This is a genomic window from Microbacterium sp. No. 7 (assembly GCF_001314225.1).
In the GTDB taxonomy this organism is placed as follows: domain Bacteria; phylum Actinomycetota; class Actinomycetes; order Actinomycetales; family Microbacteriaceae; genus Microbacterium.
Genome location: NZ_CP012697.1, coordinates 397,748 through 453,126, shown reverse-complemented (window position 1 = coordinate 453,126; position 55,379 = coordinate 397,748). Strand labels below are relative to the sequence as shown.

Genomic DNA, 55,379 nt, shown 5'->3' with positions numbered 1-55,379 from the left:
GCCGACCGAGTGCCCGCGCCCGGACGCGACACACCCCGCTGGTCGAGTGCCCGCGCGCAGCGCGGGTGTATCGAGACCCGTGTAACGGACCGCTACAACGTCCTCGATACGCCACCGCTCCGCGGCGGCCACTCGACCAGCGGGGTGTGTACCCGCGTTGCGGTCGCCTTACTTGACGGCGGCCTTGAGCTTCGAGCCGGCGGTCACCTTGACGCGCTTGCCCGCGGCGATCTTGATCTCCTCGCCGGTCTGGGGGTTGCGGCCGGTGCGGGCGGCGGTGTCGACCTGCTCGAACGAGATCCAGCCGGGGATCGAAACCTTCTCGCCCTTGGCGACGGCCTCGGAAACGGCGGCGAACAGGCCGTCGACGACACGCGTGACGGCAGCCTGGCTCTCGCCCGTGGCGCTCGCGATGCTGGCGACGAGTTCGGTCTTGGTGATGGCCATGTGTTTTCCTCCAGCGACGAGATTCTCGCCGCGTCGTGTTTCAGAGCGCGGGGCACGGATGCGGCCCGCCGGTCGATCGACCGGAACCGAGAGTATCAAGCACACCCCGCAGAACCCGCGTCATTTCGCGGATTTTCAGCGTTTTCCTGTGCGTGTCGCGCACCGCGTCGTCACACTGGCCACATCCGTCACACACTTCCCCCGACGCACACGACGCCCGCGAGACGACGAAGAGGGGGCGAGGTTCCGAAGAACCTCGCCCCCTCTTCGAAGCGGTGCTTACCAGCTCGACTTGGTCACGCCGGGCAGCTCGCCGCGGTGCGCCATGTCGCGGAAGCGCACGCGCGAGATGCCGAACTTCGACAGGTGGCCGCGGGGACGGCCGTCGATGGCGTCGCGGTTGCGCAGGCGCACCGGCGACGCGTCGCGCGGCAGCTTCTGCAGGCCGACGCGGGCGGCCTCGCGCTCCTCGTCGGTCGAGTTCGGGTCGACGAGGGCCTTCTTCAGCTCGAGACGCTTCTCGGCGTAGCGGGCGACGACCTCTTCGCGCTGCTTGTTGCGCGCGATCTTGCTCTTCTTGGCCATGAGATCAGCGCTCCTCTCGGAATTCGACGTGCTTGCGGATCACCGGGTCGTACTTCTTGAGCACGATGCGGTCGGGGTTGTTGCGGCGGTTCTTGCGCGTCACGTAGGTGTACCCCGTGCCGGCGGTCGAACGCAGCTTGATGATCGGACGAACGTCCTGAGCCTTCTTCGCCATCAGAGCTTCACACCCTTCGCGATCAGGTCCTTCACGACCGACTCGATGCCGCGGGCGTCGATGACCTTGATGCCCTTGGCCGACACGTTCAGCGTGACCTTACGGCCGAGCGACGGAACGAAATAGGTCTTCTTCTGCACGTTCGGGTCGAAGCGGCGCTTCGTCCGGCGGTGCGAGTGCGAGATGTTGTGACCGAAGCCGGGAACCGCTCCGGTCACCTGGCACACTGCTGCCATGGTGATGTCTCCTTCTGTACCGTGACGCCGGACGGCGCCACCCAAGATCCCTTGTCTGCACCCCGGGTCTCCCCGGGGCACGAACTACGCGCTGGAGTGCGCGCAGACAAAGAACAAGCCTAGCACAGCCTCGATCGAGCAGCCTCAGTCGAGCGGATGCGCGGTACGGATGACACCCTCGGGATCCCATGCGGCGACCACCTGCCGCACGCGCTCGAGCGACGGCCCGTAGAGCGATGCGGCGGATGCCGGACGCTCCGCGAACGTCTTGACGGTCCGCTCGCCCGCGAACGGCGCGACGGCCTCGAGCACGCCGTTCGCCGCGGCGCGCACGGCGTCGAGGGCCTCGGGCACGGGCACGATGCCGAGCGCGAAGAGCAGCCCCTCGCCCGCGATGCCCGAGACGGCACCGGCATCCGTCCGGCCGGGCGCGAGCGCGCCGCCGAGGTGACGCACCTCGATCGACAGGAGCGGTGCGGCCGACGGCGCGAGCGCGGCCTCGAGCAGCGCGTCGATCGCGGCCGTCGACAGCTCGCGCAGCAGCGCGGTGTCGCCGTAGGCGGGCACGGGCTGCGGCGGGTCGCCGTGCACCGCGGGCAGCTCGGCGGGCGACATCGGCCGCATCGTGTCGAGCTCGGGCGCGAGCGCGCGCAGGGGCCGCAGCAGCGCGTCGGCGGCCCCGGCATCCTCTTGGAACGCCGCCTCGACGGCGACGAAGGCGCGGCCGCGCAGCGGCTCGGGCAGCTCCGGCAGGGGCGGGTAGCGCAGCACGCGCACGAGCGAGGTCACCGACTCGGGCAGCTCGCACGCCCATGCGCGCCACGCGTGCGCGACCTCGGCGGCGCGCTCGATCGGCCACAGCAGACCGCCCGCGACGATCTCGGCGATCGGATGCAGCTGCAGCTCGATCGCGGTCACGACGACGGGCGCGACGCCGCCGCGTGCGGCCCAGAACAGCTCGGGATGCCGCGTCTCGTCGATCACGATCGATCGCGCGTGCGCGTCGACGGCCTCGATCGCGCGCACGCTCGCCGAGGCGAGCCCGTGCGATCGCGCGAGCCAGCCGAGCCCGCCGCCGAGCACGAGGCCGACGACGCCGACCGTCGGGGCCATGCCCGACACGGCCGCGAGCCCGTGCCCGGCCGCCGCGGCGGCGACGTCGGCCGAGATCGCGCCGGCGCCAACGCGGGCGACGCGCGCCACGGGGTCGATCGACACGGCGTTCAGCCTCGTCGTGCGCAGCAGGATCGTGTCTCGCAGCGCACCGAGGGCGCCGGCCGCGTGACCCGTGCCCTGCGGCGCGACGTGCAGCCCGAGCGAGCGCGCGGCGCGCACGGTCTCGACGACGTCGCGCTCGTCCGCGGCGACGACGACGGCGGCCGGATGCTGGTCGGCGAGCAGCATCCACGCGCGGCGCGCGTCGTCCCAGCCGTCGTCGGCGGGCAGCACCAGCTCGCCGCGCAGGCGCGAGCGCAGGGCGAGCAGATGCTCGTGCGAAGTGTCCATGGGTCCTCGTTCTCTATATGTCTATCTATCTAGGTAGGTATTCGGTCAGTGCCCACCCCACACCCCCGCGAGGGTGCCAGTTGTCTCGCCGAGGGTGCCCTCAATCCCCGCGAGGGTGCTTTCGATCCTCGCGAGGGTGCTTTCGAAAGCACCCTCGTGAAACCAACCAGCACCCTCGCGAGAACAACTGGCACCCCCGCGCAAACAACCAGCACCCTCGCGGGGCCGGGGTCAGTGCACGCGGCGGCCGGCGAGGTCGCGCACGACGTCGTCGAGGCCGCGCGCGCCGGGCGCCGCGGCGATCGCCGCGCCGATGCGGCGAGCGCGGGTGCGGAACGAGGGCTCGTCGAGCACGCGATGCACGGCGGCGGCGATCGCCCGCTGCTCGATGCGTCCCGAGCGCGATGCGAGCCGCAGCCCGGCGCCGCTCCAGGCGACGCGCGCCGACACCTCGGCCTTGTCCTCGGTGTCGCCTGCGGCGACGATCGGCACGCCGTGCGTGAGCGAGAAGTGCACGCCGCCGTATCCGCCGTTCGTGACGAAGGCCGCGAGGCGCGGGAACAGCCGGTCGTACGGCAGGTAGGGCGCGATCCGCGCGTTGGAGGGGAGGGCGAGAGGGGGGATCTCCCGCCCTCCCGTGGATGCCACGACGAGCACGTCGTGGCCGTCGAGGGCCCGCATCGTGGGCAGCACGAGCCCCTCGAGGTCGCCGTTGGCGACGGTGCCCTGCGTCACGTGCACGACGGGGCGCCCGCTGTCGAGGTCGCCCCACCAGTCGGGCAGGACGACATCGGATGCCGGCGACGACGACACCGGCCCCACGAAGTGCACCGGCACGGCGAGGTCGCTGCGCGGGTACTCGAACTCGGGCACCGTGAACTGCACGACCGCGTCGGCGATGGCGGGGTAGTTCATGACGAACGTCGCGAGCGGGCGGCCCGTGGCCTCCAGCGCCATCGCGGCGGCGGCCCGGTGCAGTTCGCCGAAGACGAACCGCTCGGCGCTCCAGCCGAGCACGGCGTTGCGCAGCCGGCCGAACGGCCCGCGCAGCGGAGGGATGCCGAAGCCGAACGGCGCCGTGTCGCGGCTGCGCAGCCCGAGCGGCACGATGCCGAGGCTCACGACGGGCGGGCGCTCGGCGGCGGGGCGGCACAGCAGCAGCATGGCGCCGAGGAACAGCGCCTCGGCGAGCACGACGTCGGCGGGCTGCTGCGCGAGCAGCGCGTCGACCGCGCGGAGCTGGCTCGGGGCGGGGGCGAGGAAGATGTGCTGCAGGTCCCAGCTCGCGCCGTCGGCACCCGTGCGTCCGACGCGGCCGGGGAACGCGGCATCCACGTCACGGTCGTCGTAGTCGGCGTCCGCGGGCAGGGGCGTCCAGCGGGCGCCCGTGGCCTCGACCGCCTCGCGGTAGCGGATGCCGGTGAGGAAGCGCACGTCGTGTCCCGCCGCCACGAGCGCCCGCGCGACGGAGAGCAGCGGTGTGACGTGGCCGTGCACGGGGGTGCTGCACAGGAGCAACGAGAGCATGGCGGTCAGCCTTTCCACATGTAGGATGTTGAAAACACCTTTGAAGTATTCACTACCCTATGAGGAAAGTCAATGTCCCGTTACGTCTCGCCCCTCCGCGAAGCCCAGGCGGCCCAGACGCGGCTGCGCATCCTCGACGCGGCCGTCGCCGTCTTCGGCGCGCGCGGCTACTCCGGCACGTCGCTCGCGCAGATCGCGAAGGAGGCCGGCGTCTCGCTCGAGACCGTCAAGCAGAACGGGCCGAAGGCCGCCCTGCTGCTCTCGGCCTTCGGCCACGCCTTCTCCGGCGCCGACGACGACCGGCCCCTGCACGAGCGCCCAGTGCTCGACGAGGTGCTGGCGCTGCCCGACGACGCGTTCATGACCGCGTGGATCGCGTTCGTCGCCGACGGCAACGCGCGCGTCGCCCGACTCTGGCCGCGCCTGCTCGACGCCGCGCTCGGCGACGCCGACGTGGGTGCCCGGCTGGAGGCGCTGCAGGCCAACCGGCGCGCGGACATGTCGGCGCTCATCGCCCAGCTGCGCACGCGCGGCCTGTGCCGCAGCCCGCGGGACGACGCCGAGCTGGCCGCCGCCATCTCCTTCCTCATCTCCCCCGAGGGGTACGCGCAGCTCGTGCTGGAGAGCGGCCTCGACCACGACGCCTACCGCCGATGGGTCCTCCACGCCGTCGAGCGCGTCGTGCTGAGCGCGTGACCGACCGGAGGATGCCGCCGTGCGCGGCCGATCGCGCACCGTCTCCTGCCCGATGTCGGGATGGGCGGGTATCCTGGGCGCATGGTTGACCACGATCTGCTGGAGCGGGTGCTGCGGCTCGATGCGGAAGCACGCCGCGAGCTCCGTGACGCGATCGACCAGTCGCTGCCCGCCGAGGTGGCTCCGCGGCTCGCCGCACTGCTGGATGCCCGGATCGCCGAGGCTGACGCTCACCCGGGGGATGCCGTCCCGTGGGAGGTCGTACGGGATCGCGCGCGAACGAAGGTCGCCACGGCGAAGAAGACCGCGTGACCTTCCGGCTGGTCTTCACCCGGAGCGCACACGAGGAGTACGACCGCGCCATCGACTGGTATCTCGCCGAGGCGCCGCACGAGGTCGAGCGATTCATCGCAACGTTCGACACGACCGTCGAGGCGATCCGAGAACGCCCCCTCCTGCCGCGGTTCGTCTACCGGGAGCTTCGGAACATGAAGACCGAGGTGTTCCCCTACCACCTTTGGTATCGGGTGTTCGAGGACGTCGGCCTGATCGAGGTGGTCGCCGTCCTCCACGGCGCCCAGGACTGGTCACATCTCGAGCGACGCTGACGCCTCGCCGTCGAGCGCGTCGCTCCGAGCATCTGGGCGGCCGACGGATGCCGCAGCCGCGGCACGGGCCGCGTGATTGACCCGAGGACGTCCCCGGTGAGAGGCTGACTCCGGGGGAATGACATGAGCGCACGGATCATGGCGATCACGGTCGCGCTGGCGACGACATCCGTGCCGTCGATCGCGCACGCCGAGGCGGATGCCGGCACCGGCGAGGCCGGCACGGATCCCCTCGCCGAACACCGCTTCGCCCCCGGCTTCTTCGCCGCGCTGCACCGGCTTCTCGCGGCCGCGGCGGCCCTCGCCGGCCGCACGGGCTGACGGACGGCGCGGAGACCACCCGCCCATAGACTGAGAAAGCTGCGCGCGAAAGGACCGTCGTGAGGAACATCGTCGACACCCTGGTCTCCCTCGGCGTTCTGACGGACGATGAGGCCGGTGCGACGGCACCGCACCTCAGCGACCGCGACGCCCTCGACGCGCTGCTCGCGAGCCAGCGCATCACCGAGGAGCAGGCGGCGCACGCGACCGCCGTGCACACGGGGCATCCGCACATCGACCTGATGAAGGCCGTCATCGATCCCGACGCGGTGGCCCTCGTGCCGGGCGCGCTGTGCCGCCGGCACCGCCTCGTGCCCGTGCGCCGCGAGCGGAACCGGCTGGTCGTCGCGATGATCGACCCCACCGACCTGCGCGCGATCGACGACGTGGCGAGCCTCACGGGCCTCGTCGTCGCCCCCGAGATCACCACGCCGACGGCGCTGCGCTTCGCGTTCGCGCGGCACGTGCGCTCCGACGAGGAGATCAGCGAGCTCTCGTCGACGATGGGCGAGGCCGCCGACATCGCGGGGCTCGCGGCGGCCGACGGCCTCGAGGGCGACGACGCCGGCGCCCCCGTCGTGCGCTTCGTGAACCTGCTGATCTCGCAGGCGATCACCGACCGCGCGAGCGACATCCACGTCGAGCCCGGCGAGCGCGACCTCACGGTGCGGTACCGCATCGACGGCGTGCTGCACGAGATGCAGCGGGCGGATCGCTCGATCCAGGACGGCGTGATCTCGCGCCTCAAGATCATGGCGTCCATCGACATCGCCGACCGGCGCCGGCCGCAGGACGGCCGCATGTCGGTGCCGCACGAGGGCCGCACGGTCGACCTGCGCGTGGCGACCCTGCCGACCGTGTGGGGCGAGAAGATCACCATGCGCATCCTCGACACGTCGGGTCAGCGCATCGGGCTCGACGAGCTGGAGCTGTCGGTGCAGAGCCGCGCGCGGCTCGAGGAGGCGATCGCACGGCCGTACGGCATGGTGCTGGCGACCGGACCGACCGGTTCGGGCAAGTCGACGACCCTGTACGCCGCGCTCGACGCGATCGCCCGCCCCGAGGTGAGCGTCGTGACCGTCGAGGACCCCGTGGAGTACCGCGTCGCGGGCATCAACCAGGTGCAGGTCAATCCGCGGGCGGGCCTGACGTTCGCGTCGGCGCTGCGGTCGATCCTGCGCATCGACCCCGACATCATCCTCGTCGGCGAGATCCGCGACCACGAGACCGCGATCACCTCGATCGAGGCGGCGCTCACAGGCCACCTCGTGTTCTCGACGCTGCACACCAACGACGCGCCGAGCGCCCTCACGCGACTGATCGAGATCGGCGCGGAGCCCTACCTCGTCGGCTCCGCGCTCACGGCGGTCGTGGGCCAGCGGCTCACCCGCCGGCTGTGCACGGCGTGCCGCGAGCCGCTGCCCGACCGCGACGAGGTGCTCGCGGGCGTCGGCTTCCCGACCGGCCTGTGGACCGAGCCGACGGTGTTCCGCCCCGTGGGATGCCCGTCGTGCGCGGGCACCGGTTACCGCGGCCGCCTCGCGCTGCACGAGGTCATGCCGGTGACCGAGCAGATCGAGCACGAGGCGCTGCGCGGCGTGCCCAGCTCGGTGCTGCGCCAGCGCGCGCTCGACGAGGGCATGATCCCGCTGCGCACCGACGGCTGGCACAAGGTCGCCGCGGGCCTCACCTCCGTCGAAGAGGTCCTCCGCGTCACGGTGTGAGGTCCGGTGCCGGCTCCTCACGCCCACCCACCGTGCACCGTGCACCGTGCACCGTGCACCGTGCACCGTGCACCGTGCAGGACTTTTCACCGCGGCATCCCCTCCCGCCGCTCGACACGCCCGGGGTGCGCGATACGTCCTGCATCGCGCACCGACCGGCGCCGCACCGACCGGCGCCCGCCCTACCTACCCCGCCTGGTTCAGCTGGCCGTAGATGCCGAAGATCGGCATGTACAGGGCGATGACCATGCCGCCGATGAGCACGCCGAGGATCACGATGAGCGCCGGCTCGATGACCGAGGTGAGCTGCTCGGTCTGGCTCTTCGCCTCGGCCTCGTAGAACTCCGCGACCGACTCCAGCATCTCGGCGAGCGTGCCCGACTCCTCGCCGACCGCCACCATCTGCGACACCATGGGCGGAAAGATCCCGGATGCCGCGAGGGGCGCCGCGAACGACTTCCCCGCCCGCACGGAGTCGCGCACGGCGCGCAGCGCGTCGTCGATCGCGACGTTGTCGGCGGCCTTGCTCACCGTCTCCAGCGCGCCGAGCAGCGGCACGCCGGCCGAGATCATCATCGACAGGTTGCGGGCGAACCGTGCGACGGCGATCTTCGTCAGCAGCGGGCCGACGAGCGGCAGTCTGAGCGTGAGCGGGTCGACGATGCGGCGCACGCGCGGCGCGTGCCGGTTGGCGACCCACCACGCGCCGCCGACCACGACGAGCGCGATGAGCAGCGGCAGGATCCACACCATGTTGTTCGACAGCACGACGAGGATGCGGGTGGGCAGCGGCAGCTCGCCGCCGAGCGAGGCGAACATGCCCTCGAACACGGGCACGACGAACGTGACCATCGCGATCACGGCGAGCAGCGCGACGGCGAGCACGACCATCGGGTACGTCGTCGCGGCGCGCACCTTGTCGCGCAGCTCGGCGTCGGCCTGGTACAGGGTCGCCGCCGACGCGAGCGACTGGTCGAAGAAGCCGCCGGTCTCGCCCACGCGCACGAGGCTCACGAGCAGCGGCGGAAAGGCGTGGTCGTGCTTCGCCATCGCGGCCGAGAACGCGGCGCCGGCCTCGACGTCGGCGCGCACGGCCTCGAGCGCCTGGCGCAGCGTCTTGTCGCTCGTCTGCTCGATGAGGATGCCGAGCACGCGCATGAGCGGAAGCCCCGCGCCGACGAGGCTCGACGCCTGCCGCGCGAACAGCGCCAGCGCCGACGACGGCACGCGGCGCTGCCGGCCGAGCTTGATCTCGCGGCGCAGCCCCGTCTTGGGCACGGCGCGCACCTCGATGGGGACGAGCCCCTGCTGACGGATGCGGCCGACGACGGCCGCCTCGCTCGCGGCATCCATCGTGCCTTTGACGATCTGCCCCGAGCCGGGCGTCGCGGCACGGTAGGAGTAGCTCTCGGTGGTGGCCATGCTCATGCTCCCCAGCGGGTCTGCGGGCGGCGGGTCCAGGTCTCGGCGTTGAGGTCGCTGTCGACGACGCGCACGTCGTCGAGCGCCTTCGGGTCGGTGACGAAGCTGCGGGCGACGCCGTACTCGACCTCGCCGGCGGCGATGAGGGTGCGCAGGCTCTGGTCCATCGTGTGCATGCCCGCGTCGGACCCCGCGTACAGCACGGAGTAGAGCTGCTGCACCTGGCCCTCGCGGATGAGGTTCGAGATCGCGTGCGTCTGGATGAGCACCTCGGTCGCGAGCACGCGCCCGCGTCCCGTGGCGCGCGGGATGAGCCGCTGGCTGATGACGCCGCGCAGCGTGTCGGCGAGCTGCGCGCGCACCTGCTGCTGACGGTCGGCCGAGAACACGTCGACGATGCGGTTTATGGTGCTCGCGGCGCTCTGCGTGTGCAGGGTCGCGAGCACGAGCTGCCCGGTCTCGGCGGCTGACAGCGCGACCGTGATCGACTCGATGTCGCGCAGCTCGCCGAGCAGGATGACGTCGGGGTCCTGCCGCAGCACGTAGCGCAGCGCGTCGGCGAACGACGCGGTGTCGGCGCCGATCTCGCGCTGGTGGATGAGGGAGTTGCGGCTCGTGTGCAGGTACTCGACGGGGTCTTCGATCGTGATGACGTGGGCCGCGCGCTCGTTGTTGATGATGTCGACCATCGCCGTCAGCGTGGCCGACTTGCCCGAGCCGGTGGGGCCCGTGATCAGCACGAGCCCGCTCGGCCGCAGCGCCAGGTCGCGCGCGATCTCGGGGATGCGGTACTGCTCGAGCGTCGGCGCGGTCGCGGGGATGAGGCGGAACGCCGCCGCGACGCCCGTGCGCTGCAGGTAGGCGTTCACGCGGAACCGCACGCCGCCCGCGATGGCGTACGAGAAGTCGACCTCGCTCGTCTCCTCGAAGTGACCGCGGTGCCGGCGGCTCATCGTGCCGAGCACGGCCTCGCCCACCCAGTCCGCGTCGAGCTCGTCCTCGTATCCGTCCAGGGCGGTGAGCGCCCCGTCGATGCGCACGACGGGCGGAAGGCCCGCCGTGAGGTGGATGTCGGAGGCGCGCCGTTCGACGGCCGCCTGCAGCAGCTCGTCGAGCTCGGGCGGCCTGCTCATCCCGCCACCCCGGTGACGTCGACGAACACCAGGAAGGTGACGATCATGCCGAGGCCGTTGTCGCCCGAGATCTCCTCGGCGAGCACCGAGGTGACGGCCGCCAGGCGCGGACCGGAGCGCAGGGTGTCGAGGAAGACGCCGAACCCGCCCGCGCCCGGTCCCTCGACGCGCGTCGTCACCTGGATCTGTCGCTGGGCGGGCAGGTCGCCGCCGGATGCCGCGGCCTGCGCGCCCGCGGCATCCACGACCTCTTGCGTGCGCTCGACGAACGGCAGGGCGTCGCTGAACTGCACGCTCTTCACGGCGACGCCGGCGACCTCGGCGGCGGTGACGATGCGCTCGATCACCTGGTCGCGTTCGGGCGCGTCGGGGATCTGCGCGCGCAGGGCCGCGACCTCCTCCGCGAGCTCGGCCATGCGCTGGCTCTCGCGGTCGAGCAGGTCGAGCTGCGTCTGCTGCAGGCCGTTGGTCGCGACGATCTGGTCGGCCTGCGCCTGCGTCGACACCGATCTCAGATACAGCGGCAGCGCGACGAGCACGCCGATGATCAGGATGGCGATGACGCCGACGGCGCCGATGAGCGTGATGCCGCGGTGGGTCAGCCGGTTCATCGTGCCTCCCCTGCGAAGGCGCCCGTGTACACCGTCTGGTCGTACTCGATCGTGAGCGCGGCCCGGAACGTGCCGTCGCCACGGTCCTCCATGCTGCGCGCGTCGACGCTGCGCACGCCCTCGGCGCCGCGCACGGCCCGCGCGACCGACACGAGGTCGATCGACCGCGGGGCGCGCAGCTCGATGGTGCCCGACTGGCCCGCGGCATCCTGCGGCGCGACGCCGTCGGCGGGCGTCGCGCCCGCCGTGAGCGAGAAGCCGCTGATGCTCGTGTCCTCGGGCAGCACCGCGCCGATGCGCTGGACGACCGTGCCCCAGGCCGTGTCGGAGCCCATCGCGGCGACGCGCATCGCGCTGAGCGCGTCGCGGATGCCGAGGGCGCCGCTCACGTCGTGGTACTGCTGCAGCCCCTCGGAGAGCTTGCCGGTGAGCGCCTGCTCCTCGTCGAGGCGCTGGTCGGCGACGTGCGACAGGTACCAGGCGCCGCCGACGAGGCCGATCGACAGCACGGTCGCGGCGATCGCGAGCGTCGACCACAGCCGCACCGCGCGGGCGCGCTTGCGCCGGTCGCGCTCGGAGCGCGGGATGAGGTTGACGCGGAAGACGGTCTTGCGGGCGCTCATGCGTCGGCTCCGATCGTGAGCGAGATCGGCCCGATCAGCTGCTGCAGCAGCACGGGGTCGACCGTGCGCGCCTTGCCGCGCAGACGCACGGCCCACATCGGGTCGAGCGGCTGCACGGGGATGTCGAGCGCGTCGCGCAGCGCCGCCTCGGTGATCGCGTTGGTCGCGCCGGCGCCGCTCAGCAGGGCGCCCGTGATCGGGGGCAGGCCCCGCGCCCCGTAGTACTGCAGCGTGCTGCGCAGGCGGGCGCCGAGGTCTTCGGCGGCGTCGCGCTGCTCGCGCTCGACGTCGGCGCGCTGGCTCTCGCGGCGGCGGTCGAGCCGCCCGCCGGTCTGCTCGGGCGCCTCCGCCGACTGCGGCGCCGTGAGCGCGATGGTCGCCGGCAGCATGCGCACGAAGATCGGCACGCCGTGCGAGACGAGCGTGATCGCGGTCGTGTTGCCGCCGACGTGCACCATGAGCACGGTGTCGTCGGGCGTGAGCCTGCCCGCGAGACGCACGAGGCCGAAGGGCAGCAGGTCGACGCTCTGGGCGTGCAGCCGCGCCGCGCTCAGCGCGCCGAGCAGGGCGTCGACCGAGGGGGCGTTGGCGGCCACGAGCAGGCCCGTCGTGCCCTCGTCGGTGACCTCGGTGGCCACGAAGTCGAGCGCCGCCTGATCGGGCGACACGGGCAGCAGCTCGCCGACCTCGTAGGGCAGCGACTCGGCGATGAGCTCGGGGTGGGTGAGCTCGGTCGAGAACTCGCGCACGAGCACGCGCCAGCTGTTGATGCCGAGCACGACCCGGCGGCTGGAGAAGCCGGCCTTGCCCCACAGCTCGCGCAGCGCGTCGGCCACGACGCCCGCGTCGATCACCTCGGAGTCGTGCGCCGCGCCCACGGGCAGCTCGACCTGACCATGCTTGACGAGGGCCGGACGGTCGCCGAGGGTCACCTCGGCTGCGCGCACCGCGGTCTGGGTGATCTCCAGGCCTATTGCGCTCTTCGCCACAGCGCCACCTCCCTTCCGAAGTCTAGACGTCGCATTCTCAGCCCTCCCACAGGCGTCGGTAGGCGTCCCAGAGCTGCTCGCCGGCGACCACGCCGGTCCATGCTCCGAGGATCATCCACGGTCCGAAGGCGATGGCGCCGCGCCGCCGCGCGAGCAGCGCGTAGAGCGCCGCCCACACGAACGCGGCGAAGGAGCCGACCGCGAGCGCGCCCCATCCCGCGTACCCGAGGTAGAGGCCGAGCAGCACCGCGAGCTTCACGTCTCCCCCGCCCATGCCGTCGGGACGGACGAGCCGGATGACGAGGTAGCCGCCGCCGAGGATCGCGGCGCCGGCCGCCGCCTGCAGCAGCCGGCCCGGGGTCCCGGCCACGAGCGCGGCGACGGTGAGCAGCATGGCGCCGATCGCGATCGACGGCAGCACGATGACGTCGGGGAGCCGGCCCGTGTCGAGGTCGACGAGCGTGAGCACGATCGAGACGGCGGCGAGGAAACCGAGGGCGATCGCGGTCGGCAGCCACGCGGCCCCGGCATCCGGCTCCTGCGGGAGCAGCCACAGCGCCAGCAACGCGAACGCGAGGGCGCCGAGCACCTCCACGACGACGGTGCGGACCGGGATGCCGGTGCCGCAGTGCGCGCACCGGCCGCGCAGCACGAGCCACGAGACGACCGGCACGTTCTCGTGCGGGCGCAGCGGTGCGTCGCACGCGTCGCAGCGGCTCTCGCGCAGCAGCGACACGCCCGTCGCCGTGCGCACGGCCGTCGCCTGGGCGAACGAGCCGAACGCAGCACCGAGGAGCGTGGCGATCGCCACGAAGAGACCGTGGAGCATCCGGCTAGCGCTCCGTCTGCCGCACGAGGGCGCCGGGGGCGCTCGCTCCGCCGGTGCCGCCCGTGCCGCCGGACGAGCCCGCGTCGGAGAGATCGCAGACGAGGTCGAAGAGCCCGGGGATCGTGAAGCGGGCGCACGTGCGCGTCGCGAGGATGTTCCACGAGCCGGAGGTCGGCGCGATGATCTGTCCCTTGAATCCGCTCAGGATGTTGACGCCGCCCGCCCCTGACACCGTGACGCCGCAGGGGCTGTAGACGAGCGTCTCCGGCCACCCGCCCCAGCCTCCCGAGGCCGTGAGCGTGATGCCGGTGCGGCCTTCGCAGCGCGGCGCCGGGTTCTCGGGATCGGCGCTCGTGTTCGTCTGCACGACGTAGAGCTTTCCGCCGCCGCCCGAGAGCCATCCCGAGGCGAAACGGAACCCGTTGTTCACGAGCAGCACGACGTCGCGCTTCACCGTGACGCTGGTGCTCGACAGGAACGCCGGGCTCAGGTCGATCTGGTCGATGCACGCCGACGTGTCGATCACGATCTTCCCGCCGGATCCGTTCAGAAGATCGACGATCTGGCCCCTGACCGCCGGCGAGTTGCAGGTGGCCGCGGGCAGCGTCAGCTCCGTCGTGAAGCCGGGCCACGCCGTCGCCTCGTTGAGGTCGAACCACTGGGTGCGCTCGAGCAGCTCCTCGGCCGGCGGGTCGAAGGGGCCGTTCGACTTCGATGCCGAGAAGACCAGGAACGAGATGCTTCCGCCCGCGACGATCCGGCCGCTGACCGTCCCGACACCGGTGACGTCGCCCGAGACGTAGAGGTCGCCGCTGAGACTGCAGAAGCCGAGGATCCTCGCGTTGCCGTTGAGCACGTACACGTCGCCGTCGAAGTGGTTCAGCAGGGGCAGCGCCAGATCGCAGTTGAAGTCGCCCGAGCGGATGACGAGATCGCCCTCGTAGAACGCGCTGGCCAGCACCGTGAAGCCGGATCCCCCGCCCACCGACCCGCCGAGCCGGGTCACCTCGCGCTCGACCTTCCACTCGTACACGGCATCGACCGTGACGGACTGCCGGTCGGCGGTGCCCTCGGAGCTGATCACGACGTGCGTCGTCGAGGCGTCCGGGCAGCGCTCCACGAGACCGACGGTGCTGGAGGGCAGGCCGCCGCCCGCGGGCACGCTGACGGGAAACACGCGCGCGGTGAACGTGGGCTCCGTGCCCGTCAGCGTCGTGACCGCGCACCCGCCCGAGGTCAGCGCGCCGAGCATCGCGTCGCGCCCCGACTCGGCCGCGACGAGGGCCCGCACGCGACCGGCCTCCGCCTGCGTCGACTGCATCGAGAACATCGCCGCGACGCCCACGAGCGACACCACCACGAAGCCCACGACCATCACGACCACGACCGCGACCAGCGCCGCGCCGTCCTCGCGCCCCAACGTGCGCCCCCTGCACCCCCGCTGGTTGAGTAGCCCGCGCAGCGGGCGTATCGAAACCCGTCTCACCAGCATGGCGCTCCTCCCGGCTCCAGTGCGGTCACGCGTGCCGACACCGTGCCCTCCAGCACGACCGCCGCGCCCGTCTCCTTCGCGCTCCCGCGGAAGTCGAGCGTGTAGTCCACCGACGTGCCGCTCAGCGCGAACACCGTCTCGGTCGGCCCGCCGTAGAACACCGGCCAGCTCGACACCGCGGGCAGCGCGCCGCTGCCCTGGGCGAAGCGCAGCACGCCGTCGGCGTCGCTGAACCCCTGGCACCTGCGTTCGTCGGCGTAGGCCGTCCTCACCCTCAGCGTCGTCCCGTCGCTGTGGATCGCGACGGCGCCGCGCACGGCCCGTTCGAGCATGTTCGCCGCCGTGCTGCCGCGCGTCGTGGCCTCGGTCACCGCCGTCGCGGTCGACTGGCCGTTCCAGATGCCCATCAGCATCGCGGCCATGCCCGCCCCCACCACGGCGATGAGCGCCACGGCGATGACGAGCTCGATGAGCGACATCCCTCGCTCATCGTTCGCGGTCTCACGGAGTCTGCGGATCATGGCACGAAGACGAGGGCGCGGTCGGAGTGGATGTTCGTGCCGTCGGCATCCGTCACCGCGACGTCGAGCCAGAAGGTGGCGCCCCGCCCGTCGGCGCACGCGGGGTCGGCCATGCCCGAGAGGCTCAGCCTCGCCCCCCGGCCGTCGACGAGGTCGCGCGCCGCGACGGCGCTCGCGAGTCCCGCACACGTCGGCGTCGCCCGCGCCTCCTCGATCGCGCCGTTCACCGCGCGGATCGCGGTGGCGCGGGACGACTGCTGCCCGGCGATCTCGAGCCCCATCATGAGTGCCGGCAGGATCGCGATCGCGAGGAATCCGAGCAGCACGACGGCGACCACGACTTCGATGAGGGTGAAGCCGCCGTCGCGGTCGTCCGGTGCGCTGGCGTGAGTCAAACGATGGCGGGCCGGGTCAGCAGCCGGGGCCGGCCTTCTGCTGTGTCGCAGAGCCGCCGGTGTAGGTCACAACAACGCACACGGCATCGATAGTCGTCGGGGTAGCACCGTCAAAGGCGATGCTCGTGATGTTCTTGTTCGCGGGGTCTTTCACAGGCAACGTTGCCGGCTGACCGGCAGCAAGATCAGCAGAAGCCTGCGTTGCGCCCGACGAAGCCGTCGCCTTCGCCGCATTGTCCTGCGCGGACTGCTGGATGTTCGTGAACACCGGGATCGCGATCGCCACCAGGATCCCCAGGATCGCGACGACCACGATGAGCTCGATGAGCGAGAAGCCTCGGTCGCCCGACGCGGCGCGCCGCGCGCGCAGGTCGGCGGATCGTCGGAGCAGCTGTGCAAGCATGGATGTATCCCCCTGAGTGTGAGGTGGTTCGACTTCGTCGCCGACGTTCACCTGCCAGCGAATCCCAAGGCGGCGGTGAACCAACACTCAGCTTGGGTCTTCCGCCGCGCCGTTGTCAACTTCCCACAGGGCATCGGGCGCGCATGCCTCCTTCTTTGTCGCTTTTGCTGTCGCCACTGTCGTCAACGAGGTCGTTCCGGGGGGGCGATGCACCGCTTCCCCCGGACCGACGCGACCGGTCAGCTCCGCAGGATGCGGGCGACGAGGGCGTCGACAGCGGCGGCCGGATCGGTGTCGGGCGCGATGGGCACGGTGAGCTGGTCGAGCACGAGGCCGTCCATCGCGTAGTGCAGCAGCACGATCTCCTCACGACCGCCGGGGAGTCCGGCATCCAGGGTGAAGTCGACGTCTCCCGCGAGCCCGCCGCGCTGCCAGGCGCTCACCGCTTCGGCCACGGCCGGGCGGCGCGCCGCCTCGAGGCGCAGCTCGAACAGCGCGAGGGTCGCGTCGCGGTCCCCGAGCAGGCGGTGCAGGATGTCGCGCACGTACGCCGCGTACGCCTCGCGATCGGGCTCGCGCTCGGCGAGCGCGGCGTGCACCGCCGGGTCGGGTGCGAGCCGTTCGCCGATGCGGCCGATGATCGCGTCGACGATCGCGTCGCGCGTCGCGAAGTAGTTGGATGCCGTGCCCCGTGGCACGCCCGCCTCCGCGTCGACGGCGCGGTGGGTGAGACCGCGCGCGCCCTCCGCGGCGAGCACGCGCACGGCCGCGTCGGCGAGCTGAGTGCGCCTCGTGTCGTTGCGGGCCATCACGGCATCCTATCGCTTTCACGACATCTGTCGTGGTAGCCTCCATCCACAACATCTGTCGTGATTATCGACCGATCCCGAAGGGAGCGCCACCATGCGCGAGCTCGTCTACTACATCGGCGTCAGCATCGACGGCTTCATCGCCGCGCCCGACGGCACGGCCGACGCCTTTCCGTTCGAGGGCGACCACGTGCCCCTGCTCACGGGCGAGTTCGCCGACGCCCTCCCCGCGCACGTGCTGGCCGCGATCGGCGCGACACCGCCCCGCACCCGGTTCGACGCCGTCATCATGGGCTGGAACACCTACGCCGTCGCGCACGACGCGGGCATCGACAGTCCCTACGCGCACCTCGACCAGTACGTCGCATCGCGCACGCGCACGACGGCACCGGATGCCGTGACCCTGACCGCAGACCCCGTCGCGACCGTGCGGGAGCTGAAGGCGCATTCCGGTCTCGGCATCTACCTGTGCGGGGGCGGCGAGCTGGCATCCGTGCTCGCCGACGAGATCGACCGCATCATCGTCAAGCGCTATCCCGTGCTGTTCGGCGGCGGCATCCCGATGCTGCGCGCCGAGGCCTACCGCCCCGCGTCGTTCACGCTGGAGCAGACCCGCACGTTCGCCTCCGGCGTCACCGTGCAGGAATACGCCCGACGCGCATGACGCCGCCCACCGGCCGTCCCCCGCCGGCCGAGCAGCACCCACTCACACCCCCGCTGGTTGAGTAGCGCGCGCCAGCGCGCGTATCGAAACCCATCTAACGGACCGTTACAAGGGTCTCGATACACTCGCGGCTCCGCCGCGAGCACTCGACCAGCGGAGTGAGAGGCGGGCCCTCGGCCGGCAAGGACAGGCACCCCTCACACCCACACACCCACACACACCCGCTGGTTGAGTAGCGCGCGCAGCGCGCGTATCGAAACCCACCCCACGGACCGTTACAAGGGTCTCGATACACTCGCGGCTCCGCCGCGAGCACTCGACCAGCGGAGTGAGAGGCGAGCCCTCGGCCAGCAGAGCAAGCACCCCCACACCCCCACACACCCCCGCCGGTTGAGTAGCGCGCGCAAGCGCGCGTATCGAAACCCACCCCACGGCCCGCTACACGGGTCTCGATACACTCGCGGCTCCGCCGCGAGCACTCGACCAGCGGAGTGAGAGGCGAGCCCTCGGCCAGCAGAGCAAGCACCCCCACCACACCCACACACACCCGCTGGTTGAGTAGCGCGCGCCAGCGCGCGTATCGAAACCCATCTAACGGCCCGCTACAAGGGTCTCGATGCACTCGACCAGCGGGGTGAGACCGGCGGAGGGGCGTCGCTGCCCCAGAGTGCCGTTCTCGTCCCCAACCGGGGAATCTCGCGAGTTGTCCACCGATGCGCTCGCACGGGCGCCCACGGTCCGCCGCACCTGGCATTCTCGGTCGCACCGAGCGACAATGAAGGAGTGGACCTCATGAGCGATCCTCAGATCTGGACCCTGATCGCGGTGTTCAGCACGGTCATGATCGGCGGGCTCACCCTGTCGACGACCCTCATCAACCGGGCGATGAGCGCACAGATCGGCGGTCTCCGGGGCGAGATGAACGCACAGATCACCGGACTGCGGGGCGAGATGAACGCACGCTTCGAGGCCGTGGATGCGCGTTTCGACGCCGTGCACAGTCGCTTCGACGCGGTCGACGTGCGCATCGAGCATCTCGACCGAGACGTCACCGCTCTGACGAAGCGCGCCTGGGGCGACTCGTTCCCCGAGCGGTAGAGCATCGCGCCGCCGGCCGGTCCGGTTGTCCACAGGCGCCGGATTCTTTCCCCGCGCGGCATATCCGCAATGCGACCATGAGAGCTCGCGACAAAGGAACGAGGTCTCGCCGTGGGCTCCCACCGTGACGAACGCTGGCCGCTGTCGCCGAGCGTGCTCGCCGACCGCACCCGTTGCCCCGACTGCTTCACCCTGATCTCGGCCCCCGTCTGCCCCCGCTGCGGGTTCGTGCTCACCGATCCACGCGCCGCGCGCCTGCTCGAGCTGGGCACCGCGATCGCGGAAGCCGATCGGCAGCGCCGCATCCTTCTCAATGAGATCCGGCTCGATCCGCTGCCGGCGCCGGCGACATTCGAAGGCGTGGCCGCGCCCGTCGCTCGCCCCGAGGCCGCGGCTCCCTTGGTCGATCCCACCGCGTCCGCCCCCGAGGCGGTCATGTCCGAGACCGCCACGCCCGCGCCCGACATGGCGGCACCGTCACCTCAACCGGTCCCGACGCCGGGCGCCGCCGAGCCCGCGCAGGGGCGCACTCCGGCATCCGATGTGCCTCCTCCCGCCCTGCCGGTGCACTCCTCCACCGCACTGACGCCTTCACCCGCCGCGCCGTCACCGACGCCCACCGCCCCGTCCCCGACATCCCCCGCCCCGGCATCCGCAGCACCCGCGTCCGCACCGTCCGCACCGCCGCGCCGCCGCCTCACGGTGCCCGTACTGCTGCTCATCGTGGGCGTCAGCCTCGTCGGCATCGCGGCGATCTTCTTCCTCACGCTCGCGTGGTTCGTCGCCGACGTCCTCGTGCGCGCGCTCATCATCGCGGGCGTCACGGCCGCCGTCATCGCGGCCGCGTCGCTCCTCCGTCGCCGTCGCCTCACCGCGACAGCCGAGGGCGTCGCCGCTCTCGGCGTGCTGCTGCTCGGTCTCGACGCGTGGGGCGTGCGCGCGAACGACCTGCTCGGCGCGGGCGCAACGGATGCCGCCGTCTACACGGGCGTCGCGGTGCTCGCCGTCGGTGCCCTGTGCCGGGCCTGGGCGCTGGCATCGTCGCTGCGCGTGCCCGATCTCGCGGCCGTCGTCGCCGTGCCCGCGGGACTCGGCTTCCTCGTCGCGGGCATCGCCGACCTTCCCGCGCCCGGTGGCCTCGTCGCGGGACTGCTGGGCGCGTCGGCGGGCGGGCTCGCGCACGCGCTGCCGCGTCCGTGGTCGAGCGCCCGGTCACGCACGGATGCCGTGCCCGAGCGCACCGCCCTCGCGGTCGCGGGCGTCGTCGCGGTCGCGCTGTCCGCCGTGCTCACCCCGTTCAGCTCGCCCGGGTCGCTGCTGTGGCTCGCGCTCGCCGTCGTCGTGCTCGCGGTCGCGCACGCCGTGGCCGCGCGGCGCGACCGCGCCGACCTGCCGTGGGCGGGCGCGCTGGCGCACACGGCATCCGTCGTCGGCGTCGTGACCGCCGCGACGCTCGGCTGGCAGCTGAGCGGCGTCTCGCCGAGCCCCGTCGTGGCCTTCCTCGTCGCGCCCGTGCTCGCGGTGGCGGTGCCCGTGGCCGTCGACCGCTTCGCCCGTCGCCGCGACGCGTTCGCCCCGGCGCGCATCGCGGGCGCCCTGGTGGGGGTCGTGAGCGTCGCCGCCGTGGTGCTCCGCGACGTCGGCGCGGCGCTGCCGCTGATCGCGCACCGCTGGGTGCCGTGGCGGATGGACGCGTTCGCCGGCACGCCCGTGCGGCACCAGGAGCTCGCGCTGATCGCGGCGGTGCTGTGCGCCGCGCTGCTCTTCGCCGCCCCGTCGCTGGGCCGCCGGCTGCTGCGCGACGCACGCCCCGTCGCCGCCGCGCTGCTGCTGCTCGCCGCGGCGACGCGCACGGGGGTGATGGCCGCGATCACCGGCACCGCGATCGCCGTGGTCGTCGCGGGTCTCGTGCTGCTCGCGCTGCGCACCCGGGCGGCCGGCTCGCCGGCGCGTCCGACGGCCACCGGCGCGGGCGTCACGATCGCCCTCGGCGCGGTCGTCGCATGCACCGCGGGCGCCGCGACGCCGTGGCTGTGGTTCACGGCGGTCGCCGTGACGGTCGCCGCTCCCGTCGCCGCGCGGGTCATCTCCTCCCCGACCGGACCGGTCGCCGTGCTGCTCACGCTGGCCCCCGTCGCGGTCGCGGCGATCGCGGCGGCGATCGCGCCGCAGCCGATCGCCGTGCTCGCCGACGCGATGCCGCCCGGCCCCTCCGCCGCGATCGCGCTCGTGCAGTGGGTCGCCGCCCTGACGCTGCTCGCCGCGGTCGTGCTGCGGCTCGACACTCCATCGCGGTCGGCGCTGGCCCTCGCGGGCGGCGGGCTCGCGCTCGTCACGATCGGCGCGGGCCTGCCAGCTCTGCTCGGCGCGGAGCCGGATGCCGCCCGCGCCGCGCTCGTCGATCCCGCGCCCGCCGCGGTCGTCCGCGCCGTCGCGCTGCTCGGCCTGGTCGCCCTCCTCGCGCTCTCGCGCACGCGGGTCACACTCTCGCACACGCGGTTCACCGCAGCGGCGGCCCTGCTCGCGGCGCTCACGACCGCACCGGCCGCGGCGTGGGCGGCGCGCACCGTGCTCGTCGGCACCGGCGCGCTCGACCCGGCGGTCGCACCGCTGACGGCGATGATCGCGGCCGTCGCCGTGAGCATCGGCGCCGCGGTGCTCACGCTGCGCTCCGGCGAAGCCGCGCGCCGCGGGCTCGCGGACGCGGGGGCGGCGCTCGTCGTGGCATCCGTCGTGTGGGCGGTTCCGACGGCGGACGCCTGGATGGCGCTGCTCGCGCTCACCGCCGGGTTCGCCGCCGCGGCGACGACGCGCGGGTGGGCGGCCCCGGCATCCGTCCGTCTCGCCGGCGTGCCGACGGCGCCGATCGGCGGCGTGCCGTGGCGCCGCGCGCCGCGCCGCCTGCTCGTGTGGCCCGCGATCGGCGCCGCGACCCAGGCGCTGTGGGTGCGGCTCGCGACGACCGATGCGCCGCTGGAGGCGTTCACGGTGCCGCCCGCGCTCGCCCTGCTCGTGCTCGCGGCGACGGCCGTATGGCTGCGCCGGCACCCCGAGGCGACCGTCGCGACGAGCCTCGCGTTCGCGATCGGGCTGATCGTGCCCGCGCTGGAGAGCTGGGACGGGTCGCCCGCGCGCGGAACCGTCGTCGCGGCCGTCGCGGCCGTGCTCTGCCTCGCCCTCACGTGCACGCCCGCGCACCGCGTCGTCGGACCCGCGTGGGCCGGCGCCGCGGTCGCGCTCGTCGCCCTGGGCGCCGTCGTCGTGCCGCGCGCGGCGGACGGCGAGACCCCGCTGTGGCTCCTGCTGCTCGTCGCGGTCGCGTTCGCCGCGGGGCTCGGCGCGACGAGGACGGATGCCGTGAGCCTGCACGTCTTCGCGTTCGTCGCGCCGCCCGCGGCGCTGCTGTGGTCCCTCGCCGGCCTGTCGCCGCACGCCGGGTCGCTGACGACGATCGTCGTCGCGCTCACGATCGCCGCGGCGCTGCACCTGGCCTCCGCATGGCAGAACGTGGCGCCGTTCGCCGTGCCGACGCGGGCGAGTGCCGTCGTGGCGCTCGCCGTGATCGCGGGGCTCGGGCTCGGCTCGGACGCGCTGCCCGTCCTGGAGGCCGCGACGCTGCCCGTGGCGGTCGTCGTGCTGGCCGGCGCCGCTCTCGCCCTGTGGCGCGCAACGGCCTCGACGCGAGCCGTGGATGCCGGCGTGCCGCCGGACAGCGCCGCCCGACCGGCATCCGGTGCCCGCGCCCTCGCGATCGAACGCGTCGTCTGGATCTCCGGCGTCGTGCTCGCCGTCGCGCCGAGCGTGCTCGCGCCCGCGAGTCCCGCGCGCTGGTGGACCGTGATCGTCCTGTCGCTGCTGGCGGCGGGCGTCGCGGCATCCGTCTCCCGCTCGGTCGCGAGCGTCGCCGGGCTCGTCGTGCCGACGACGCTCGTGCTCGCGGGGGCGGGAATCGCGATGGGCGCCCGTGCGCTGCTGAGCGACGCCGACGGCGGCGGCCTCGCCGCGTTCGTCGCGGGCACCGGCGCCGTGGCGGTCGCCGCCGTGCGGGTGTGGCGCGAACCACGGCCCACGCCCGTGCCGCCCGCACTCGCGGCGGTCGGCGGCGGACTCGTCTTCGTGACGACCCTCGTTCCGGCGCTCTCCTCCTCCGGCGAGGTGACGGTGCTGCGCACGGTCGCGACCGCCGTGCTCGCGGCCGCGGGCGCCCTCGGCGGCGCGACGCTGCTCGGCGCGGGACGCTGGGCGGGGCTGGGCGGCGTGGTCGCGATCGGCGGCACGGTCACGGCGGGCACGGCCCTCGGCATCCGCTTCGCCCTCGGCCGCGGCGGGCTCGAGGCCGATCTGTGCGCCCTCGCGGTGCTCGTGATCGTCGCCGCGGTCGGCGCGCTCGCGCTGCGGCGCACGCGCGTGCCCCTCGTGGATGCCGTGGTCGGCGGCGCGTTCGCGGCGACGATCGTGCTCTTCGCGGTCGCGGAGCTGACGCTGCTGCGGGCGGCGGGGCACGAGTGGCGCGCCCTGCTGGTGACGTCGGCGCTCGTGGCGATGGGCGTGCTCGGGCAGGCCTTCGCGGTCCGCGTCGGGCGCGCCGTGTCGATCGCGGCGCTCGTCGCGCTCGTGCTGTTCGGCGGGGCGGCGCTGCTGCTCGGCGCGATCCCGGCGATCGAGACGCTCACCGTTCCGGTGGCGGCGGGGCTGCTCGTGCTCGGCATCCGCGCGATGAGCGATCCCGAGGTGCGCACGTGGCCCGCGCTCGGCCCCGGTCTCGCCGTGCTGACGCTGCCGTCGCTCGCGTACGATCTGGGCGGCAACGCGCTCTGGCGGGTCGTGGCGCTCGGCGTTGCGGCGCTCGCGCTCGTCGTGCTGGGCGCGATGCGCCGGCTGCAGGCGCCGCTCGTGCTCGGCTCGGTCGTGCTGCTCGTGCACGGCGTCGCGCAGCTGTGGCCGTGGATCGCCGCGACGTATGTCGCCGTGCCGTGGTGGCTGTGGCTCGGCATCGGCGGCGTGCTGCTCATCCTGCTCGCCGCCCGCTACGAGCGGCAGATGCGCGCCCTCCGCACCGCGTTCACCGCCGTCGCCGCGCTGCGGTGAGGCCGCCCGGGCGGCGCGGTGCACCGTGCAGGACAGATTCGCGATCCCGGGCGTGTCGCCCGGCGCTCAGCCCGCTCCGCCCAGAATCTCCTGCACGGCGCACGGCGCACGGGGCACAGGCGCACAGGGCACGGGCGCACAGGGCACGACACACGCCGACCCCGCAGGGCCGCGCGGCGCCGAGACTGCACGGCGCACGCCGGCCTCGCACAGGCCGCAGACGGCACGCGAACCTCCCACACCGGCCGCGCGCCTCTCACCCCGCCTCGCGCGCCCCGCGGCCCCAGCGGAACGGCGACACGGTCGGGTCGCCGTCGATCCAGAACCGCCACGGGAACGCCGCGGTGCCGGCGACACCGGCGACGCCGACGCGTGGGCCGTGCACGACCTCGGCGATCGGCGTCCGGGGCAGCCACAGCCGCGCGGTCGCGCCGGCCTGCTCGGCGCCGGTCACGGCATCCACGCCGTCGTGCAGGGGATGCCGCAGGCCCACCGCGTCGCCGAGCCGGCCCGGCCCTCGGGCGAGATCGCGCGGCGTCCGCGCGGCCGGCCGACGGCCGAGGGCGGTCTCGACGCCCTCGACGACCTCGGCGGCGCGCAGCAGCACTCCGCCGGCGGTTCCCGCGGGGCCGCACACGACGTTGACGCACGAATGGATGCCGTGGCTCAGGTACACGTACAGATGCCCCGCCTCGCCCCACATCGTGGCGTTGCGGGCCGTGGGCCCGCTGCGGGCGTGCGATCCGGGGTCGGGCACGTCGCCGGTGCCGAGCCCGTGGTACGCCTCGACCTCGGTGAGCCGCACCGCCACCGTCGCACCCCCGACCGCGACGCGCAGCACGCCGCCGAGCAGCCGCGGCGCGACCTCGACCGGCAGCCCGGCGAGCGCCTCCCGCGTCGCCGGCTCCAGCGCGCTCACGGCCGCCACCTGCCCCTCATCCCCACGCCGTCGGCCGCGGCAGAGTGCGGGTCTTCGCGAGGCACACCCGCACTCTGCCGCGGCCGAACGAACAAGGGCGCGAGACCAGGGATTCCAACCGCGGCAAACGGCGCATCGAGCCGCGGGCGACCCGCACTCTGCCGCGGTTGAACGGACGAGGGCAGGGACGAGGGCAGCACCGAGGGAACGGGCGAGGGGCGGCCCGAGAAGCGGGCGATCATGGCCGCGGCGGAGTCTGGCACCACGAGATCGACGAGCCCGCGACGACGACGGGCTCGCCCTCGCCGTCCAGGGGAACGATCCAGGTCTGCGTGCGCGTCGGCAGCGGCAGGCGGTAGCCGTCGAAGTCGTTGGTCACGAGGTCGGGGGCGACGGTGAGCGCGGCGTAGCGGGCGTTGGGCGACACGCACACGTGCAGCAGCCCGTCGCCGGGGGCGATGTCGGCGATCGGGCGGGCGGCACCCGCGGCATCCACGACCGACACGGTCGTCGACACGACCGAGAACCCCGCGAGCACCGACAGCACGCGCAGCGTCGCGTCGCCGTCCGCCGACACCCCGCTGGGCAGGGGCACGACGGTGTCGAGCTGGCCGAGGGCCGGATCGGTCGCGACGAGCGGCGCCTCGACGGCCGAGGCGAGGTCGACCGCGATGTGCACGTTGGAGCGGTCGACGATCGCGGTCGTCGACCAGCGGGCGATGCCGTCGATCTGCAGCGCGGTGCCCATCGCGACCGGGTCGGCGCCCGTCGGCGAGGCGAGCAGCAGCGTGCCGTCGTACGAGAGGAGCAGGATGCTGTCGGTGCCGGGCACGAAGCGCCAGTCGGCCGCCCGGGGATCGGCGCCCGTGATCTGCACCTCGGCGGGCTCCCCGCTGCCGCGCAGCGACGAGATCTGCAGCATCATCTCGCGCGCGCCCGGGGACCCCACGTTCTCGTCGGTGAACGTGTAGCCGATGAGGTTGCCGCGATCGGCGCTCTGCAGGTTGGTGACGTAGCCGTCGCCCGGCAGCGGCAGCTCGCGGGCGCCGCCGCCGTCGAGGTCGGTGACGATGAGGTGCGAGTGCTCGTCGTCGTCGGCCGTCGCGACCACGAGGTCGGTCGCGGTGGCGCGGAAGTCCTCGATGTGCTCGTGCTCGAAGACGGTCTGGCCGCCGCCGCCCGACAGGTCGGTGCGCACGATGCGGTCGACGTCGTCGCCGCGCTGCAGCACGAAGAACGACAGCGGCGGCGTCGTGAAGGTCTGCTCGATCGTCGCGGGCGGGCTGCCGCCGACGCCCGTGACGTCGTCGATGCGCACCGTGTACTCGGTGTCGTCCCGCAGCGGCATCGTGAAGCGCACGCCGACCGTGCGCCCCGACGTGTCGACCGTGAAGTCGGCGGCGGGCGTGATCGTGACCTGCTCGGGCGCCACCTCGTCGAGCGACTGCGTCGTCGTGACGATGAGCCGCGCGCCCGCGGCCGTCACCGCGGTCTCGGGGTCGACCTGCACGTCGGTGACGCGCGGTCCCTGCGCGGTGGAGACGAACGCCGTGATCACGGCGACGAGAGCCAGGATGCCGACGATCGCGGCCAGCCGGACCCCGAACCCGCTCGCCGGTCCGCGCGACCGGCGAGCGCTCGTCTCGGGCGCCGGCGCGATCGTGGTGCGCGGCTCGGAAGGATGCGGCTCTGCAGCCCCTGGCTCTGCGAGACGTTGCTCAGCGGGCCGTGGCTCTGTGAGACGTTGCTCCGCGGGCCGCGGCTCCGCAGCCCCTGGCCCTGTGAGACGTTGCTCCGCGGGCCGTGGCTCAGCGGCCTGCGGCCCCACAGCGCGCGCCGCCTCTCCCTCGCCTCGCGCGGTCAGATCCCGCACTGCCTCGCCCGGACCCTCGCCCCGCGCAGGCTCACCTCGTGCCGGGCCCTCGCCCCGCGCCGCCTCACCTCGTGCGGGACCCTCGCCCTGCCCAGCCGCCCCCTGCTCGCCCCGCGCCGCCGCGGCAGCCCGAGCCTCCCCCTCCGCGCGGGCCTCCTCCTCCGCGCCAGCCTCGGCCCGCGCGCGCTCGGCGGCCTCGCGCAGCGCGCGCCGTGACACGGGCGCACCGGCGTCAGAACTCATACGGGTCTCGCGGCTCATCGATGTGCGCGATCTCGGAGGCCTCGATGCGCAGGCGTCCGCCCTCGTCGCGCACCGTGCCGGTCACGGTGACCCACGCGCCGGTGTCGACGGCGTCCTCGGTCGCGATCGGCACGCTCGCAGGCTGCGCGTCGATCACGCAGTGCGTGATCACGAGCCGTGTGAGCTGGAAGCCCGCGTCGCCGGGCGTCGCGAAGCCCGTGAGGGTGACCTCGGTGCCGTCGAACGCATCGGGATTGGTCGTCGTCGCGAACACGCTCGCCCACTCGCCGATGCCGAAGGCCGACGTGTCGCCGGTCGTCGCGAGCGCGACGACGTCGGCGCCCGCGAACAGCGGCGGCGCTCCCGTGTCGCGGCTCATCGCGAGCTCCGCCGACAGCGTCGCCGGCGGCGTGAGCAGCCCCGCCGCCACGACGAGGGTCGCGAGCCCTCCGCCCGCGAGGCTCAGCCGCGCCGCGAGGCGCGTGCCCCCGGCATCCGCGTGGTCGTGATCGTGTGCCCCGGCATCCCCGTGCGCGTGCCGATGCGATGGCATCCCTGTCCGCAATTCAGGAGATTCCGCGCGCGACGCCACCGGTTCCCGCGGGATTCCGCGGGATGGGCGCCCTGCCGGTGCCGGCCGTCCTGAATACTGAACGTCCTCGGCGGCGTGCGCCTCCCGCAACGGCAGAGTGCAGCTCCACACGGCGCCCGCGAGCGCGACGACGGCCATGCCCACGGCGAACCATGCGCCGTCGGGGTTGATGTACAGCGCGAGCTGTCCCGTCACGGCGAGCACGAGGGTCAGCGCCGCGACGGCGGCGGCGAGCCCCACCCCGAACACGCGGGTCCACAGGCCGTCAGGCAAGGAGGTTCACCACCCCTCCGACCGCGATCGCGAACAGGATCACCACGACGACGATGCCGGCGAGCGCGCGCGAGCGGAACGTCGTGCGCAGCAGCGCCAGCATCTTGAGGTCGACCACGGGGCCCACCAGCAGGAACGCGACGAGCGATCCCGGCGTGAACGTCGACGCGAACGACAGCGCGAAGAACGCGTCGACGTTCGAGCAGATCGCCACGACGATCGCGAGCAGGATCATCGCGACGATCGACAGCGCGGGGTTCGAGCCGATCGCCAGCAGTGTGTCGCGCGGCACGAGCACCTGCACGGCGCCGGCGAGCGCCGAACCGATCACGAGGGCCGGCATCACGGCGCGCAGCTCCTCGACGAACTGCGCGAGCGTGCGACGCGTGCGGCTGCCCTCCGCGTCGTGCGCGTGCGCGCAGACCGCGGCGAACCGGTCGGTGAGCAGTCCGTCGGGGTCGGGATGCCGGCTGTACAGCCATCCGATGAGGTTCGCGACGGCGTAGCCGCCGAGCAGGCGCGCGATGAGGATGCCGTCGTCGAAGCCGAACGCCTGATGCGTCGTGATCACGACGATGGGGTTCACGATGGGCGCCGCGACCAGGAAGGTCAGCGCCTCGGGCACCGTGAACCCGCGCATCAGCAGCCCGCGCGCGAACGGCACGTTGCCGCACTCGCACACGGGGATCACGACGCCGAGCAGCGACAGCACGGCACGGCGCGCCCACGGCGCCCGCGGCATCCATCGCTCGATCGCACCGGGCGGCACCCACACCTGCACGACGATCGACAGCACCACGCCGAGCACGACGAACGGCAGGGCCTCGATGAGCACGCTCAGCGCGAGGGTCAGGCCGTCCTGCGCGCGGGTGCCGAGCGCCGGCAGCGGCGAGAGCCACGACAGCGCGAGCAGCACGACGATGACGCCGACGCCGATCGCTGTCGCGACGAGCCGCGACCCGCCCGTCGCGGGACGTGTCGCGGACGGTGCCGTCTGCCTGCTCGCCGCCCGCCTGCTGGGAGGCGCGCTCACGTCAGCGCCCCGCCGCCGAGGGGGCGCCGATCACCCGGCATCCTTCTTCGAGCACGTCGCGCACAGGCCGAAGATGTCGACGACGTGCTCCGCCTCGGTGAAGCCGTGCTCCGCGGCGGTCGCGCGCGCCCACTGCTCCACGGCGGTCGCCTGGATCTCCACGGTCGTGCCGCACTCGCGGCAGATGAGGTGGTGGTGGTGTCCCGTGCTCGAGCACGCGCGGTAGATCGCCTCGCCGTCGGTGCTCTTGAGCTGATCGGCCTCGCCGCTCGCGGCGAGCGTCGCGAGCGCCCGGTAGACCGTCGCCAGGCCGATGCCCGTGTTCTCCTCGCGCAGCGTCGCGTGCAGATCCTGGGCGCTCACGAACCGCTGCGCATCGACGAGCGCCTCGCGCACGCGATCGCGCTGCCAGGTGTTGCGCTGCTGGACCATGCCGCCAGTCTAGGCCGGTGGCGTCTTTGCAGGCGCTGAACGGCGCTGCGTCGCCGCATCCCGCCCACCCCCCTTGCTCACCCCCCTACACGTTCAACCGCGGCAATACGCGGGTCCCCGAGCCCGGCACCCACAATCTGCCGCGGTTGAAGAACGGCCCCCGTCGATGGCCCCCTCGTTCAACCGCGGCGAAGTGCGACTCGCGTCCTCCGGCACCCGCATATTGCCGCGGTTGAACGAGGGAACGCGCGCTTACGCGGAGAGCTCGGCGCCGGGGCCGTGGGTCACGCGCCCGCGGCGGGAGCCGACCGCGCGGCACACGAGATAGATCGCGAACGAGATGGTCGTGATGTAGGGGCTGACCGGCAGCGTGCCCATGACGGCGAGCAGGATGCCGATGACCGCCGATCCCACCCCGAACAGCGCCGCGAGCAGGGGCACCGCGACCGGTCCCGACGCGATGCGCATGGCGGCCGCGGCGGGGGTGACGACGAGCGCCATCACGAGCAGCGCGCCGATGATGTGCACGGCGACGGCGACCGTCAGGCCGAGCAGCAGCATGAAGCCGAGCGAGACGGCGACCGTGGGCACGCCGCGCGCGGCGGCCGACTGCGGGTCGAGCGAGTCGAACCGCAGGGGACGCCAGATGAGCAGCAGCGCGACGAGCACGATCGCCGAGATGACGACGAGCATGCTCAGCTGCGACGACGGCACCGACACGATCTGCCCGGTGAGGAGGCTGAACCTGTTCGCGCTGCGTCCGCTGTAGAGCGAGAGGAACAGGATGCCGAGGCCGAGGCCGAACGGCATGAGCACGCCGATGATCGAGTTGCGGTCGCGGGCGCGCGCGCCGAGCAGTCCGATGAGGGCGGCCGCGACGAGCGAGCCGGCGATCGACCCGGCGACGACGTCGACGCCGATGAGCAGTGCCGCGGCGGCACCGGCGAACGACAGCTCGCTGATGCCGTGCACCGCGAACGCCATGTCGCGCTGCATCACGAACACGCCGATGAGGCCGCCGACCAGGCCGAGCACGGCGCCCGCCCAGATCGAGTTGGAGACGAGCGCGAGGATGTCGCCGTAGTCGGCGAGCCCGCCGAACATGGCCTGCGCGATGTCGTCCCAGGTCATGCGGCGTCCTGTCCTTCATCGCGTGTGGGCACCGGCACACGCGGCGAGCCCGCTCCGGGCCGCCTGCACGTCACCGCGGCCGATGCGACCGGCATCCCCCGCCTCACGAGAACAGGAGAAATCGCCGGGACAGGATGATCCTGAGCCAATCGTCCTGTCTTCGTGATATCTCCTGCTCTCACGGTGCGTGAGACGACGTCCCAGGTCATGCGGGGGCTCCGTCGTGGTGATGGTGGTGCGGGTCGAGGGCGTCGGGGGCGCCCACGACCACGAGGCGGTCACCCGCCCGCAGCACGAAGACGGGGGCGCCGTAGAGGCCGGTGAGCACCTCGCTCGTGAGCACCTCGTGCGGTGCGCCGAGCGTGAACCGCCCGTTCGCGAGGTACAGGATGCGGTCGGTGAGGCTCAGCACGGGATTGATGTCGTGCGTGACGAGCAGCACGGCCGCCCCCGTCGCGCGATGCCGGTCGATGAGCCGCACGACGGCCTGCTGATTGGCCAGGTCGAGGCTCGTGAGCGGCTCGTCGCACAACAGCAGGCGGGGGTCGTCGGCGAGCGCCTGGCCCACGCGCAGCCGCTGCTGCTCGCCGCCCGACAGCTCGCCCACGGGACGGTCCGCGTACGCCGTGGCGCCGACCGCCTCGAGCAGCCCGTCGACGCGCGCGCGCGTGCCGCGGCGCGGGATCGGCAGGCCGAAGCGGTGCCCGTCGACGCCGAGGGCGACGAGGTCGCGGCCGCGCATCGCCGTGTCGCGCGCGAGCGGGTGGGCCTGCGGCAGGTAGCCGACGTGGCGGTTGCCGCCCTGTCGCAGGCCGCCGCCGCGACCGCCCGGGCGGGCCGGCTGCCCGAGCACCTCGATCGCGCCCTCGCTCAGCGGCTCGAGCCCCAGGATCGCCCGCAGCAGCGTCGTCTTGCCCGACCCGCTCGGCCCGAGCACGGTGACGAGCTCGCCCGGCTGCACGTCCAGGTCGAGGCTGCTCCACAGCTCGCGTCCGTCGCGGCGCAGCGCGGCGCCCGTGATGCGCAGCGGCGGCGTGCGCGGAGCGGCGTCGCTCGGGGGCCTCTCGGCGGTGCGGGGCGGACGGGGGGTCACCGGGTCAGCGTACTCGCGATGTCGGCGATGTTCTGCGCCATCCAGTCGAGGTACGTCGTGCCGTCGGGCACGAGCTCGGTGAACTCGAGCACGGGGATCTGCTGCGCCGTGGCGGTGTCGATGACGCGCGTCGTCTCGGCGGCGCCGGTCTGCGCGTTCGCGATGACGGCCGTGACCTCACCCGAGGTGAGGATGCGCTCGGCCTCCAGCAGCACGGCCGGCGCGACGTCCTGGCCCTCCTCGACCGCCTCGGTGAACTCCTCCGGCGCGAGGTTGACCAGGCCCGCCGCCTCGAGCAGGTAGACGGGAACGGGCTCGGTCACGAAGAACCCGGCGCCCGCGTGCGCCGCCTCGATGTCGGCGAGCTGCGCCTCGAGGTCGTCGATGCCGGCCCCGAACGCCTCGAACGCCGCGCGGTAGTCGGCCTCGCCGTCGGGATCGAGCGCGATGAGCTCCTCGGTGATGCCCTCGGCGACGTGGTGGATCGTGTGCGGGTCGTACCAGACGTGCTCGTTGAAGCCCTCGATGTGATCGTGGCCCTCGTGGCCGTGCGCCTCGTCTTCGGCGTGCGCGTCGTCTTCGGCGTGCGCGTCCGCGTCGTCGGCATGCGCGTCGTCTTCGGCGTGCGCGTCGTCCTCGGCATGCGCGTCGTCTTCGGCGTGCGCGTCCGCGTCATCGGCGTGCTCATCCGCGTCCGCGTCGTCGGCGTGCTCCTCTTCGGCGTGCTCGTCGTCGCCGTGCTCGTCGTCGCCGTGGCCGTGGCCCTCGGCGCCCGGCCAGTCGTGCGAGAACTCGACCGCCGTCACGACGGGCGCCTCGGTGCCGCTGCCCTCGATGAGGGCATCCATGAATCCGTCGTACCCGCCGCCATTGACGACGAGCAGGTCGGCGCGCGAGACCGTGAGCTGGTCCTGCGCGGAGGCCTCGTACGAGTGCGGGTCCTGGGCGAGCGACGTGATGATCGAGGTCACCTCGACGCGGCCGGCACCGAGCTCCTCGGCGATCTGCCCGTAGACGTTGGTGGATGCCACGACCTGCAGCCCCGCGGCCTCGCCGCCGGGGCTCTCGGTCGCCTCTCCTCCGGGCGCGCCCGCGCACCCCGCGAGCGCGAGAGCCGACACGGTCAGCAGGGCAGCAGCAGCGAACGTCTTCTTCATCACGGCATCCACTGTACGTATACCGATAACCATTCTCAAACTCAGCCCTCTCTCCTTTACGCCACACCCACCACTGCCCCCGCCGAGTCAATCCCCGCGCGCCGAGTCAATTCCCGTTCAGCGCAACTCGAGAATTGACTCGGCGCGCGAGGATTGACTCGCGGATGGGATGCCGGGGTGCGGATGCCGGGCAGGACGGACGCGGGCGAGGCAGATGCCGAGCGGGACGGACGCGGGCGAGGCGGACGCCGGCCGGGACGGACGCGGGCGGGGCGTTCATAGGCGGTGCATAGGTTGCGTGAGGGCGCAGCTTGGCCGGGCGCGGCACCGTAGAGGCATCGCACGACAGGAGACGAGCATGACCCGCATTCCCGAACCCGAGAACACGCCCGCCGGACCGGCCTACGAGGGACGACTGCTCGACCGTCCCGACGACGAGGTCGTCGACCAGGGACTGCCGTTCGACCTCGGCACACTCGTGTCGCGGCGCGGCATCCTCAGCCTCGTCGGCATCGGCGCGGGCAGCCTCGCCCTCGCGGCGTGCACGCCCGCGGCCACGAGCGCGACGCCCACCGCGACCGCGACCGCCACCCCCACGACGACGCCGAGCGCGACGCCGAGCCCCACGGCATCCGCCACCGCCGAGGCGACCGAGGAGGCACTGCCGGCGGGCGAGATCCCCGACGAGACGGCCGGCCCCTACCCCGGCGACGGCTCCAACGGCCCCGACGTGCTGGAGCAGTCGGGCGTCGTGCGCAGCGACATCCGCTCCAGCATCGACGGCGGCGCGACGGCCGAGGGCGTTCCGCTCACCTTCACGCTGCGCATCACCGACATGGCGAACGGCGACGTGCCCTTCGCGGGCGTGGCCGTGTACGCGTGGCACTGCGACGCGCAGGGCCGCTACTCGATGTACTCGTCGGGGGTCGAGAACGAGACCTTCCTGCGCGGCGTGCAGATCGCCGACGACAACGGCCAGGTCACCTTCACCTCGATCTTCCCCGGGTGCTACACGGGCCGCTGGCCCCACATCCACTTCGAGGTCTACCCCGACCAGGCGTCCATCACCGACTCGACGAACGCGATCTCGACGTCACAGCTCGGCTTTCCGCAGAACATCTGCGACGAGGTCTACACCCTGCCCGCCTACGACGGATCGGCGCAGAACCTCGCGGGCGTCGGCTCGATCCAGAGCGACAACGTCTTCGGCGACGACGGCGGCGCGCTGCAGATCGCGACCGTCACGGGAGGGGCGGATGCCGGCATCACGGCATCCCTCACCGTGCGCGTCGACACGACCACCGCGCCCACCGGCGGTTCGATGGGCGGCGGAGGCGGCATGCCCGGCGGCGGGGGCATGCCCGGCGGCGGCCGCTGACCCGACGGCGGACGACGCACGACGGCGCCCGCGGCGAACGGATCCCACGGGATCCCGTGCCGCGGGCGCCGTTCCGCGCTCGGCGGGGCAGGTTCGGCGCGAGGACGGAACCCGGGCTGCGACTCAGGCGAGCTCGGCGCGCACGTACGCGACGATCGCGTTCGCGTGCCCGTGGCCCAGACCGTGCTCCTGCTTCAGCCAGCCGACCACCTGCATGTGCGCCTCACCCGCGTCGAGGCGTTCGACGACGAGGTCGAGCCAGTGCTGCACCGACTGTCCGTACGTCTTCTCGATGCTCGGAAAATAGGATGCCGGCCCCTTCGGCTTCTCCCCCGCGCCGATCTCCGGCGCCACCACACGCGAACCCGTCATCCACCCACCCTACGCCCCGCCCCTCCCGCCGAGACGGTGGGTTTCTCGGCGAGACGATGGGTTTCTCTCCCCGACATGGTGGGTTTCTCGGCGAGAGGGTGCGTTTCCCGTCGAGACGGTGCGTTTCCCGCCGAGACGGTGCGTTTCTCCCCGAGATGGTGTCCACCGTGCCGGCGAGAAACCCACCATCTCAGCGCAGAAGGCACCATCTCGGCGCGGGGAAGCGCCGGCGCGGTGCGCGAGGACGGCGGGCGTGAGGTGCGTCAGTCCAGGAGCAGCGCGGGTTCCTCGAGCACGGAGGCGACGTCGGCGACGAAGCGGGACATGCCGTCGCCGTCGATCACGCGGTGGTCGAACGACCCCGACACCGTCGTGACCCAGCGGGGGCGCACCTCGCCGTCGACGACCCACGGCTTCTGCCGGATCGCGCCGAGCGCGATGATGCCCGACTCGCCGGGATTGATGATGGGCGTCCCGGCGTCCATCCCGAACACGCCGATGTTCGTGATCGTGATCGTGCCGTTCTGCTGGTCGACGGGCTGCGTGCGACCCTCGCGCGCCGTCACCGTGAGCTTCTCCAGCGCCCGCGCGAGCTCGCGCATCGACAGGTCCTGCGCATCCTTGATGTTCGGCACGAGCAGGCCGCGCGGCGTCGCGGCCGCGATGCCGAGGTTGACGTAGTTGCGCACGCGGATCTCGGCGCTGCCGTCCTCGTTGTCGATCCACGCGGCGTTCACCATCGGCGTGCGGCGCACGGCCCACACGACGGCGCGCGCCATGATGAGCAGCGGCGACACCTTGATGTCGGCGAAGTCGGGCGACGCCTTCATGCGCTTGACGAGCTCCATCGTGCGGCTCGCGTCGACGTCGGCCCACACCGACACGTGCGGCGCCGTGTAGGCCGAGCGCACCATCGCGGTCGAGGTCGCCTTGCGCACGCCCTTGACGGGGATGGTCTCCTCGCGCGAGCCGCCCTCGGCCCTGCGCTCCTCGCGCTCGACCGGCGGGACGGATGCCGCGACCGGGATGCGCTGCTCGCGCTCGGCCGGCGGGGCGGGCGTCGCGATGTTGCGGAACACGCTGGCCTGGGTCGCGTGGCCCACGACGTCCTCGCGCGTGACCTCGCCGGACGGCCCCGTGGGGGTGACGTCCGCGAGGTCGACGCCGAGGTCGCGGGCGAGCTTGCGGATCGGGGGCTTGGCGACGACGCCCACCGACGCCTTCACGCGATCGGGATGCTCGTCGGCGGCACGCTTGCGGCGCGACGGCGCGGCACCCCCGGTGCCGTATCCCACGAGCACGGCGCCGTCGCCCTCGGACGCGGGCGCAGGCCCGGCGGCGGCCGGCGGAGCGGGCTCCTCCCGGTCGCCGACGATCGTGATGATCGCCGTGCCGACGGTGACGGTCGTGCCCTCGGTGACGAGGATCTCGCCGACGGTGCCCGCGAACGGCGACGGCAGCTCGACGAGCGACTTGGCGGTCTCGATCTCGACGAGCACGTCGTTGACGGCGACCTGGTCGCCCGGCGCGACGCGCCACTGCACGATCTCCGCCTCGGTGAGGCCCTCGCCGACGTCGGGGAGGGTGAAGGTCTGGCTCATCGGTGCTCCTTGTCTCGGCTCATGCTCTCATCCCCGCCCCGCCACCCCACTCGCCTGTCCGCGAGACTGCACGAGTGCGACGAGACGGCACGCCACACCGGCAGTCTCGTTGCGCCGATGCAGTCTCGCGGACCGGTGGGGGGTGCGGCGGGCATGTCAGTAGGCGAGCGCTCGGTCGACGGCCTCGAGCACGCGGTCGGGATCGGGGAGGTACATGCCCTCCAGCGCGGCGGGCGGGAACGGCGCGTCGAAGCCGGCGACCCGCAGCACGGGCGCCTCCAGGGCGAAGAACGCCTTCTCCATGACGGTCGCCGCGATCTCGGAGCCCAGCGAGCTGAAGCCCGGCGCCTCCTGCGCGTGCACCATGCGGCCCGTGCGGCGCACGGAGTCGAGCAGGGGCCCGTAGTCGACGGGCGAGAGGGAGCGCAGGTCGATGACCTCGCACGAGACGCCCTCGCCCTCGGCGATCGCGGCGGCCTGCAGCAGCGTCGTGACCATCGCGCCATGCCCCACGAGGGTCACGTCGGTGCCCCGGCGCACGATGCGCGAGGCGTGCAGCGGCAGCGCGCGCTCGTTCGTGTCGACCTCGCCCTTCATCCAGTACTTCGACTTGGGCTCGAAGAAGATGACGGGGTCGTTCGAGGCGATGGCATCCTGGATCATCCAGTAGCCGTCGTTGGGCGTGGAGGGCGACACGACGCGCAGCCCCGGCGTGTGCGTGAAGTAGCCCTCGGGGCTCTCCTGGTGGTGCTCGATCGCGCCGATGTGCCCGCCGTAGGGGATGCGGATGACGACGGGGAAGGATGCCGCGCCCGCATACCGGTTGGTGAGCTTGGCGAGCTGCGCGGTGATCTGGTCGAACGCGGGGAAGACGAAGCCGTCGAACTGGATCTCGCACACGGGCCGGAACCCGGCCATCGTGAGCCCGATCGCGGTGCCGACGATGCCCGACTCGGCGAGCGGGGTGTCGAGCACGCGGCGATCGCCGAACTCGGCGAGGAGCCCCTCGGTCACGCGGAACACGCCCCCGAGGGGGCCGATGTCCTCGCCCATGAGCAGCACGCGGTCGTCGGCCTGCATCGCGGCGCGCATGCCGGCGTTGATCGCCTTCGCGAACGGCATGGTCTGCATGTCGGTCATGCCTGGCCCCCCTCGAGCGAGGCCTCGTAGTCCTCGAGCCAGCGCTTCTGCTCGGCGATCACCGGATGCGGGTCGCTGTAGACGTGGTCGAACATCTCCGCGGCCGGGATGCCGCCGAGCTCGTTCGTGCGCACGCGCACGTCGTCCGCGTAGGCGGCGGCCTCGGCATCCACGTCGTCGAAGAAGGCGGCGGAGGCGCCGCGGCCCTCCAGGTGGGCGCGCATGCGCGCGATGGGGTCGCGCCGGGCCCACGACTGCTCCTCGTCGGAGGTGCGGTACTTCGTGGGGTCGTCGCTCGTGGTGTGGGCGCCCATGCGATAGGTGCGCGCCTCGATCGCGCGCGGCCCGCCGCCGGCGCGCGCCTCGTCGAGCGCGAGCTTGGAGACCGCGTAGCTGGCGAGCACGTCGTTGCCGTCGACGAGCAGAGAGGGGATGCCGTAGCCCGCCGCGCGCTCGTGCAGCGGCGAGCGCGACTGCCGGCTCACCGGCACCGAGATCGCCCACTGGTTGTTCTGCAGGAAGAAGACCTGCGGCGTGTGGTAGCTGGCCGCGAAGACCATCGCCTCGTGCACGTCGCCCTGGCTCGACGAGCCGTCGCCGTAGTAGACGATGACCGCCTCGTCGCGGTCGGGGTCGCCGCTGCCGCAGCGGTCGTCGAGCACGAGCCCCATGCCGAGCCCGGTCGCGTGCAACGTCTGCGACGCGAGCACGATCGCGTAGAGGTGCACGTTGCCGTTGCGGGGGTCGAGCGGGTTCCAGCCGCCGTGCGTGACGCCGCGCATGATGCGGATGATGTCGATCGGGTCGACGCCCCGCACCGTGCACACGACGTGCTCGCGGTAGGACGGGAAGATGTGGTCCTGCGCGCGGGCCGCCCGCACCGAGCCGACCTGCGCCGCCTCCTGTCCGAGCGACGGCGGCCACAGCGCGAGCTGACCCTGCCGCTGCAGGTTCGTGGCCTGGCGGTCGAACGCGCGCACCACGACCATGTCGCGATAGAAGGTCTCCAGCTCCGCATCGCTCAGCGCCTCGATGAGCGGAAGGTAGCGTTCCGCGGCGGGCGTGGGCGCATAGGTTCCGTCGGCCGCCAGCACGCGCACGAGTGCGGAATCGTCGGGCGATGTCATGGCGTCCACGGTACCGCGCAGCCCATTCCCCTCGCCGCATGCCCGACGTGTTCCGCCCAACTCACGACACCGCATCCGCCGGCCGAGACCGCATCCGCCGGCCGAGAATGCACCCGGCGGACGAGAATGCATCCGGCGGACGAGAGTGCATCCGGCGGACGAGAGTGCGGGCCGCGGCTGCATGTTCGGCCGCCGGATGCACTCTCGCCTCGAGAGGATGCGGATGCCGAGGGCGGTGGGCGCGGGGATGCGGCGGGCGCGCTACGGGGCGACGGAGGATGCGGCGGCGACGATGCGGTCGAGCGATTCCTCCTCGCCGACCGTGATGCGCACGCCGTCGCCCGAGAACGGCCGAACGATGAGGCCGGCGGCGTCGAACGCGGCCGCGACGTCGTCGGTGCGCTCGCCCGCGGGGAGCCACACGAAGTTCGCCTGCGTGACGGGGACGTCCCAGCCGGCCTCGCGCAGCCGGGCGGCGAGCCGGTCGCGGCGCTCGGCGATGACGGCGACGCGGGCGAGCAGCTCGTCCTCGACGTCGAGGCTCGTGAGCGCGGCCTCCTCGGCCGCGGCGGTCACCGACAGCGGGATGGCGGTCGAGCGCGACGCGTCGAGCACGCGCGGATGCCCGATGCCGTAGCCCACGCGCAGCCCGGCGAGCCCGTAGGCCTTCGAGAAAGTGCGCAGCACCACCACGTTGTCGTGGCCCGCCGTGATGACCCGCTCGCCGTGCACGGCCTCGGGGTCGGTCACGAACTCGACGTAGGCCTCGTCGAGCACGACGAGCACGTCGGAGGGCACGGCCGCGACGAACGCGTCGAACGCCTCCTGGGTCACGATCGTGCCGGTGGGGTTGTTGGGCGAGCACACGATGATCATGCGCGTGCGGTCGGTGACGGCATCCGCCATCGCCGCGAGGTCGTGACCGCCGTCGGGGAGGTTCGGCACCTGCACGGCCGTCGCGCCTGCGAGGGTGACGAGCCACGGGTAGGCCTCGAACGAGCGCCACGAGAAGACGATCTCGTCGCCGGGGCCCGAGGTCGCCTGCGCGAGCTGCACGAGCAGCGAGACCGAGCCCGCGCCGATCTGCACGGCGTCGGCGGAGACGGCGAAGCGCGCGGCGAGCCGCTCGCGCAGCCGGGCGGCCGAGGCGTCAGGGTAGCGGTTGACCGCCGTCGTGCGGCGCAGCGCGTCGATGACGCTCGGCAGCGGGTCGAACGGGTTCTCGTTGCTGGAGAGCTTGAACGCGTCGGCGCCGGCCTGCTTGCCCTGCTTGTAGGCCGGGAGGGCCGCGATCTCGGGGCGGAGGCGCACGGGGATGTCGGTCACGCCACGAGTCTACGGATGCCGCACCTCGACCGCGGTGGTATCAGATCGGTAGCGGTATCGTTTCGGTATGGCCATGACGCTGCGACTCCCCGAGGAGCTCGACCGCCGTATCGAGGCGATCGCCCGCGCACGCGGCACGTCGAAGCACGCCCTCCTGATCGAGGCGGCCGACCGCTTCGCGCGCACGGAATCGAAGACCGAGCGCGTGCTCGCCGCCGTCGACGAGATCACCGAGCAGTACGCCGAGACGATCCGTCGCCTCGAAGACGCGTGACCGAGCACCTCGAGCCCGAGCAGGCTCTCGCCGTCGTCGCCCGGCTCGGTCTGCACGTGCGCGACGAGGGCCTCCTGTTCTCCGCCCTCGCGCGCCCAGCGGCATCGATGTTCGGCGAAGACGCCTACCCCGACGTCGAGCACAAGGCGGCGGCGCTGTTCTCGTCACTCGCACAGAACCACCCGCTGTTCGACGGCAACAAGCGGCTGTCGATGATCCTCACCTTCGCCTTCCTCCGGATCAACGGCGTGCGCGTCGCCTACACGACCGACGACGCCTTCGACCTCGTGCTCGCCGTCGCCCAGAGCCGTCTCGACCTCGGCGAGATCGCCGATTCCCTCCGAACCCACAGCGACCGGGCGCAGGATTGAGCCATGCGCTTTCTCATCCGCATCGTCATCAACGCCTTCGCCGTGTGGGTCGTGACCCTCATCGACCCCCTGCAGGTGACGGTCACGCCGTTCGCACCGGGCGAGACCACGCAGCTCGTGCTGACGCTCCTGGCCGTCGCGGCGGTGTTCGCGATCGTCAACACCGTGATCGGCACGGTCATCCGCATCGTCGCCTTCCCGCTCTACATCATCACGCTCGGCCTCATCTCGCTGCTGGTCAACGGCTTCCTGCTCTGGCTGACGGCGTGGTCGACGCAGTGGTGGGGCTGGGGCCTCTCGGTCGAGAACTTCTGGCTCGGCGTCGTCGCGGCGCTCGTCATCGGCATCATCAACGGCGTCTTCGGCGCGATCCTGCGGCCCCAGCGACGCCGTGACTGAACAGCGACGCCGCGACGGAGCACGCGCCCCGCGACGGAACGCCACCCCCGCGCCGGACGTCCGTCAGAACCCCCCTCCCCCGCTCCGGCCGCGCGCGACGCGCTCGGCGTCGTACGTGAAGACCGTGACGGATGCCGCGGTGCCGAGCCCCGCGAGCCGGTCGCGCACGGCATCCATGCGCGGGTCGTCCGACCGGTCGAGCATCGACGCGGTCTCGCGGTAGTTCGGCAGGAGGTGCGAGGTCACGGGGTTCGCACCGCCGATGCGCCGCTCGGCGACGAAGCTGCCCGCCGCGCCGACGCCCGTCGCGAACCCGCCGTTCGCGAGGTAGGCGACGGGGTCGTCGGTGTGCCGCATGGTCACGCTGAGGGTGTCGCCGCCGACGTCGGCCTCGACGGGACTGCCGGCCGTGACGATCGTGCGCACGTCGTAGTCGCCCGAGAGCGCGAGGAACGCGACGTCCATCGCCCCCTGCGAGTGCCCGGCCACGTGCAGCACCGCGCCCGGCTCGGCGCCCGCCTGATGCAGCGCCTGGCGCAGCGCGACGTACGAGGCGCCGGCCTCGCGATCGACGTACAGGTCGAGGTTGGAGCCCAGGTCGAAAGGCTCGCCGCCGCCGAGCGCCCGCGTGCCCTGCACGTAGACGGCGAACTCCACGCCGCCGCCGGGCAGCTCGTAGCGCTCGATGCGCAGCGGCGCACCGTCGCCGTGCGGGATGCGATCGACGATCTGCTCCAGCGTCGCGGGCGCCGTCGTGCGCGCGCTGGAGCGCAGCGTCGTGCGCACCTCGCCGTCGACGTCGGCGAGCAGCGTGCCGGCAGGCAGCCGGCCGCGGTCGGCGCCGTGCACGGCCGCCATGACCGATGAGAGCATCGCGCCGATCGGCGTGAACAGCAACGCGACGCCGCCGGTCTGCCGCAGGAACTCGGTCTCGCGCTCGTTCCGCCACCGGGCGACGAGCGACGCGGCCTCGAGCCTGTCGGCCCTGCTCGCGAAGTCGTCGGCCGCGACGCGCTCCACGAGCTCGTACAGGTCGGCCATCTCCGTGAGGTCGTGCACGATGCGCGCCGCGGCGGCGCTCGCCTGCTCGGCGTCCTCGTCGGGCCGGTGGTGGCCCGCGCCGGCGGCGCGCAGCAGGGGCGCGGCGCCTCGCAGCGGCTCCGCGGCACGATCGACCGCCGCGGCGATCCCGGCGAGCGCCGCGGCCGCGGCGCGCAGGCTGCCGACGTCGACGGCGATCACGCCGCCGCTGCGGATCTCCAGATCGCTCACGGCGCGACCGCCGGCAGCGCCGAGCGGCGCAGCTCGTCGTCGATCACGGCGTCGCAGATCGCGACGGTGCGCACGAGGTCGTCGATGCGGGCGGTCAGCGTCGCGAGCGCGCCGCGGTAGGCCTCGGCGGCCTGCGCGCGCCACGCCGTCTCGTCGCCGATCGCGCGGATCCGCGTCTGCACGACGGTCAGCTCGTCGTGCGCGGCCTGCAGCTGCAGGCGCGCGACGGTCAGGAGCACGGGGTTCATCAGCGAGAGCACGTCGATCATGCCTCCAGCGTGGGGCGCCGCGCCGTCGCGCGGGGCCCGATGACCGGCATCCGTGGACAGATCCGGCGGATCGCCGCCTGGGGACGAGGCTGCGGGCGCACTCTCTCCGCCCCGCTGGTTGAGTAGCCGCCGCAGGCGGCGTATCGAAACCCCTCCCACGGACCGTCACACGGGTTTCGATACGCGCGCTGCGCGCGCTACTCAACCAGCGGGGTGGGGCAGCAGAGCGGAAACCTCTCCCGGGCCAATCAACTCAACCAAGACCACCCACCTCCACCGGCCGCGGCCACGCCACTCCCCGCCGGCCGGGACCGCATCGCCCCCCCCGCTGGCCGCGATCACGCCACCTCCCGCCGGCCGCGATCACGCCACCCCCGCCGACCGGGGACGCGTCACCTCCCGCCGGCCGCGGTCACGCCACCCCCGCCGGCCGGGGGCGCGCCACCCCCGCTGGCCGGGGTCGCGCCACCCCCGCCGGCCGGGGTCGCGCCACCTCCCGCCGGCCGGGGTCGCGCCACGCCCCGCCGGCCGGGGCGCGCCACCCCCGCTGGTTGAGTAGCCGCCGCAGGCGGCGTATCGAAACCCATCCCACGGACCGTTACACGGGTTTCGATACGCGCGCTGCGCGCGCTACTCAACCAGCGGGGTGGGGCAGCGGGGCGGGACAGCGGAGCAGAGACCTCTCCCGGGCCGGCCAGCTCGACCGAGACCACACCGCACCCCCTCGCGCACGGTGCGGGCCCGGGGGGCCGTCGTGCACGTCCGGGCGCTCGGTATGATCGAGGGAGCGGGCCGGGCGCTCCCTCCGGCCGTTCCCCCGCCGTGTTCCGCGGGGTCCCGGGCGCCCGCCGCACGTCGATCGGAGCCTCGTGACCTCTCTCCCGCCCCAGCCCCTGAGCCCTCTCGACGGCCGCTATCGCGCCGCCGTCGCCGGCCTCGCCGACTACCTCTCGGAGGCGGGCCTCAACCGCGCCCGCGTGGAGGTCGAGGTCGAATGGCTCATCGCGCTCACCGACCGGTCGCTGTTCGGCTCGGCGCCGCTGACCGATGAGCAGAAGGAGCGGCTGCGCGCGCTCTACCGCGACTTCGGCCAGGCCGAGATCGACTGGCTCGCCGAGCGCGAGGCCGTGACGCGTCACGACGTGAAGGCCGTCGAATACCTCGTGCGCGACCGGCTGGCATCCCTCGGCCTGGACGCCGTGGCCGAGCTGACCCACTTCGCGTGCACGAGCGAGGACATCAACTCGACGTCGTACGCGCTCACCGTCAAGCGCGCCGTCGAAGAGGTGTGGCTGCCGAAGCTGCGCGCCGTGACCGGCGCCCTGAAGCAGCTCGCCGTGGAGCACCGCGACGCCGCGATGCTCTCCCGCACGCACGGCCAGCCCGCGACGCCCTCGACGATGGGCAAGGAGCTGGGCGTCTTCGCCTGGCGCCTCGACCGCGTCATCGCGCAGCTGGAGACCGGCGAGTACCTCGCCAAGTTCTCGGGCGCCACCGGCACGTGGTCGGCGCACCTGGCGGCCGCTCCCGACGTCGACTGGCTCGAGCTGTCGCGCGGGTTCGTCGAGGGCCTCGGGCTCGACTTCAACGTGTACACGACGCAGATCGAGTCGCACGACTGGCAGGTGGAGCTGTACGATCGCGCGCGCCACGCCGGCGGCATCCTGCACAACCTCGCGACCGACGTCTGGACGTACATCTCGATGGGCTTCTTCGCGCAGATCCCCGTCGCGGGGGCGACCGGCTCGTCGACGATGCCGCACAAGATCAACCCGATCCGGTTCGAGAACGCCGAGGCCAACCTGGAGATCTCCGGCGGCCTGTTCCAGACCCTGTCGCAGACGCTCGTGACGACGCGCATGCAGCGCGACCTCACCGACTCCACGACGCAGCGCAACATCGGCGTCGCGTTCGGGCACTCGCTGCTCGCGCTCGACAACCTGCAGCGCGGCCTGACCGAGATCTCCCTGTCGCGCGACGTGCTGCTGGCCGACCTCGACGCGAACTGGGAGGTGCTCGCCGAGGCGATCCAGACCGTCATCCGCGCCGAGATCGTCGCGGGGCGCTCGTCGATCGAGGACCCGTACGCCGTGCTCAAGGACCTCACGCGCGGCCGGCGCGTCGGCGTGGCCGAGCTCGCCGAGTTCGTGCGCGGGCTCGACATCGGCGACGACGCGAAGCAGCGCCTGCTCGACCTGACCCCCGCAACCTACGCGGGGCTCGCCGACCGCCTCGTCGACGAGCTCGCGTAGTGGACGGGTCGCGCTTGCCGCGATTCGGGTGCATTGATTAGCATCAATGCACCCCGCGCGGCCGCGACGATGCGGTCGTGCGCACCTCGAAAGGCGCGAGAGACCATGACCGAGACCCCCCGGCCCCCGTTCGACCGCGAGATGGAGCCGGTGCTCCCCGCCATCCACGCGATGATCCCGGCATCCGTCACCGCCGACATGATCCCGGCGCTGCGCGCGACGCCCATCGCGCCGCTCACGGCCGAGGTGCTCGCCGCAGCCGGCATCGAGTCGCGCGACGTGACGATCGCGAGCTACGACGGCGCCGAGATCGTGCTGTCGGTGATGCAGCCCGTGGGACGCACGGGCACGGGGCCGGGCTTCTACCACACGCACGGCGGCGGCATGATCATCTACGACCGCTTCAACGGCGTGACCGACGTGTTCGACTGGCTGCACCGGTACAACGGCGTGGTCGTGACGGTCGAGTACCGGCTCGCGCCTGAGCACCCCGACCCGACGCCCGTCGAGGACGGCTACGCGGGGCTCGTCTGGACCGCCGGCAACGCCGAGGAGCTCGGCATCGACCGTCTCGTGCTGATCGGCGCGAGCGCGGGCGGAGGCCTCGCGGCGGGTCTCGCACTGCTGGCGCGCGACCGCGGCGGCCCGCGCGCCGTCGCGCAGATCCTGCGGTATCCCATGCTCGACGACCGCGACGACACGGTGTCGAAGCGGCAGATCGACGGCGTCGGCGTGTGGGACCGCGTCAGCAACGTCACCGGCTGGGCGGCGCTGCTCGGCGACCGGGTCGAGACCGACGACGTGTCGGTCTACGCCGCGCCGGCCCGGGCCGACGACCTCAGCGGCCTGCCGCCGGCCTACATCGACTGCGGCAGCGCCGACTCGCTGCGCGACGAGAGCGTCGCCTTCGCCTCGCGCATCTGGGCGTCGGGCGGCGAGGCCGAGCTGCACATCTGGCCCGGCGGGTTCCACGCCTTCGAGCGCCTCGCCCCGAACGCGCGGATCTCCGCGACCTCGAAGGCGACGCGCGACGCCTGGCTCGAGCGGGTGCTCACCGCCCCGGGCGCATAGGGGTGCGGTTCGTGCCGCCGGCACGGCCGGATCGTGGGCGCCCGTGGGCGGCATCCGCTCATGGAGGCGACATCGTCTGCCCACGATCGCGCGCGCCGAGCGGATGGCGGGCGCCGGTGGGCGGCCACGACGAGGGGATGCCGGGGGCTCAGGCCTCCGGCTTGTCGTCGCTCTCGGGCTCCTTGTCGTAGAGCACGGGGCGGTCGATCTGCTTGGCGATCTGGTTCGGGTCGACGGCGAGGATCAGCAGGGCGATCGTGACGAGCGTGGCGATGAACGCGATGCCGGCGATCACACCCGAGACGACCAGCACGTGCGCGCGCTGGTCGGCGCTGATGGACTGGAAGAAGCCCATCGAGAACAGCGCGATGACGCCGGAGAACAGCGCAGCGGCGAACGCGAGACCGAGCAGCTGCACGGGCTTCATCAGGTCGCGGCGCGACGGCTTGTCATTGCTCATGCGGTGCCTCCCGGCTGCGCGGTGTGCGAATCGGCGGGCGCCTCAGTGACGGTGGGGGTGGGGGTGACCGCAGGCGGGCGCGGCGAGAACGCCGCGATCCCGAGGAAGACGGCGACGAACGCCGCATACGCGCCGAAGACGCCGACGCCGATGGTGATGCCCGACAGCGTGAACCACTGGTTCGCGTCGTCGATGAAGTAGTCGAGGCTGTAGGCGGGGTTGACCAGCAGCAGCCCGGCCCCCAGCGCGAGCCCGAACGCGCCGATGAGCACGCCGTCGCGCGCCTGCGCGTCGGCCGTCGATCCGCGCTCGCCGGCGGCCACGGCGCGGCGCCGGGCGGCGATGCCCGCGCCGAGCTCGATCGCCCCCGTCGCGAAGGCCCACACGATCACGAGCACGAAGAACATCACGGTCGTGCGCAGGGGCGGGATGCCGGCGATCATTCCTGCCGCGACCGTGAGCACGCCCAGCAGGATCGGCAGCGCACGGCGCCCCCGCGGGTGCACGAGCCACGCCGAGACGAAGTGCACGAGCGCCGTCGCGATCGCCCATCCGCTGAAGACCGCGAGCCCGACCTGGGCGGAATGATCGGCGGAGAAGGTGATCATGATCGCCGCGATGGCCGCGAACGCCGCGCGCGCAAGCTGAACGTGGCGCACCTCGAAGGCGGCGGAAGGGGCTGCGGGCACGGCGGAACTCATCGACGAAGCGGACGGCGAACCTCTCCAGTCTAAGCCGGACTGATGGTCGGAGCCTGCGAGGTGGGCCGTGGGCCGGGTACCGTGAAGGGGATGGACGGACGACGACGCCCCCGAGTCGGCGTGTTTCTCGCGCCCGCTCTTGCCGCGGTGCTGCTGACGGGATGCACGGCGCCCACGCCCGCGCCGGAGCCCCCGGCATCCGCGACCCCCACCCCCACTCCCACCCCGACGCCGACGAGCGCGCCCGTGGTGAGTCCCGAGCCGACGGCGCCCGTCGTCGTGGCGACGCATCTGGCGGCGCCGTGGTCGCTCACGCCGGTGGGCGACGCGGTGCTCGTGTCGGAGCGCGACTCGGGCCGCATCGTCGAGGTGTCGCCCGACGGCGTGATCACCGAGGTCGCCGTGATCGACGACGTCTCGCACGGCGGCGAGGGCGGCCTGCTGGGCCTCGCCTTCGACGGGGCGTCGGGGCTGTACGTATACTCGACGGGCCCCGCGGGCAACCGCGTCGAGCGCTACGAGCTCACCGGCCCGCCCGGCGCCCGCACGCTCGGCGAGCCCGAGCCGATCATCGACGCCCTGCCCGCGGCGGGCTTCCACAACGGCGGGCGCATCGCCTTCGGGCCCGACGGCAAGCTGTACGTGCCGGTCGGGGATGCCGGTGTGCCCGAGGCCGCGCAGGACCCGATCGCCCCGCACGGCAAGATCCTGCGACTCAACCCCGACGGCACGGTGCCCGACGACAATCCGGTCGACGGCTCACCCGTCTACAGCCTGGGGCATCGCAACGTGCAGGGCCTCGCGTGGACCGACGACGGGCGCCTGTTCGCGAGCGAGTTCGGCCAGGACACGTGGGACGAGCTGAACGAGATCGTCCCGGGCGGCAACTACGGGTGGCCCGAGGCCGAGGGACGCGGCGGCGCCGCGATCGGGTTCGTCGACCCCGTGCTGCAGTGGCCGACGGACGCCGCGAGCCCCAGCGGCATCGCGATCGTCGACGACCAGGTCGTGATCGCGAACCTGCGCGGCGAGGTGCTGCGCATCGTCCCCGTGGACGACCCGGACGCCGAGCGGGAGCTCTTCGCGGGCGAGCTCGGCCGCATCCGCGACGTCGCCGAGGCCCCCGACGGCACGGTGTGGGTCGTCACGAACAACACCGACGGCCGCGGCGAGCCGGCCGAGGACGACGACCGCATCATCGCCGTGCCGCGGAGCTTCCTGACGGAGTGACCGCCGGCCCCGAGGGTGCTGGTCGTCCCCCCGAGGGTGCTGGTCGTCCCCTGAGGGTGCCAGTTGTGTCCGCGAGGGTGCCAGCTATGTTCCCGAGGGTGCCAACTATGTCCGCGAGAGTGCCAGCTGTGTTCCCGAGGGTGCCAGCTATCTCTGCGAGGGTGCTTTCGAAAGCACCCTCGCGAGAACAACTAGCACCCTCGCGGCAACAACTGGCACCCCCGCGAGAAGCACTGGCACCCTCGCGAGAAGTACTGGCACCCTCGGGAGAAGAACCTAGGACGCGGCGCGGCGGACAAGGTCGCGGAGGCGCTGCTCCACGGCATCCGTCAGCTCGACCACGGCGAACGAGACGGGCCACATGGGGCCGTCATCGAGCGGCGCGTGCTCGTCGAAGTTGACGGTGCCGTAGCGCGTGTCGAACTTCGACGCCGGCTGGTAGAACACGAGGTTCTTGCCGTCGCGGTGGTAGGTGGGGAAGCCGTACCAGGTCTTCGCGTCGAGGTCGGGGGCCTCCTCGGCGACGATCACGTGCAGGCGCTCGGCGACGGCGCGATCGGTGCCCTGCAGCCCCTCGATCGCCTCGAGGCACGCCTCGAGCTCCTTGACCTTCTTCGCGGCGCCCTTGACGCCCTTCATCGCGCGCAGTTCTTCGGCGCGCTGCTTCATCGCGGCGCGCTCCTCGTCGCTGAAGCCGCTCTTCGTGTCGGTCATCGCTTGTTCTCCTGGATGCGGATGAGGTTGCCGGCGGGATCGCGCACGGCGGCGTCGCGGATGCCGTAGTCCTGCTCGATCGGCTCCTGCACGATGTCGGCGCCGCGCGCCTCGAGCTGGGCGAACAGCGCGTCGAGGTCGTCGGTCGCGAGGTTCACGCCGAAGTAGCCGCCCTTCGCGACGAGCTCGGCGAGCATCGCCGACTCCTCGTCGGAGAGGCCGTCGCCGAGGCCCGCGGGGTGCAGCACGATCGCGGTGTCGGGCTGGCTCGGCGGGCCGACGGTGATCCAGCGCATGTTCTCGTAGCCGACGTCGAGGCGCACCTCGAAGCCGAGCACGTCGCGGTAGAACGCGAGCGATGCGTCGGGATCGGTCTGGGGCAGGAAGCTGGAGTGGATGGTGGGGTTCATGGCATCCACGCTACGGATCGGCCGGGGGACGCGCTTCTCGATTCCTGATCGGTCGCGTGATCTGCTTGGCGATGCACGGCAGCATCCCGGGCCGGAACGGCGCGCCCTGCTCGCGGTAGACGCTGGGCGGCACGCCGACGAGCTCGGCGAAGCGCGTGCTGAACGTGCCGAGCGACTGGCATCCGACCGCGAAGCACACCTCGGTGACGCTGAGGTCGCCGCGGCGCAGCAGGGTCATGGCGCGCTCGATGCGGCGCGTCATGAGGTACTGGTAGGGCGTCTCGCCGTAGGCGCGGCGGAACTGCCGGCTGAAGTGGCCCGCCGACATGTGCACGCCGCGGGCGAGGGATGCCACGTCGAGCGGCCGCGCGTACTCGCGGTCGATCCGGTCGCGCGCCCGCCGCAGCAGCACCAGCGTCTCGTGCGTCGCCGCCGTGCCACCTGCCACGCCCCGATCCTCGCACACCCCGCGCCCTCCCCCCTGCCCCCTCATGGCCCGCTGTCAACCGCGGCAAAGCGCGGGTCGCCCCGCCTCGCACCCGCATTCTGCCGCGGTCGAAGCAACGAGGTCCACGGTCGAGCGAGGAGGCCGTTGCTTCGACCGCGGCAAAGTGCGCGTTGGGCGGGGCTGCACCCGCACTTTGGCGCGGTTGAGATCCAAAGGGAGTGAACCCCGAAGGGAGCGAACCCCGAGGGAGCGAACCCCAGAGGGGCAAACCTCGAGGGGCAAACCCCCAAGGAGGCAAACTCCCAGGGCCTCCAAGGAGGCAACCCCAAAGAAGTCAGGGGCGGAGGCGGTCGGCGATGCGGAGGACGGCGGCGGTGCGCTGCTGGTCGGGGGTCTCGTCGGCGCCGTGCACGAGCTCGACGAAGCGCGCCGCCTCGTAGGCCATGTTGTTCGGGATGCCGTCGACGACGGTCTCGGCGACCGTGCCGTCGAGGCGGGTGAGCACGAAGCGGCGCGGCTGCGCGATGTGGTCGATCGAGATCGTGCCGAGCTCGCCCTGGATCTCGCTCGGCCGCGCCGACGCCGTGATCTTCGAGTAGGCGATCTCGGCGACGAAGCCGTCCTAGCCGAGCAGCGCCGAGCCCGCGCCGTCGACGCCCGTCGCGATCGGCACCTGCAGCCCCGTCACGGTGTGCGGCTCGCCGAACAGCGCGACGGCCGCGCTCAGCGGGTACACGCCGAGGTCGAGCAGCGCCCCGCCCGCGAGCGCGGGGTCGAAGATGTTCGGCGTCTCCCCCGCGAGCACGAGGTCGTAGCGCGCGGAGCGCTGGCAGTAGGCGAACGAGACGCGTCGCACGACGCCGACCTCGGGCAGCAGGTCGCGCAGGGCCGCGAGCCCGGGATCGTAGACGTTGCGCATGCCCTCGAACAGCACGACGTCGTGCTCGCGCGCCTCGGCGACGAGGCCGTCCCACTCCGAGGCCGTGGGCGCCGCGGGCTTCTCGACGAACACGTGCACGCCGGCGCGGATCGCGGCACGGGCCTGCTCGGCGTGCAGGCCGTTCGGGCTGCCGACGTAGACGGCGTCCACGGTCGCCAGCAGGCCGTCGAGGTCGTCGGAGGCCCCGGGCGCGCCGATGCGGTCGGCGAACGCGCGGGCGCGGGCGACGTCGCGCGAGTACGCGGCGTCGACGCGGATGCCGGGGGTCTGCGCCACGGCATCCGCGAACCGCTCGGTGATGGTGCTGGTGCCGATCGTCGCGAGGGTGATCACGCGCTCCACGATACGTGGGAGCGATCTCCGCCGCGCGGGGGATGCCGGGCGGCTCGGGCCTTCCTAGCCTCGAAGGAGAGGCACCGGAGGTGTGACATGAGCGACAGGGATCCCGACGAGGACTCGCCGGGCGGCCCGGGCCTGACGATCGGCGCGGGCATCGCGATCGGCGCCGGCGTGGGCGCCGCGCTCGGGCTGGCGATGGACAACGTGGCCCTCGGCATGGGCATCGGCATCGCGATCGGTGTGGCGCTGGGCGCGGCCGGGTCGGGCTGGGGCCGCCGACGACGCTGAGCACGACATCCCCGTGACCGCGCGACAGGCGGTGTATATGCAAGATATATTCTTGCTGCGCCAGGCCGAAGGGGATCACCGTGCGAGAACGACTGTTCGTCCCCGCCCTGGTGATGGTCATGGTCATCACGGCGCTCGTGGCCGGATTCGGCACGCCGCTGGTGCCGCAGATGTCCCGGCACTTCCTCGTGTCCATGGACCAGGCGCAGTGGGTGGTCACCATCCCGATGCTCGTCGGCGCGGTCGCGAGCCCGCTCATCGGGCGGCTCGGCGGCCCGGGACGACAGCGCGCCGTCCTGCTCGTCTGCCTCGCGCTCGTCACCGCCGGGCTGGCCCTGAGCGCATTGCCGCTCGGGTTCGCCGCGATGCTCGCGGGACGCGCCCTGCAGGGGCTCGGCATCGCGCTCGCGCCCGTCGTCCTCGCCCTCGCCCGCGGCGCCCTGGGGCCCGTCGCATCGCTCCCGCTCATCGCGAACCTGTCCATCGCCGCGACCGTGGCGGCGGGACTGGCCTTTCCCGTGACCTCCGCCGTCGCCGGCCTCTCGGGGATCTCGGGCGCCTACTGGGTGGGTTTCGTCCTCTCCGCGATCACGCTCCTGCTCGTCTGGTACGCGATCCCGGCCGACGCCGCCGGCACGCGGATCCCGATCGACTGGCGGGGCGCCGGCGTCCTCGTGCTCGGCAGCGGGGCGCTGCTCGTGCTGATCAGCCAGGTGCGCGTCTGGAGCGCCGTGACGAGCCTCGCGGTGGCCGCGGCGTCGACCCTGCTGATCGCCTACTGGGTGATGCGCACGCTGCGCGTGTCCAACCCGCTGATCGATCTGCGCCTCGCCGCGTCGCCGAAGGTCGCTCTCGCGCACGTGGTCATGGTGCTGGCGAGCATGGGCACCTACCTGCTCCTGCCGCTCGTCATGCTCGCCGGCCAGGACGAGAGCTCCCTCGGCGTCCCGCTCGTGTTCGCGGGCTTCCTGCACATTCCGTACGCGCTCGGCGCGCTCGTCGGGGCGCGGCTGGGGAACCGCCTGCGCCGCCGGGTGTCGCTGTCGGCGCTGCTGGTGATCGGCCTGTCGGGCTACGCGCTGGCGACCCTCGTCCTGGCCTTCCTGCACGATGTGCTCGGGGTCGTGCTGCTCAGCGTGCTGCTGTCCGGCATCGGCAGCGGGTGCACGTTCGCCGTCGCTCCCCAGCTCATCGTGCAGCAGGTGCCGCAGGAGTCGGCCTCGAGCGCGCTGTCGTTCAACATGCTGCTGCGCTACATCGGCTTCTCGGTCGGCAGTGCCCTGACGCCCGTGCTCATGGGCGTCTCGGTCATGAGCGGTTTCGACGCCTACCTGATCCCGTTCCTCGCGGCCACCGCCTTCTTCGTCGTGGCGATCGGCTTCGTGCTGTTCTCGCGCCGGAGCGGGCGCGGCGCGGAGGCGTGAGGGGCCGTCTCGCGAGCGCGCCGGTCACGCCCTCGACACGGCGTCGAGCGTGATGCGGATGCCGGAGCCGTCGCCCGCCGCCACGCGCACCGCCGCCGGCGCGCCGACGACCCACGTCGCCGCCCCGGCCTGGGGCCCCACGCCGATCACGCGCATGCCCGCGGCGAGCCCCGCGGCGATGCCGTTCTCGGAGTCCTCCATCACGACGCACGCGGCCGGCTCGACGCCGAGCAGCGCGGCGGCGCGCAGGAACCCCTCGGGATGCGGCTTGCTCGCGGAGACGTCCTCGGCCGTGACGGCGAGCGGCGGCATCGGCACGCCCGCCACGCCCATGCGCGCCATCGCGAGCGGACGCGTCGCCGACGTGACGAGCGCGTGCGGCAGCCCCTCGAGCGCGGCGAGGAGCGCCGCGGCGCCCGGCAGCGCGACGACGCCCTCGAGCTGCTCCGTCTCCTGCTGCAGCATCGCGCGGTTCTCGGCGAGGTTGAGCGCGTGCGGCCGATCGGGGAGCAGCAGCGCCATGCTGTCCTGCCCCTGCCGCCCGTGCACGATCGCGAGCGTGCGCGCGGGATCGACGCCGTGCGCGTGCGACCACTCGGTCCACAGGCGCTCCACGACCGCGTGCGAGTCGACGAGCGTGCCGTCCATGTCGAGCAGGAGCGCCCCGGCGCGGATGTCGGTCATGCGCCGAGTCTAACGAAACGTTTCGAAGCGGACAGGGCCGGGGCCTCCGCCAGGCCGCCGGCGGCGGTGTCGGCATCCGGGAACGGCGGTGCCGGCATCCGGGAGCGGCGGCGCCGGAATCCTGAACATCGGCTCGGGGATGCCGCGGATCCTGCCACTAGTCTGTTCCCGTGTCCGTAGGTCTCCTCGCCGTCGTCGACGACATCCTCTCCGCCGCGCTCAAGGCGTCGGCCAAGACGGCGGGGGTCGTCATCGACGACGCCGCCGTCACCCCGCAGTACGTGCAGGGCATCACGCCGGCGCGCGAGCTTCCCGTGGTGGGCAAGATCGCGCTCGGCTCGCTCGGCAACAAGTTCCTCATCATCATCCCGGCGGCGCTCGCGCTCACGGCGTTCGCGCCGTGGGTGCTGCCGTTCCTGCTGATCCTGGGCGGCGTCTACCTGTGCTTCGAGGGCGCCATCAAGGTGCTCGAATGGTTCGGCTTCCACCACGGGCACGAGGGCGAGAGCGCCCGCGACGAGAAGCGGCTCGTGCTCGGCGCCGTGCGCACCGACCTCATCCTGTCGACCGAGATCATGCTCATCTCGCTCGCCTCGCTCGACCCCGACATGGACTTCTGGATGCGCGTCGCCGTGCTCGCCGTGATCGGACTCGTCATGACGGGGGTCGTCTACGGCGCCGTGGCGCTGCTCGTGAAGATCGACGACGTGGGCCTGAAGATGGCGAAGAACCCGTCGAAGCACGTGCGGCACACGGGCACGCGCATCGTGCGGTCGATGCCCGCGGTGTTCCGCGTGATCAGCGTCGTCGGCACCGTCGCGATGCTGTGGGTCGGCGGCCACCTCGTGATCGCCAACCTCGGCGAGGTGGGGCTCACGCTGTTCTCCGACCTGCTGCACGGCCTGGAGCACGCGCTGGAGCACCTCGGCGGCGTGGTCGTGTGGCTCGCCGACACGGCCGTCTCGTTCGTCGGCGGCCTCATCGTCGGGCTCGTCGTCATCGGCGTCGTCGAGCTGATCGGCGCCCTCCTCGGCAAGAAGCCCAGCTTCCAGGAGGGCGCCGACTCTCCGCACTGACGGCGCCGCCCCGGATGCCGAGGGCGTGCACAGGTCACCCTCGGATACCCCGGGGGGTATACTGGCATCACCCTGTCCACCACTTCGTCCCCCAAGGAGTCACCATGTGCTACCGCGTCACCTGCCCCACCTGCAACAAGGCCACCTGGGAGGGCTGCGGCGAACACGTCGAGCAGGCCCTCGCCGGCGTCGCCGAGGCCGACCGCTGCCACTGCGTCCGCTGACATGCGCATCGTGATCGTCGGCGGGGTCGCCGGCGGAATGAGCTGCGCGGCCCGCGCCCGGCGCCTCGACGAGAGCGCCGAGATCATCGTCATCGAGCGCGGCGCGCACCCCTCGTTCGCGAACTGCGGCCTGCCGTACTTCGTCGGCGGCGAGATCACCGACGAGCGGGCGCTGCTCGTGCAGACGCCCGCGTCGCTGCGCGCAGCGCTGAACCTCGACGTGCGCCCGCACAGCGAGGTCGTCGCGGTCGACACCGTGGCGCGCACCGTCACGGTCGCGGCGGCCGACGGCACGTACACGCTCGACTACGACGCGCTCGTGCTCTCGCCCGGCGCATCGGCCGTGCGCCCGCCCATCCCCGGCATCGACGCGCCGCACGTGCAGACGCTGCGCACGGTCGAGGATGCCGTGGCCCTGCGCGACCGCGTGACGGCGGGCACCCGGGCGGTCGTGCTCGGCGCCGGCTTCATCGGCGTCGAGGCCGCCGAAGCGCTCGCGCAGCGCGGCGTCGAGGTCGCGCTCGTCGAGCTCGCCGCGCATCCGCTGCCGCCCGTCGAGCCCGAGCTGGCCTCGCTCGTCGCCGACGAGCTGCGACGCCTGGGAATCGACGTGCGCACGGGCATCGCGGCATCCGCCGTCGACGGCGACGCCGTCGTGCTCGAGGACGGCACCCGCCTGCCCGCCGACGTCGTCGTGCTGTCGGTCGGCGTGCGCCCCGACACCGCCGTGTTCGAGGACGCCGGCATCGCGTGCGAGCGCGGAGCGATCGTCGTCGACGAGCACGGCCGCACCTCGGCCGACCGGGTGTGGGCCGCGGGCGACGCCACGCTCAGCGTCGACGCGGTCACCGGCATCCGTCGTCCCGTCGCGCTGGCGGGGCCCGCCAACCGGGCCGGACGGCTCATCGCCGACGACATCCTGGGCACGGGACGCCGCGTGC

At 72.8% G+C, this 55,379-nt stretch carries 60 protein-coding genes (1 of these 60 cut by a window edge); 20 read left to right on the top strand and 40 right to left on the bottom strand.

Annotation, left to right across the window (positions count from 1 at the left end):
• Positions 1-168: 168 nt before the first annotated feature.
• From AOA12_RS02010 to AOA12_RS01985, 6 genes are all read right to left on the bottom strand, one after another.
• Positions 169-447 carry an HU family DNA-binding protein gene (locus AOA12_RS02010; protein WP_054679439.1) on the bottom strand — a complete coding sequence of 93 codons (279 nt, stop codon included), beginning with the start codon at positions 445-447 and terminating at the stop codon, positions 169-171.
• A gap of 279 nt (positions 448-726) precedes the next feature.
• Positions 727-1,032, bottom strand: coding sequence for a 30S ribosomal protein S14 (gene rpsN / locus AOA12_RS02005; protein WP_054679437.1), 306 nt, complete (start codon positions 1,030-1,032; stop codon positions 727-729).
• A gap of 4 nt (positions 1,033-1,036) precedes the next feature.
• Complete coding sequence (gene rpmG, locus AOA12_RS02000) at positions 1,037-1,207, bottom strand: 50S ribosomal protein L33 (RefSeq protein WP_005051772.1); 171 nt, start codon at positions 1,205-1,207, stop codon at positions 1,037-1,039.
• Positions 1,207-1,443, bottom strand: coding sequence for a 50S ribosomal protein L28 (gene rpmB / locus AOA12_RS01995; RefSeq protein ID WP_039402457.1), 237 nt, complete (start codon positions 1,441-1,443; stop codon positions 1,207-1,209). Before rpmB ends, rpmG begins: the two co-directional genes overlap by 1 nt.
• A gap of 144 nt (positions 1,444-1,587) precedes the next feature.
• Complete coding sequence (locus AOA12_RS01990; RefSeq protein WP_054679434.1) at positions 1,588-2,949, bottom strand: FAD-binding oxidoreductase; 1,362 nt, start codon at positions 2,947-2,949, stop codon at positions 1,588-1,590.
• Positions 2,950-3,180: 231 nt separating this feature from the next.
• On the bottom strand, positions 3,181-4,476 hold the full coding sequence (locus tag AOA12_RS01985) for a glycosyltransferase (RefSeq protein WP_054679431.1): 1,296 nt from the start codon (positions 4,474-4,476) through the stop codon (positions 3,181-3,183).
• Between the two features lie 72 nt (positions 4,477-4,548).
• On the opposite strand from AOA12_RS01985, the gene AOA12_RS01980 reads away from it, so the two are divergent.
• From AOA12_RS01980 to AOA12_RS01960, 5 genes are all read left to right on the top strand, one after another.
• Positions 4,549-5,172 carry a TetR/AcrR family transcriptional regulator gene (locus AOA12_RS01980; RefSeq protein ID WP_054679428.1) on the top strand — a complete coding sequence of 208 codons (624 nt, stop codon included), beginning with the start codon at positions 4,549-4,551 and terminating at the stop codon, positions 5,170-5,172.
• A gap of 81 nt (positions 5,173-5,253) precedes the next feature.
• Positions 5,254-5,484 (top strand): hypothetical protein, encoded by a 231-nt coding sequence (locus AOA12_RS01975; protein ID WP_054679425.1) that lies wholly within the window; start codon positions 5,254-5,256, stop codon positions 5,482-5,484.
• The gene (locus AOA12_RS01970) at positions 5,481-5,780 is read left to right on the top strand and encodes a type II toxin-antitoxin system RelE/ParE family toxin (protein ID WP_054679422.1); all 300 of its coding nucleotides are present in this window, start codon (positions 5,481-5,483) and stop codon (positions 5,778-5,780) included. Before AOA12_RS01975 ends, AOA12_RS01970 begins: the two co-directional genes overlap by 4 nt.
• Before the next feature lie 123 nt (positions 5,781-5,903).
• Positions 5,904-6,101, top strand: coding sequence for a hypothetical protein (locus AOA12_RS01965; protein WP_156366359.1), 198 nt, complete (start codon positions 5,904-5,906; stop codon positions 6,099-6,101).
• Between the two features lie 59 nt (positions 6,102-6,160).
• Positions 6,161-7,825 carry a GspE/PulE family protein gene (locus AOA12_RS01960; RefSeq protein WP_054679415.1) on the top strand — a complete coding sequence of 555 codons (1,665 nt, stop codon included), beginning with the start codon at positions 6,161-6,163 and terminating at the stop codon, positions 7,823-7,825.
• A 186-nt stretch (positions 7,826-8,011) separates the two neighbouring features.
• Here AOA12_RS01960 and AOA12_RS01955 read toward each other — a convergent pair whose 3' ends face one another.
• The 11 genes from AOA12_RS01955 to AOA12_RS01905 form a co-directional block, all read right to left on the bottom strand.
• Positions 8,012-9,247 (bottom strand): type II secretion system F family protein, encoded by a 1,236-nt coding sequence (locus tag AOA12_RS01955; protein ID WP_054679412.1) that lies wholly within the window; start codon positions 9,245-9,247, stop codon positions 8,012-8,014.
• A gap of 2 nt (positions 9,248-9,249) precedes the next feature.
• Positions 9,250-10,380, bottom strand: coding sequence for a type IV pilus twitching motility protein PilT (locus tag AOA12_RS01950; RefSeq protein WP_082405860.1), 1,131 nt, complete (start codon positions 10,378-10,380; stop codon positions 9,250-9,252).
• A complete protein-coding gene (locus AOA12_RS01945; protein WP_054679409.1) occupies positions 10,377-10,991 on the bottom strand; it encodes a hypothetical protein in 615 nt (204 codons plus the stop codon). The genes AOA12_RS01950 and AOA12_RS01945 overlap by 4 nt, the downstream gene beginning before the upstream one ends.
• Positions 10,988-11,614: a hypothetical protein gene (locus AOA12_RS01940; RefSeq protein ID WP_054679406.1), complete on the bottom strand. Its 627-nt coding sequence runs from the start codon at positions 11,612-11,614 to the stop codon at positions 10,988-10,990. Before AOA12_RS01940 ends, AOA12_RS01945 begins: the two co-directional genes overlap by 4 nt.
• Entirely contained in the window at positions 11,611-12,603 is a 993-nt protein-coding gene (gene pilM, locus AOA12_RS01935) for a pilus assembly protein PilM (protein ID WP_054679402.1), read from the bottom strand. The genes AOA12_RS01940 and pilM overlap by 4 nt, the downstream gene beginning before the upstream one ends.
• Positions 12,604-12,640: 37 nt before the next feature.
• Positions 12,641-13,432 carry a prepilin peptidase gene (locus AOA12_RS01930; protein ID WP_054679399.1) on the bottom strand — a complete coding sequence of 264 codons (792 nt, stop codon included), beginning with the start codon at positions 13,430-13,432 and terminating at the stop codon, positions 12,641-12,643.
• A gap of 4 nt (positions 13,433-13,436) precedes the next feature.
• On the bottom strand, positions 13,437-14,852 hold the full coding sequence (locus tag AOA12_RS01925) for a hypothetical protein (RefSeq protein ID WP_054679396.1): 1,416 nt from the start codon (positions 14,850-14,852) through the stop codon (positions 13,437-13,439).
• 62 nt (positions 14,853-14,914) lie between these two features.
• The gene (locus AOA12_RS01920; protein WP_082405859.1) at positions 14,915-15,445 is read right to left on the bottom strand and encodes a PulJ/GspJ family protein; all 531 of its coding nucleotides are present in this window, start codon (positions 15,443-15,445) and stop codon (positions 14,915-14,917) included.
• Complete coding sequence (locus AOA12_RS01915; protein WP_054679390.1) at positions 15,442-15,840, bottom strand: type II secretion system protein; 399 nt, start codon at positions 15,838-15,840, stop codon at positions 15,442-15,444. The genes AOA12_RS01920 and AOA12_RS01915 overlap by 4 nt, the downstream gene beginning before the upstream one ends.
• 16 nt (positions 15,841-15,856) lie before the next feature.
• On the bottom strand, positions 15,857-16,243 hold the full coding sequence (locus tag AOA12_RS01910) for a type IV pilin protein (protein ID WP_054679388.1): 387 nt from the start codon (positions 16,241-16,243) through the stop codon (positions 15,857-15,859).
• A gap of 239 nt (positions 16,244-16,482) precedes the next feature.
• Positions 16,483-17,052: a TetR/AcrR family transcriptional regulator gene (locus tag AOA12_RS01905; protein WP_054679384.1), complete on the bottom strand. Its 570-nt coding sequence runs from the start codon at positions 17,050-17,052 to the stop codon at positions 16,483-16,485.
• A 94-nt stretch (positions 17,053-17,146) separates the two neighbouring features.
• Here AOA12_RS01905 and AOA12_RS01900 point away from each other — a divergent pair, with 94 nt between their 5' ends.
• The 3 genes from AOA12_RS01900 (at position 17,147) to AOA12_RS01890 (ending at position 23,902) form a co-directional block, all read left to right on the top strand.
• Positions 17,147-17,716 carry a dihydrofolate reductase family protein gene (locus AOA12_RS01900; protein WP_054679381.1) on the top strand — a complete coding sequence of 190 codons (570 nt, stop codon included), beginning with the start codon at positions 17,147-17,149 and terminating at the stop codon, positions 17,714-17,716.
• A 792-nt stretch (positions 17,717-18,508) separates the two neighbouring features.
• A complete protein-coding gene (locus AOA12_RS01895) occupies positions 18,509-18,814 on the top strand; it encodes a hypothetical protein (RefSeq protein ID WP_054679378.1) in 306 nt (101 codons plus the stop codon).
• Between the two features lie 111 nt (positions 18,815-18,925).
• Complete coding sequence (locus tag AOA12_RS01890) at positions 18,926-23,902, top strand: SCO7613 C-terminal domain-containing membrane protein (RefSeq protein ID WP_054679375.1); 4,977 nt, start codon at positions 18,926-18,928, stop codon at positions 23,900-23,902.
• A gap of 256 nt (positions 23,903-24,158) precedes the next feature.
• Here AOA12_RS01890 and AOA12_RS01885 read toward each other — a convergent pair whose 3' ends face one another.
• Both AOA12_RS01885 and AOA12_RS01880 read right to left on the bottom strand, forming a co-directional pair.
• Positions 24,159-24,821, bottom strand: a complete 663-nt coding sequence (locus AOA12_RS01885; RefSeq protein WP_442922266.1) for a DNA-3-methyladenine glycosylase — start codon at positions 24,819-24,821, stop codon at positions 24,159-24,161.
• Between the two features lie 238 nt (positions 24,822-25,059).
• Positions 25,060-26,379: a hypothetical protein gene (locus AOA12_RS01880; RefSeq protein WP_231637161.1), complete on the bottom strand. Its 1,320-nt coding sequence runs from the start codon at positions 26,377-26,379 to the stop codon at positions 25,060-25,062.
• Positions 26,380-26,610: 231 nt separating this feature from the next.
• Between AOA12_RS01880 and AOA12_RS23490 the strand changes: the two genes are divergently transcribed.
• Entirely contained in the window at positions 26,611-26,910 is a 300-nt protein-coding gene (locus AOA12_RS23490) for a hypothetical protein (RefSeq protein ID WP_197281229.1), read from the top strand.
• Between the two features lie 16 nt (positions 26,911-26,926).
• On the opposite strand, the gene AOA12_RS01875 is transcribed toward AOA12_RS23490, so the two are convergent.
• The 6 genes from AOA12_RS01875 to AOA12_RS01850 form a co-directional block, all read right to left on the bottom strand.
• Positions 26,927-27,802 carry a TIGR03943 family putative permease subunit gene (locus AOA12_RS01875; RefSeq protein ID WP_231637160.1) on the bottom strand — a complete coding sequence of 292 codons (876 nt, stop codon included), beginning with the start codon at positions 27,800-27,802 and terminating at the stop codon, positions 26,927-26,929.
• Positions 27,795-28,739, bottom strand: coding sequence for a permease (locus tag AOA12_RS01870; protein WP_231637229.1), 945 nt, complete (start codon positions 28,737-28,739; stop codon positions 27,795-27,797). The genes AOA12_RS01875 and AOA12_RS01870 overlap by 8 nt, the downstream gene beginning before the upstream one ends.
• Positions 28,740-28,865: 126 nt before the next feature.
• The gene (locus tag AOA12_RS01865) at positions 28,866-29,267 is read right to left on the bottom strand and encodes a Fur family transcriptional regulator (protein ID WP_054679367.1); all 402 of its coding nucleotides are present in this window, start codon (positions 29,265-29,267) and stop codon (positions 28,866-28,868) included.
• 252 nt (positions 29,268-29,519) lie between these two features.
• Positions 29,520-30,398: a metal ABC transporter permease gene (locus AOA12_RS01860; protein ID WP_054679364.1), complete on the bottom strand. Its 879-nt coding sequence runs from the start codon at positions 30,396-30,398 to the stop codon at positions 29,520-29,522.
• Between the two features lie 205 nt (positions 30,399-30,603).
• Positions 30,604-31,491 (bottom strand): metal ABC transporter ATP-binding protein, encoded by an 888-nt coding sequence (locus AOA12_RS01855; RefSeq protein WP_054679362.1) that lies wholly within the window; start codon positions 31,489-31,491, stop codon positions 30,604-30,606.
• Positions 31,488-32,648 carry a metal ABC transporter solute-binding protein, Zn/Mn family gene (locus AOA12_RS01850; RefSeq protein ID WP_054679360.1) on the bottom strand — a complete coding sequence of 387 codons (1,161 nt, stop codon included), beginning with the start codon at positions 32,646-32,648 and terminating at the stop codon, positions 31,488-31,490. The genes AOA12_RS01855 and AOA12_RS01850 overlap by 4 nt, the downstream gene beginning before the upstream one ends.
• 358 nt (positions 32,649-33,006) lie before the next feature.
• Between AOA12_RS01850 and AOA12_RS01845 the strand changes: the two genes are divergently transcribed.
• Positions 33,007-34,026 (top strand): intradiol ring-cleavage dioxygenase, encoded by a 1,020-nt coding sequence (locus AOA12_RS01845; protein WP_054679357.1) that lies wholly within the window; start codon positions 33,007-33,009, stop codon positions 34,024-34,026.
• 123 nt (positions 34,027-34,149) lie between these two features.
• On the opposite strand, the gene AOA12_RS01840 is transcribed toward AOA12_RS01845, so the two are convergent.
• The 5 genes from AOA12_RS01840 to AOA12_RS01820 all read right to left on the bottom strand — a co-directional run bounded on the left by AOA12_RS01840 (position 34,150) and on the right by AOA12_RS01820 (position 39,592).
• A complete protein-coding gene (locus AOA12_RS01840; protein WP_054679353.1) occupies positions 34,150-34,398 on the bottom strand; it encodes a DUF4287 domain-containing protein in 249 nt (82 codons plus the stop codon).
• A gap of 263 nt (positions 34,399-34,661) precedes the next feature.
• On the bottom strand, positions 34,662-35,999 hold the full coding sequence (locus AOA12_RS01835) for a dihydrolipoamide acetyltransferase family protein (RefSeq protein ID WP_054679351.1): 1,338 nt from the start codon (positions 35,997-35,999) through the stop codon (positions 34,662-34,664).
• Between the two features lie 156 nt (positions 36,000-36,155).
• Complete coding sequence (locus AOA12_RS01830; RefSeq protein ID WP_054679347.1) at positions 36,156-37,139, bottom strand: alpha-ketoacid dehydrogenase subunit beta; 984 nt, start codon at positions 37,137-37,139, stop codon at positions 36,156-36,158.
• Positions 37,136-38,266, bottom strand: a complete 1,131-nt coding sequence (locus tag AOA12_RS01825) for a thiamine pyrophosphate-dependent dehydrogenase E1 component subunit alpha (protein WP_054679344.1) — start codon at positions 38,264-38,266, stop codon at positions 37,136-37,138. Before AOA12_RS01825 ends, AOA12_RS01830 begins: the two co-directional genes overlap by 4 nt.
• 261 nt (positions 38,267-38,527) lie before the next feature.
• Entirely contained in the window at positions 38,528-39,592 is a 1,065-nt protein-coding gene (locus AOA12_RS01820) for a histidinol-phosphate transaminase (RefSeq protein WP_054679342.1), read from the bottom strand.
• Positions 39,593-39,659: 67 nt separating this feature from the next.
• Between AOA12_RS01820 and AOA12_RS01815 the strand changes: the two genes are divergently transcribed.
• From AOA12_RS01815 to AOA12_RS01805, 3 genes are read left to right on the top strand one after another with little or no spacing between them, the layout of a single operon-like run.
• Positions 39,660-39,866 (top strand): ribbon-helix-helix protein, CopG family, encoded by a 207-nt coding sequence (locus tag AOA12_RS01815; RefSeq protein ID WP_054679339.1) that lies wholly within the window; start codon positions 39,660-39,662, stop codon positions 39,864-39,866.
• Positions 39,863-40,237: a type II toxin-antitoxin system death-on-curing family toxin gene (locus AOA12_RS01810; RefSeq protein WP_054679336.1), complete on the top strand. Its 375-nt coding sequence runs from the start codon at positions 39,863-39,865 to the stop codon at positions 40,235-40,237. The genes AOA12_RS01815 and AOA12_RS01810 overlap by 4 nt, the downstream gene beginning before the upstream one ends.
• 3 nt (positions 40,238-40,240) lie before the next feature.
• The gene (locus AOA12_RS01805) at positions 40,241-40,636 is read left to right on the top strand and encodes a phage holin family protein (protein ID WP_054679333.1); all 396 of its coding nucleotides are present in this window, start codon (positions 40,241-40,243) and stop codon (positions 40,634-40,636) included.
• A gap of 63 nt (positions 40,637-40,699) precedes the next feature.
• On the opposite strand, the gene AOA12_RS01800 is transcribed toward AOA12_RS01805, so the two are convergent.
• Both AOA12_RS01800 and AOA12_RS01795 read right to left on the bottom strand, forming a co-directional pair.
• A complete protein-coding gene (locus AOA12_RS01800) occupies positions 40,700-41,908 on the bottom strand; it encodes a hypothetical protein (protein ID WP_054679331.1) in 1,209 nt (402 codons plus the stop codon).
• A complete protein-coding gene (locus tag AOA12_RS01795) occupies positions 41,905-42,177 on the bottom strand; it encodes a hypothetical protein (protein WP_054679328.1) in 273 nt (90 codons plus the stop codon). Before AOA12_RS01795 ends, AOA12_RS01800 begins: the two co-directional genes overlap by 4 nt.
• A gap of 869 nt (positions 42,178-43,046) precedes the next feature.
• Here AOA12_RS01795 and purB point away from each other — a divergent pair.
• Complete coding sequence (gene purB, locus AOA12_RS01790; RefSeq protein WP_054679323.1) at positions 43,047-44,429, top strand: adenylosuccinate lyase; 1,383 nt, start codon at positions 43,047-43,049, stop codon at positions 44,427-44,429.
• 105 nt (positions 44,430-44,534) lie between these two features.
• The gene (locus AOA12_RS01785; RefSeq protein WP_054679320.1) at positions 44,535-45,500 is read left to right on the top strand and encodes an alpha/beta hydrolase; all 966 of its coding nucleotides are present in this window, start codon (positions 44,535-44,537) and stop codon (positions 45,498-45,500) included.
• A gap of 148 nt (positions 45,501-45,648) precedes the next feature.
• Here AOA12_RS01785 and AOA12_RS01780 read toward each other — a convergent pair whose 3' ends face one another.
• Entirely contained in the window at positions 45,649-45,960 is a 312-nt protein-coding gene (locus AOA12_RS01780; RefSeq protein ID WP_054679317.1) for a hypothetical protein, read from the bottom strand.
• Positions 45,957-46,661, bottom strand: coding sequence for a hypothetical protein (locus tag AOA12_RS01775; protein WP_054679315.1), 705 nt, complete (start codon positions 46,659-46,661; stop codon positions 45,957-45,959). Before AOA12_RS01775 ends, AOA12_RS01780 begins: the two co-directional genes overlap by 4 nt.
• A 90-nt stretch (positions 46,662-46,751) precedes the next feature.
• Here AOA12_RS01775 and AOA12_RS01770 point away from each other — a divergent pair, with 90 nt between their 5' ends.
• Positions 46,752-47,891, top strand: a complete 1,140-nt coding sequence (locus AOA12_RS01770) for a PQQ-dependent sugar dehydrogenase (protein WP_054679312.1) — start codon at positions 46,752-46,754, stop codon at positions 47,889-47,891.
• Between the two features lie 276 nt (positions 47,892-48,167).
• On the opposite strand, the gene AOA12_RS01765 is transcribed toward AOA12_RS01770, so the two are convergent.
• From AOA12_RS01765 to AOA12_RS01750, 5 genes are all read right to left on the bottom strand, one after another.
• Complete coding sequence (locus AOA12_RS01765; protein WP_054679309.1) at positions 48,168-48,605, bottom strand: iron chaperone; 438 nt, start codon at positions 48,603-48,605, stop codon at positions 48,168-48,170.
• Complete coding sequence (locus AOA12_RS01760) at positions 48,602-49,015, bottom strand: VOC family protein (protein ID WP_054679305.1); 414 nt, start codon at positions 49,013-49,015, stop codon at positions 48,602-48,604. The genes AOA12_RS01765 and AOA12_RS01760 overlap by 4 nt, the downstream gene beginning before the upstream one ends.
• Before the next feature lie 10 nt (positions 49,016-49,025).
• A complete protein-coding gene (locus AOA12_RS01755; protein ID WP_054679302.1) occupies positions 49,026-49,463 on the bottom strand; it encodes a helix-turn-helix transcriptional regulator in 438 nt (145 codons plus the stop codon).
• A 334-nt stretch (positions 49,464-49,797) separates the two neighbouring features.
• Entirely contained in the window at positions 49,798-49,968 is a 171-nt protein-coding gene (locus tag AOA12_RS23785; protein WP_231637159.1) for a hypothetical protein, read from the bottom strand.
• Between the two features lie 117 nt (positions 49,969-50,085).
• Positions 50,086-50,736 (bottom strand): Gfo/Idh/MocA family protein, encoded by a 651-nt coding sequence (locus AOA12_RS01750; RefSeq protein WP_231637158.1) that lies wholly within the window; start codon positions 50,734-50,736, stop codon positions 50,086-50,088.
• A gap of 96 nt (positions 50,737-50,832) precedes the next feature.
• Here AOA12_RS01750 and AOA12_RS01745 point away from each other — a divergent pair, with 96 nt between their 5' ends.
• Positions 50,833-51,030 carry a hypothetical protein gene (locus AOA12_RS01745; protein WP_054679300.1) on the top strand — a complete coding sequence of 66 codons (198 nt, stop codon included), beginning with the start codon at positions 50,833-50,835 and terminating at the stop codon, positions 51,028-51,030.
• Between the two features lie 80 nt (positions 51,031-51,110).
• Positions 51,111-52,454, top strand: coding sequence for an MFS transporter (locus AOA12_RS01740; RefSeq protein WP_156366357.1), 1,344 nt, complete (start codon positions 51,111-51,113; stop codon positions 52,452-52,454).
• Between the two features lie 24 nt (positions 52,455-52,478).
• On the opposite strand, the gene AOA12_RS01735 is transcribed toward AOA12_RS01740, so the two are convergent.
• Positions 52,479-53,138: an HAD-IA family hydrolase gene (locus AOA12_RS01735; RefSeq protein ID WP_054679295.1), complete on the bottom strand. Its 660-nt coding sequence runs from the start codon at positions 53,136-53,138 to the stop codon at positions 52,479-52,481.
• 170 nt (positions 53,139-53,308) lie between these two features.
• Here AOA12_RS01735 and AOA12_RS01730 point away from each other — a divergent pair, with 170 nt between their 5' ends.
• The gene (locus AOA12_RS01730) at positions 53,309-54,214 is read left to right on the top strand and encodes a DUF808 domain-containing protein (protein ID WP_054679292.1); all 906 of its coding nucleotides are present in this window, start codon (positions 53,309-53,311) and stop codon (positions 54,212-54,214) included.
• A gap of 225 nt (positions 54,215-54,439) precedes the next feature.
• On the top strand, positions 54,440-55,379 hold the 5' portion of the coding sequence (locus AOA12_RS01725; RefSeq protein ID WP_054679289.1) for an FAD-dependent oxidoreductase. Its footprint extends 701 nt past the window's final position; the window shows 940 of its 1,641 coding nt (coding positions 1-940); it begins with the start codon at positions 54,440-54,442; the stop codon falls past the right edge of the window.

Excerpts from the sequence above, each read along its gene's own strand:
- AOA12_RS02010 (WP_054679439.1), bottom strand. The coding sequence starts at position 447 with ATGGCCATCACCAAGACCGAACTCGTCGCCAGCATCGCGAGCGCCACG.
- rpsN (WP_054679437.1), bottom strand. The coding sequence starts at position 1,032 with ATGGCCAAGAAGAGCAAGATCGCGCGCAACAAGCAGCGCGAAGAGGTC.
- rpmG (WP_005051772.1), bottom strand. The coding sequence starts at position 1,207 with ATGGCGAAGAAGGCTCAGGACGTTCGTCCGATCATCAAGCTGCGTTCG.
- rpmB (WP_039402457.1), bottom strand. The coding sequence starts at position 1,443 with ATGGCAGCAGTGTGCCAGGTGACCGGAGCGGTTCCCGGCTTCGGTCAC.
- AOA12_RS01990 (WP_054679434.1), bottom strand. The coding sequence starts at position 2,949 with ATGGACACTTCGCACGAGCATCTGCTCGCCCTGCGCTCGCGCCTGCGC.
- AOA12_RS01985 (WP_054679431.1), bottom strand. The coding sequence starts at position 4,476 with ATGCTCTCGTTGCTCCTGTGCAGCACCCCCGTGCACGGCCACGTCACA.
- AOA12_RS01980 (WP_054679428.1), top strand. The coding sequence starts at position 4,549 with ATGTCCCGTTACGTCTCGCCCCTCCGCGAAGCCCAGGCGGCCCAGACG.
- AOA12_RS01975 (WP_054679425.1), top strand. The coding sequence starts at position 5,254 with ATGGTTGACCACGATCTGCTGGAGCGGGTGCTGCGGCTCGATGCGGAA.
- AOA12_RS01965 (WP_156366359.1), top strand. The coding sequence starts at position 5,904 with ATGAGCGCACGGATCATGGCGATCACGGTCGCGCTGGCGACGACATCC.
- AOA12_RS01955 (WP_054679412.1), bottom strand. The coding sequence starts at position 9,247 with ATGGCCACCACCGAGAGCTACTCCTACCGTGCCGCGACGCCCGGCTCG.
- AOA12_RS01950 (WP_082405860.1), bottom strand. The coding sequence starts at position 10,380 with ATGAGCAGGCCGCCCGAGCTCGACGAGCTGCTGCAGGCGGCCGTCGAA.
- AOA12_RS01945 (WP_054679409.1), bottom strand. The coding sequence starts at position 10,991 with ATGAACCGGCTGACCCACCGCGGCATCACGCTCATCGGCGCCGTCGGC.
- AOA12_RS01940 (WP_054679406.1), bottom strand. The coding sequence starts at position 11,614 with ATGAGCGCCCGCAAGACCGTCTTCCGCGTCAACCTCATCCCGCGCTCC.
- AOA12_RS01930 (WP_054679399.1), bottom strand. The coding sequence starts at position 13,432 with ATGCTCCACGGTCTCTTCGTGGCGATCGCCACGCTCCTCGGTGCTGCG.
- AOA12_RS01920 (WP_082405859.1), bottom strand. The coding sequence starts at position 15,445 with ATGATCCGCAGACTCCGTGAGACCGCGAACGATGAGCGAGGGATGTCG.
- AOA12_RS01910 (WP_054679388.1), bottom strand. The coding sequence starts at position 16,243 with ATGCTTGCACAGCTGCTCCGACGATCCGCCGACCTGCGCGCGCGGCGC.
- AOA12_RS01905 (WP_054679384.1), bottom strand. The coding sequence starts at position 17,052 with ATGGCCCGCAACGACACGAGGCGCACTCAGCTCGCCGACGCGGCCGTG.
- AOA12_RS01900 (WP_054679381.1), top strand. The coding sequence starts at position 17,147 with ATGCGCGAGCTCGTCTACTACATCGGCGTCAGCATCGACGGCTTCATC.
- AOA12_RS01895 (WP_054679378.1), top strand. The coding sequence starts at position 18,509 with ATGAGCGATCCTCAGATCTGGACCCTGATCGCGGTGTTCAGCACGGTC.
- AOA12_RS01865 (WP_054679367.1), bottom strand. The coding sequence starts at position 29,267 with ATGGTCCAGCAGCGCAACACCTGGCAGCGCGATCGCGTGCGCGAGGCG.
- AOA12_RS01860 (WP_054679364.1), bottom strand. The coding sequence starts at position 30,398 with ATGACCTGGGACGACATCGCGCAGGCCATGTTCGGCGGGCTCGCCGAC.
- AOA12_RS01850 (WP_054679360.1), bottom strand. The coding sequence starts at position 32,648 with ATGAAGAAGACGTTCGCTGCTGCTGCCCTGCTGACCGTGTCGGCTCTC.
- AOA12_RS01845 (WP_054679357.1), top strand. The coding sequence starts at position 33,007 with ATGACCCGCATTCCCGAACCCGAGAACACGCCCGCCGGACCGGCCTAC.
- AOA12_RS01840 (WP_054679353.1), bottom strand. The coding sequence starts at position 34,398 with ATGACGGGTTCGCGTGTGGTGGCGCCGGAGATCGGCGCGGGGGAGAAG.
- AOA12_RS01835 (WP_054679351.1), bottom strand. The coding sequence starts at position 35,999 with ATGAGCCAGACCTTCACCCTCCCCGACGTCGGCGAGGGCCTCACCGAG.
- AOA12_RS01830 (WP_054679347.1), bottom strand. The coding sequence starts at position 37,139 with ATGACCGACATGCAGACCATGCCGTTCGCGAAGGCGATCAACGCCGGC.
- AOA12_RS01825 (WP_054679344.1), bottom strand. The coding sequence starts at position 38,266 with ATGACATCGCCCGACGATTCCGCACTCGTGCGCGTGCTGGCGGCCGAC.
- AOA12_RS01815 (WP_054679339.1), top strand. The coding sequence starts at position 39,660 with ATGGCCATGACGCTGCGACTCCCCGAGGAGCTCGACCGCCGTATCGAG.
- AOA12_RS01805 (WP_054679333.1), top strand. The coding sequence starts at position 40,241 with ATGCGCTTTCTCATCCGCATCGTCATCAACGCCTTCGCCGTGTGGGTC.
- AOA12_RS01795 (WP_054679328.1), bottom strand. The coding sequence starts at position 42,177 with ATGATCGACGTGCTCTCGCTGATGAACCCCGTGCTCCTGACCGTCGCG.
- AOA12_RS01785 (WP_054679320.1), top strand. The coding sequence starts at position 44,535 with ATGACCGAGACCCCCCGGCCCCCGTTCGACCGCGAGATGGAGCCGGTG.
- AOA12_RS01780 (WP_054679317.1), bottom strand. The coding sequence starts at position 45,960 with ATGAGCAATGACAAGCCGTCGCGCCGCGACCTGATGAAGCCCGTGCAG.
- AOA12_RS01775 (WP_054679315.1), bottom strand. The coding sequence starts at position 46,661 with ATGAGTTCCGCCGTGCCCGCAGCCCCTTCCGCCGCCTTCGAGGTGCGC.
- AOA12_RS01770 (WP_054679312.1), top strand. The coding sequence starts at position 46,752 with ATGGACGGACGACGACGCCCCCGAGTCGGCGTGTTTCTCGCGCCCGCT.
- AOA12_RS01765 (WP_054679309.1), bottom strand. The coding sequence starts at position 48,605 with ATGACCGACACGAAGAGCGGCTTCAGCGACGAGGAGCGCGCCGCGATG.
- AOA12_RS01760 (WP_054679305.1), bottom strand. The coding sequence starts at position 49,015 with ATGAACCCCACCATCCACTCCAGCTTCCTGCCCCAGACCGATCCCGAC.
- AOA12_RS01745 (WP_054679300.1), top strand. The coding sequence starts at position 50,833 with ATGAGCGACAGGGATCCCGACGAGGACTCGCCGGGCGGCCCGGGCCTG.
- AOA12_RS01735 (WP_054679295.1), bottom strand. The coding sequence starts at position 53,138 with ATGACCGACATCCGCGCCGGGGCGCTCCTGCTCGACATGGACGGCACG.